This window comes from Mycobacterium sp. D16R24 (genome assembly GCF_002013385.1).
Lineage (GTDB): Bacteria > Actinomycetota > Actinomycetes > Mycobacteriales > Mycobacteriaceae > Mycobacterium.
The window spans coordinates 1-57671 of the sequence record NZ_MAEV01000007.1 but is presented as its reverse complement, the minus strand read 5'-3'; the positions used below and the strand labels follow the sequence as shown (position 1 = coordinate 57671).

General features: G+C 63.0%; 24 protein-coding genes. 16 read left to right on the top strand and 8 right to left on the bottom strand.

Annotation, left to right across the window (positions count from 1 at the left end):
- The first annotated feature begins 233 nt into the window (after positions 1 to 233).
- The 4 genes from B4383_RS05500 to B4383_RS05485 all read left to right on the top strand — a co-directional run bounded on the left by B4383_RS05500 (position 234) and on the right by B4383_RS05485 (position 6860).
- On the top strand, positions 234 to 644 hold the full coding sequence (locus tag B4383_RS05500; protein ID WP_078289958.1) for an MmpS family transport accessory protein: 411 nt from the start codon (positions 234 to 236) through the stop codon (positions 642 to 644).
- The gene (locus tag B4383_RS05495; RefSeq protein WP_078289959.1) at positions 641 to 3544 is read left to right on the top strand and encodes an RND family transporter; all 2904 of its coding nucleotides are present in this window, start codon (positions 641 to 643) and stop codon (positions 3542 to 3544) included. Before B4383_RS05500 ends, B4383_RS05495 begins: the two co-directional genes overlap by 4 nt.
- Positions 3545 to 3584: 40 nt before the next feature.
- Complete coding sequence (locus B4383_RS05490) at positions 3585 to 6446, top strand: RND family transporter (protein ID WP_078289960.1); 2862 nt, start codon at positions 3585 to 3587, stop codon at positions 6444 to 6446.
- A gap of 75 nt (positions 6447 to 6521) precedes the next feature.
- On the top strand, positions 6522 to 6860 hold the full coding sequence (locus B4383_RS05485) for a hemophore-related protein (protein ID WP_078289961.1): 339 nt from the start codon (positions 6522 to 6524) through the stop codon (positions 6858 to 6860).
- Between the two features lie 51 nt (positions 6861 to 6911).
- Here the strand turns inward: B4383_RS05485 and B4383_RS05480 are convergent, their stop codons facing one another.
- A complete protein-coding gene (locus B4383_RS05480) occupies positions 6912 to 8321 on the bottom strand; it encodes a hypothetical protein (protein WP_078289962.1) in 1410 nt (469 codons plus the stop codon).
- 332 nt (positions 8322 to 8653) lie between these two features.
- Here B4383_RS05480 and B4383_RS05475 point away from each other — a divergent pair, with 332 nt between their 5' ends.
- Together B4383_RS05475 and B4383_RS05470 are read left to right on the top strand one after the other, a co-directional pair.
- Positions 8654 to 9436: a methyltransferase domain-containing protein gene (locus B4383_RS05475; RefSeq protein ID WP_078290008.1), complete on the top strand. Its 783-nt coding sequence runs from the start codon at positions 8654 to 8656 to the stop codon at positions 9434 to 9436.
- A gap of 194 nt (positions 9437 to 9630) precedes the next feature.
- Complete coding sequence (locus tag B4383_RS05470) at positions 9631 to 10587, top strand: sulfotransferase family protein (protein ID WP_078289963.1); 957 nt, start codon at positions 9631 to 9633, stop codon at positions 10585 to 10587.
- 30 nt (positions 10588 to 10617) lie between these two features.
- Here the strand turns inward: B4383_RS05470 and B4383_RS05465 are convergent, their stop codons facing one another.
- Together B4383_RS05465 and B4383_RS05460 are read right to left on the bottom strand one after the other, a co-directional pair.
- A complete protein-coding gene (locus B4383_RS05465; protein WP_078290009.1) occupies positions 10618 to 11403 on the bottom strand; it encodes a GAP family protein in 786 nt (261 codons plus the stop codon).
- Positions 11404 to 11536: 133 nt separating this feature from the next.
- Positions 11537 to 12328: a GAP family protein gene (locus B4383_RS05460; protein ID WP_078289964.1), complete on the bottom strand. Its 792-nt coding sequence runs from the start codon at positions 12326 to 12328 to the stop codon at positions 11537 to 11539.
- Positions 12329 to 12457: 129 nt separating this feature from the next.
- On the opposite strand from B4383_RS05460, the gene B4383_RS05455 reads away from it, so the two are divergent.
- The 3 genes from B4383_RS05455 (at position 12458) to B4383_RS05445 (ending at position 16167) form a co-directional block, all read left to right on the top strand.
- Positions 12458 to 13438, top strand: coding sequence for a class I SAM-dependent methyltransferase (locus tag B4383_RS05455; protein WP_078289965.1), 981 nt, complete (start codon positions 12458 to 12460; stop codon positions 13436 to 13438).
- 160 nt (positions 13439 to 13598) lie between these two features.
- Positions 13599 to 14879 carry a glycosyltransferase gene (locus tag B4383_RS05450; RefSeq protein WP_078289966.1) on the top strand — a complete coding sequence of 427 codons (1281 nt, stop codon included), beginning with the start codon at positions 13599 to 13601 and terminating at the stop codon, positions 14877 to 14879.
- Between the two features lie 7 nt (positions 14880 to 14886).
- Positions 14887 to 16167 carry a glycosyltransferase gene (locus tag B4383_RS05445; RefSeq protein ID WP_078289967.1) on the top strand — a complete coding sequence of 427 codons (1281 nt, stop codon included), beginning with the start codon at positions 14887 to 14889 and terminating at the stop codon, positions 16165 to 16167.
- Here the strand turns inward: B4383_RS05445 and B4383_RS05440 are convergent.
- Positions 16139 to 17542, bottom strand: a complete 1404-nt coding sequence (locus B4383_RS05440; protein WP_078289968.1) for a cytochrome P450 — start codon at positions 17540 to 17542, stop codon at positions 16139 to 16141. The two genes, B4383_RS05445 and B4383_RS05440, sit on opposite strands and share 29 nt — an antisense overlap.
- A gap of 535 nt (positions 17543 to 18077) precedes the next feature.
- Between B4383_RS05440 and B4383_RS05435 the strand changes: the two genes are divergently transcribed.
- Genes B4383_RS05435 through B4383_RS05420 form a run of 4 tightly spaced genes read left to right on the top strand, consistent with a single transcriptional unit; the run spans position 18078 to position 51577 of the window.
- Positions 18078 to 18308, top strand: a complete 231-nt coding sequence (locus B4383_RS05435; RefSeq protein WP_078290010.1) for an MbtH family protein — start codon at positions 18078 to 18080, stop codon at positions 18306 to 18308.
- 17 nt (positions 18309 to 18325) lie between these two features.
- Positions 18326 to 42730 carry a non-ribosomal peptide synthetase gene (locus B4383_RS05430; protein ID WP_078289969.1) on the top strand — a complete coding sequence of 8135 codons (24405 nt, stop codon included), beginning with the start codon at positions 18326 to 18328 and terminating at the stop codon, positions 42728 to 42730.
- Positions 42727 to 50886, top strand: a complete 8160-nt coding sequence (locus B4383_RS05425) for a non-ribosomal peptide synthetase (RefSeq protein ID WP_139360553.1) — start codon at positions 42727 to 42729, stop codon at positions 50884 to 50886. Before B4383_RS05430 ends, B4383_RS05425 begins: the two co-directional genes overlap by 4 nt.
- A 16-nt stretch (positions 50887 to 50902) precedes the next feature.
- Complete coding sequence (locus B4383_RS05420; protein ID WP_078289971.1) at positions 50903 to 51577, top strand: isoprenylcysteine carboxylmethyltransferase family protein; 675 nt, start codon at positions 50903 to 50905, stop codon at positions 51575 to 51577.
- Between the two features lie 3 nt (positions 51578 to 51580).
- Here B4383_RS05420 and B4383_RS05415 read toward each other — a convergent pair whose 3' ends face one another.
- The 4 genes from B4383_RS05415 to B4383_RS05400 form a co-directional block, all read right to left on the bottom strand.
- A complete protein-coding gene (locus tag B4383_RS05415) occupies positions 51581 to 52024 on the bottom strand; it encodes a hypothetical protein (RefSeq protein WP_078289972.1) in 444 nt (147 codons plus the stop codon).
- 45 nt (positions 52025 to 52069) lie between these two features.
- Positions 52070 to 52687, bottom strand: coding sequence for a TetR/AcrR family transcriptional regulator (locus tag B4383_RS05410; RefSeq protein WP_078290011.1), 618 nt, complete (start codon positions 52685 to 52687; stop codon positions 52070 to 52072).
- Positions 52688 to 52913: 226 nt separating this feature from the next.
- Complete coding sequence (locus B4383_RS05405; RefSeq protein WP_078289973.1) at positions 52914 to 54146, bottom strand: glycosyltransferase; 1233 nt, start codon at positions 54144 to 54146, stop codon at positions 52914 to 52916.
- Positions 54146 to 54790, bottom strand: a complete 645-nt coding sequence (locus B4383_RS05400) for a TetR/AcrR family transcriptional regulator (protein WP_078289974.1) — start codon at positions 54788 to 54790, stop codon at positions 54146 to 54148. The genes B4383_RS05405 and B4383_RS05400 overlap by 1 nt, the downstream gene beginning before the upstream one ends.
- Positions 54791 to 55043: 253 nt before the next feature.
- On the opposite strand from B4383_RS05400, the gene B4383_RS05395 reads away from it, so the two are divergent.
- From B4383_RS05395 to B4383_RS05385, 3 genes are all read left to right on the top strand, one after another.
- The gene (locus B4383_RS05395; protein ID WP_078289975.1) at positions 55044 to 55325 is read left to right on the top strand and encodes a hypothetical protein; all 282 of its coding nucleotides are present in this window, start codon (positions 55044 to 55046) and stop codon (positions 55323 to 55325) included.
- A gap of 49 nt (positions 55326 to 55374) precedes the next feature.
- Positions 55375 to 55677, top strand: a complete 303-nt coding sequence (locus B4383_RS05390; RefSeq protein ID WP_078289976.1) for a hypothetical protein — start codon at positions 55375 to 55377, stop codon at positions 55675 to 55677.
- A gap of 213 nt (positions 55678 to 55890) precedes the next feature.
- Positions 55891 to 56907 (top strand): alcohol dehydrogenase, encoded by a 1017-nt coding sequence (locus tag B4383_RS05385; RefSeq protein ID WP_078289977.1) that lies wholly within the window; start codon positions 55891 to 55893, stop codon positions 56905 to 56907.
- Positions 56908 to 57671 lie beyond the last annotated feature (764 nt).

Genomic DNA, 57671 nt, shown 5'->3' with positions numbered 1-57671 from the left:
GTCTTTCGTGACGCGCCGACATGATTTACTCGTCGGAATCGGGTCGCGCGCGACGAGGCGTGCCGCACGTTGGCGGTGCTTCACACACGACCGAGCCTGGGTGCCGCCGCATTCGAAGTTCGGTTATCCGTTGTGTTCACATCCGATCTGAAGATACATGTTCGTGCAGCTGACATGCTGCCGAGCGCGGAAGACAGTCGGAGGGACTCGAGATTTTCACGATCTTGAAGCGTGTGTGGATTCCGTTGGTGCTTGTGGTGGTGGCAGTCGCGGGTGGATTCACCGTGTCGCGGTTGCACGGCGTCTTCGGTAACGAGCGTCGTCCCGCGTATGCCAATGCCGAACGGGAAGAGAAGCGGCCGCACGACCCCAAGTACTTGATCTACGAGGTGTTCGGCCCCCCGGGCACGGTGGCGACCATTAGCTACTTCGATGCGGATGCCGAGCCGCAGGTGATCAAGCAGGCCCCGCTGCCCTGGTCGGTGGAGTTTCCGATCACCGAGGCGACGGCCATGGGAAACCTCACCGCACAGGGTGACGCGGACAGCATTGGATGCCGCATCCTCGTGGGCGACAAGGTCAAGGACGAGAAGATCCGATACGGCGTCAGCGCGTTGACCTTCTGCATGTTGAAGGCCGCATGAGCACTCTCAGCGACCCTCCGACAGAGCCATTGCCGGTGGGTCACCGTCCACCATTACTGGCACGGTTGATCCGCCGTCTGTCGGTGCCGATCATCCTTGGTTGGTTGGCGATAGCCGTCGTCTTAAGCATGAGCGTTCCCTCACTTGAGCAGGTCGAGAAGGAACACGCGGTGGCGATGAATCCGGATGCGGCACCGTCGTTTCAGGCAACGCAACGAATGGGCCAGCTGTTCGACGAATCGAATTCCAGTGTGGTAGCGATGATCGTTGTGGAGGGTCAGCAACCCCTCGGTGACGACACGCACCGGTACTACGACGAGTTGATCCGCCAATTGAAATCCGATACGGCCCATGTCCAGCATGTGCAGGATTTCTGGGGCGATCAAATGACGCAGGCTGCTGCGCAAAGCCTCGACGGTAAGGCTACGTATGTACAGGTGGCTCTGACGGATCCCCGGGAGGGGGCTTCGGCGAATCAATCCGTTGAGGCGGTGCGGAGCATTGTGGACCGGACACCGGCGCCGCCGGGAGTCAAGGCCTATGTGACCGGACCGGCGGCGTTCGCCGCGGACTTGGGCCCGGCCGGCAACAGGACCGTCCTCCTGGTCACGGGGCTAAGCCTCGCGGTGATCTTCACCATGCTGCTCCTGGTCTACCGATCGATCGTTTCCGTCATTCTCATGCTGATTGTCGTCGGGATAGAGCTGACGGTGGCCCGCGGATTCGTGGCGTTTCTCGGAAATCTGGGGCTCATCGGTATCACCACATTCGTGGTCAATCTGCTGGTGGCACTTGCCATCGCGGCCGGAACGGACTACGGCATCTTCTTCACCGGGCGATATCAGGAGGCACGCCAGGCCGGTGAGGATCGAGAGACGGCGTTTTACACCACCTTCCGCAGCGTGGCCAAGGTGGTGCTGGGTTCGGGTTTGACGATTGCCGGCGCAGTTCTCTGTCTGCACTTCACCCGGCTCCCCGTCTACCAGACATTGGGAGTCGCCACGGCCGTGGGCATGGTGGTCGCCGTCGCGGTAGCGATCACACTCGTTCCGGCGGTCATCGCCGTGGGTAGCCGTTTCGGGTTGTTTGAGCCCAAGCGAAAGGTCACGGTCCGCCGCTGGCGGCAGATCGGTACGGCGATCGTGCGTTGGCCGGCACCGATTCTCGTCGCGACGTGTGCGGTGGCACTGATCGGGCTGTTGACGCTGCCGGTGTACCAGCCCAGCTACAACGACCAGAAATACATCCCGCAGGATATTCCGGCGAATGTGGGCTATGCCGCCGCCTCGCGACACTTCCCTCAGTCCTTGATGATGGCCCCGGATGTTCTGCTGATCGAAGCCGATCACGACATGCGCAATCCGGTCGACTTCCTGGTGATCAACAAACTGGCGCGCGGGGTCCAAGCCGTGCCCGGCGTATCGCGGGTTCAGGCGGTAACTCGGCCCGGCGGTGAGCCTTTGAAACACACGACCATTCCGTTCATGCTCAGTATGAGCAGCGCGAGTCAGTCGCATTTGATGCCGTTTCAGAAGAACCGCATGGACGATCTGCTGGTTCAGGCCGACGACATGCTGAAGACGATCGGCATCATGAAGCGGATGCAGGCGCTGACCGAGCAGATGGTCGGCACGACCCACGGCATGGTCGGCACAACGCACGAACTCGAAATAATCATGAATGAGCTTCGGGATCATGTTATGGATTTCGATGACTTCATCAGACCGATCAGAAATTACCTCTACTGGGAAAAGCACTGCTACGACATCCCGATCTGTCAGGCCATCCGTTCCGTCTTCGACACGCTCGACGGAGTGGACGAGGTCTCCGACAAGCTGGGTGACCTGGTGGCGAATCTGGATCGGCTGGATGAGCTACTTCCGCAAATGGCACAACAGTTTCCAGTGATGATCGAGACGATGGAATCCACGCGGAAAATGATGCTGTCCATGCACAGCACCATGTCCGGGATCTTCGATCAGATGGAGCAGTCGACGAATAACTCAACCGCGATGGGCAAGGCTTTCGATGCTGCGCAGAACGACGACTCGTTCTATCTCCCCCCGGAGGTCTTCGAGAACGAAGACTTCAAGCGTGTCATGAACATCTTCCTGTCCTCGGACGGGAAGGCGGCGCGGATGCTCATATCGCAGCGGGGCGATCCGGCGACGCGCGAGGGTATGTCGTTGGTTGAGCCGATAGAGACAGCGGCCGCGGAGGCACTCAAGGGCACACCGCTACGGAATGCCAAGATCTATATGACCGGCACCGCGGCATCGGTCAAAGACGTTGTCGACGGCTCGAAGTACGATCTGTTGATCGCGGCCACCGCGGCGCTCTGTCTGATATTCGGCATCATGCTGGTCATGACGCGAAGCTTTGTCGCTGCGCTGGTTATCGTTGGGACAGTGGCACTTTCGCTGGGTGCGGCGTTCGGCCTCTCGGTGCTCATCTGGCAGAGCATTCTCGGCATCCCCTTGAACTGGGTGGTGCTGGCGATGTCGGTGATCATCTTGTTGGCGGTGGGTTCTGATTACAACCTGTTGTTGGTGTCGCGGATGAAAGAAGAGCTGGGCGCTGGGATCAATACGGGGATCATTCGGGCGATGGGCGGGACCGGCAAGGTGGTGACCTCTGCGGGTTTGGTGTTCGCGTTCACGATGTTGTCCATGGTGGTCAGCGATCTTGTCACCATCGGCCAGCTGGGTTCGACGATCGCGATCGGCCTGTTGTTCGACACATTGGTGGTGCGCGCGTTCATGACGCCGGCAATCGCCGCGCTGTTGGGGCGGTGGTTCTGGTGGCCGCAGCGGGTGCTGCAGCGCCCCGCCAGGGCACGACGCCACGCGCCCGGCTCGCGCCCGTTGGTGAGCTTCCTTCTGCAGAAGGAAGAGCGCTAACCGCGATGGATGCCTCTATCTACTGCCTGGCGACGACCGCATGAGTATTCACCGGATGGTCAACCGGCCACCGTTGGTGGCCCGGCTGATCCGTCGGCTGTCGGTGCCGATCATCCTTGGCTGGCTGGCGGTCATCGCCGTTGTGACCTTTGCCGTTCCGTCACTGGAACAAGTCGGGCGGGAAAGCTCAGTGTCCCTGGTTCCCCAAGCGGCGCCGTCGTTCCAGGCGATGCAGCGCATGGGGCAGGTCTTCGGAGAATCGAACTCCGACAGCGTGGCGATGATCGTGCTGGAAGGTCAGCAACCGCTCGGTGATGACGCACACGGCTATTACGACAACTTAGTTCGCCAGTTGAGGTCGGACACCGCACATGTACAGCATGTCCAGGACTATTGGGGTGACCCTCTTACCGCGACGGGTGTGCAGAGCGCCGACGGTAAGAGCGTCTACGTCCAGGTCAACCTCGCGGGCAACCAAGGCCAGGCCCTGGCGAACAAGTCCGTGGAGGCCGTCCGGGACATCGTGGAACGGTCGTCACCCCCGCCCGGCGTACAGGCCTATGTCACGGGCCCCGCGCCCTTGGTGACGGATATGAACCACGCCGGCAACACGTCCATCATCAAAATCACTGTGGTGACGCTCGTGGTGATCCTCACGATGCTGCTCTTTGTATACCGCTCGATGGTCACCGTAATCCTGCTGTTGGTCATGGTGGGCATACAGGTACAGGCGGCTCGAGGTATCGTCGCGTTGTTGGGAGACCATGGGGTTATTGGACTTTCAACCTTCTCAGTGAATCTTTTGGTGTCGCTCGGCATCGCGGTGGGAACGGACTACGGCATATTCTTCATGGGCCGCTATCAGGAGGCCAGGCAGTCCGGCGAAGACCGGGAGACGGCGTTCTACACCACCTACAGCAGTGTCGCGAAGGTGGTGGTGGCATCGGGATTGACGATTGCGGGCGCGATCTTCTGCCTCAGCTTCACCCGGCTGCCCTACTTCCAGACCATGGGCATTCCCGCTGCGGTGGGTATGGCCGTCGCGGTTGCGGTGGCTGTCACGCTCGTTCCGGCCGTCATTGGTCTAGGGAGTCGTTTCGGGCTGTTTGAGCCCAAACGGAAGATGATGGTCCGCCGCTGGCGGTGGGTTGGCACGGCGATCGTTCGATGGCCCGGACCAATCCTTGCCGGGGCGTGCGCGGTCGGACTTATTGGGCTGCTGGCACTTCCGGGGTATCAGACAAGCTACGACGACAGGCTGTATGTCCCCCGAGACATCCCCGCCAACATGGGGTACGCGGCCGCTGAGCGGCACTTCCCTGAGTCGCGAATGACGCCCGATGTCCTGATTCTCGAGGCGGACCACGATATGCGTAATCCGGCAGACTTCGTGGTGCTCCACAAACTTGCCAAGGGGCTCTATGCCGTTCCTGGTATTTCTATGGTGCAGAGCATTACTCGGCCAGAGGGAAGCCCTATCGAGCACACTTCCATACCGTTTCAGATCAGCCTGCAAAGCGCTGGCATGCTGCAGATCCTGCCGTTTGGAAAAGAACGCGTGGACGACATGCTGAAACAGGCCGATGACACCACGAAGATGATCAACCAAATGCAGCACACTTACGAGCTGATGAGCAGCATCTCCGACATCACCAATGAGACGGTCCTCATGAACAGGGAGCTGACGGCGACCGTCGATCGGCTACGGGATTACATCGCCAACTTCGATGACTTCTTTAAGCCCCTTCGCAACTATTTGTACTGGGAGAAGCACTGCGAGACGATTCCGATTTGCTTCGCGATCAGATCAGTATTTCAGGCGCTCGACGGCACTGACCAGCTCAGTCTTCGGACGCACCAGATCCTCGAACGCGTGGAGCAGATGAATGGGTATCAGCGGGAGTTGATCGCTCTCTTCCCACCGATGATCGCGACCATGAAGTCAATGCGCGCCATGATGCTGACGATGCACAGCACCATGTCCGGGATCTTTTCCCTGATCGATCAAACGGCGGCGAACGCGACCGCGATGGGAAAGATTTACGATGGTGCCCAGAACGACGACTCGTTCTACCTGCCTCCGGAGGTCTTCGAGAACGAGGACTTCAAACGGGCTATGTCCCTGTTCTTTTCGCCGAACGGGAAGGCTGTTCGGCTGATCCTGACGTACCGGGGCGATCCGGGTACACCGGAAGGTCTGTCGAGGGTGGACGCGGTGCGGACGGCGGCGGAAGAGGCGCTCAAAGTGACGCCGCTGGAAAACGCTCAGATCCATCTCGCCGGCACCGCCGCGACCTTCAAAGACCTACGCGACGGGTCCGCTTACGATCTGTTGATAGCCGGTGTGGCTGCGCTCTGTCTGATTTTCGGCATCATGCTGGTCATGACGCGAAGTTTTGTCGCTGCGCTGGTTATCGTTGGGACAGTGGCACTTTCGCTGGGTGCGGCGTTCGGCTTTTCGGTGCTCATCTGGCAGAACATTCTTGGTATCGAGTTGCACTGGCTCGTGCTGGCGATGTCGGTGATCATCTTGTTGGCGGTGGGTTCTGATTACAACCTGTTGTTGGTGTCGCGGATGAAAGAAGAGCTGGGCGCTGGGATCAATACGGGGATCATTCGGGCGATGGGCGGGACCGGCAAGGTGGTGACCTCTGCGGGTTTGGTGTTCGCGTTCACGATGTTGTCCATGGTGGTCAGCGATCTGCGCGTTATCGGGCAGGTTGGCTCCACGATCGGGATCGGCCTGTTGTTCGACACGTTGGTGGTGCGCGCGTTTATGACGCCGGCGATCGCCGCGCTGTTGGGGCGGTGGTTCTGGTGGCCGCAGCGGGTGCTCAAACGCCCGGCCGGAGTGCAACAAGACTCTGCGGGACCCCGACCGTTGGTCGTGCAAGATGCCTAACTTCGGGTGGGATTGGACCTGGCCCACAAGGGCCGGATTGAAGCAAAAAGTATTGGTATGAAAGGAATTACATAGATGTTTCGTCCATCACTGACCCAACTGTCTGTCGGGTTGGGGGCACTGGCATTGTCGTTGGCCAGCGCCGCCGGGATCGCCTCCGCGGACCCAGATCTGGACTCCGCCATCAACACCACGTGCAGTTATCCGCAAGTGGTAGCGGCACTCAATGCCCAGGACCCGCAATTCGGTAAGGCGTTCTCCCAGTCGCCGATACTGCAGCGCGGCCTCCGTGAATTCCTGGCGGCCGGTCCGGAGAAGCGGGCACAGACGGCCCAAGATGTGGCAAATGCTCCGGCCTTTCAGCCGTACCTCGGAGTAATGGAACAGGCTTACCGGACCTGTCACAACTTCTGAAACGGGCGGAGCGCCAGCTTCTTTAATGTGCCCGCGCGGGCACGCGATGCGTCAGTGAATCTCACCGGTCAGATCGAAATCGGCCAGCGTGAGTTCGGCCAGTTCGTGTAAGGCCTCCTTGGTGTTCTTCCCACCCGGTTGGTAGGCGCCGACGCTGATGAAGATCTTTCCGTTGAGGCGCCCCGAGAGGATGAACATTCGACCGCCGGTGCGCTCAAGCAGCTGGCGCCTTTCGCGTTGTCCGGTCGCGCGTGCGTTCTGGAAGTCGGCGAGTGTCCCGGCGGGATACCCGATCATCGAGCTGAGATCGCCTAGATAGGAGCAGAACACCGACTGGTCAGGGTCGGCGGGCAGCCTGGCGACCATCCGCTTCAGTGTTCGTTTGGGCAAGAATGACGGCAGCCACAGGAGCTGCTTTGATTCGTCTGGTTCCTCCTTCATCGCCGCTAGTGTCTGCTTGATGGTGGATCGAATGTCTCGCAGATCCGTAGTGAGCGAGGTGGTGTCGATGCTGACGCGCGCATAGGACAGTGCCATTGCGCGCGTGTCGTCCGCGGTGCGCTCGCTGATGGGTATCTGCAGAGTGACGGTGCCCTTGTCGGTACGTCCACGCCCGATGCGCTCGCCAAAGCGGGCAGCGAAGGCCGCCGCGAGAGTGTGACTCGCTCCGGCTAGAGCGTCCGCGCGGGCATCCCAGTCTTCCAAATCGACGTAGATCGTGATGGCCGGCACAAGGACGACGTCGTCGGGGACGACCTCGTGAACAGGCAACGGCGCCGGTGATTGCTCGGTCTCCCTCTTGTCGCGCGCCTGCTTTCTGGCCAGTTTTCCCGCCGCCAGAAGGGCCCGGGCGACCTTGGGTACATCCCGAGCCGTCTCGCGTGCATCCCGGCCCAGTGCGCGCAGCCGAGCGCGGGACGTCGGTGTTGGATAGCCAAGATCTCGTGTCCTGCCCAGGGCTGCTTCGACTATGACAAGAGCAAGCCCGAGGCCGTCGATCAGATTGTGCGAGAGCACCAGACTGATCGCGGTCGTGCCGTCGTCAAGAGGAAGGACGCCGATGTGCCAGCCGGGACCCGACTCAGGGTCGATGCGCACCTGTGAACGTTCGTCAACCCAGTCGCTGAACTCGGTGCGCGGCCGGGTGTGTTGAGCGACATCGATATCCGACGAACCCGGATCCGCCACCCAGCGATGCCGGGCGATCGGCAGTGCTGGACGTTCGATGCGCCGACCCAACAAACCCTGGCCAAGATTGTGATGGAAGCGCCGTAAAGCGTCGAGATCGATGGCGTGCCCATACAGCCACGTAACTTGGATGATCACGTTCATGTCGGCGGCGTGATGCTCTGCCAGCAATGCCTCATCCGCCAGTGCGAGGCGGTTATCCGGCCGTGCAGCATCTTTGGCGGCTTGGCGCCTGCTCAGGGACTCTCGCACCCGACGTATCGGCCCAGGCACCAGTCAGACTCCTTCGTTTCCTGCCGTGCGCTTGCGATTTTGCACCGTGGGCGGCAATGGATTTGGGGATAAGCGTGGTCCAGTTTGCAATCGCGTACTGCCAGGCGCCCAGTCGAGCTCTATCAACCGAATAGGTCGGGAGCTTAGCCGTTTGGCGGACAGGTTGTGGCGAAATCTGTTTCGCCGCGGCCATCGACGGATCTGACGGACGAGTGGACCCAGATCTCCGCACGGTCTGTGGCGGAGTAACTGGATCGACATTGCAGTTTTCATGCCCTGCACTGCATTTGATTTTACGACTGGCATGTCGAGCGGCGCCGCGGTGATCCATGATGTTCTACGTGGAGAACAGAGTCCTCAATATTTCGAGTATGCCTCGGGGCGGTCCGGATGCCTCGTGGCTGGACAGACGGTTGCAGACCAGCCGCCTGGAGTACCTGGACCGCGATGACGTCGATGATCTCAAGCACAAGGTCATGTCCGCGCTTGATCGAGCAGGGCGGCGACGGTGGATCGGTGTACACGAGAAATGCGCCCGAATTGCGCTCCTTGAGGTGGCGGGTGTGCGTTCGCCGAAGATCCTCGAACTTGGCGCAGGACTTGGGGGGTTGTCACGGAAGCTGCTGGAGATGCATCCCAGCGCCGAGGTGACGGTCACCGACATCGATCCCGCGTTCGTGGCAGCGGCGGCCGCCAGTGACCTGGGCAGTCACCCCCGCGTAACGGTAAGAGAGATGGATGCCACCGCAATCGATGTCATGGACGAGCAATACGATCTCGCGGTCTTTGCCTTGTCGCTGCATCATCTTCCACCTGATCTTGCCGCCCAGGTGTTCGCGTCGGGGACACGTGCGGCGCGGAAGTTCTTGATCGTCGACCTGCCCAGGCCGCCGGTGGCGCTTCACATCGCGTTATTGGCCGTGGTGCTGCCACTCGTCAAGATCTCGCCATTGCAGCACGACGGGTTTATCAGTTCCCTTCGTGCCTACAGCCCGTCGGCACTGCGCGCGCTGGCCCATCATGCAGATCCCGCCATCGCCATCGAGTTCCGGACCCGCGGGGTACTGGGGCCAACGGTGGTGGTCGCGAGTCGTCCGTCCGTACTACCGCCGTGACCACATTAGGGAAAGCCGCTTGATGCCGTCACATTTGCTGCGGACGCATGATTCAATGTGCGACAGTCTATTACGCCTCGTAACTCGTTCTGATCGCATGCCCCGGCAGGATCGGGCGGTCTACCGCTGGAGGATCTCATGATGCGACACGACACTCCTGCGCTGCGCGCTCTATCCATCGCAAGGTCGTACTCGTGACCGCGGACGGACGGTCCCGCCCGGTAGCTCTTTTTGTCATGGGTATGGCGAGGTCCGGTACATCGGCGATTACCCGGGCGCTCTCGCTATGCGGCGGTGCGCTACCTCCCGCGCTCGCGGGTGCGAACCAGGCCAATCCGCGGGGCTATTGGGAGCCACGCAAAGCCATCATCCTCAACGAGAGGATCTTGCATCGGAACGGCAGCTCCAGATTCGACACCACCTTACGTCTCCAAGAAGAGGGTGGGTTCGATGCTGGTGAGAAGACTGCGTGTATCGCCGAGATCCGCGCATATCTTGCCTCGTTGCCGCCTGCGCCGATGCTGATCATCAAGGACCCGAGGATAAATCTTCTGTCCGACATGTGGTTTGAGGCGACTCGGCTGGCCGGATACGACGTGGCGACAGTGGTCGCGGTGCGTCACCCGACGGAGGTCATCGCCTCAGTTGCGGCCCAGGCGGCCGCGTCGCCGGAGTTCTCGAGTGCGTTGTGGCTCAAGTTCAATCTGTTGGCTGAGGTGAACACTCGCGATGTGCCGCGCGTGTTCGTGGGGTACGCCAACCTCCTTGAGGATTGGCGCCGGGAAATGAAACGAATCTCGGTGGCGCTCGGGCTCGACCTGGACACCCGGGACGAGGCAGCGATCGACGAGTTTCTCGAAACCGACCTTCGACGCCAGAAATATTGTGGCCCAGTGACAGAGCCCTTTGGGACGGACTGGATGTCCGTGGTTTATCAAACGCTCCGTGCGGCTGCTGCGGATGAACCCTGGGACCAGTCGGCATTGGAACAGGTCTTGGAGTCGTATCGGGTAAGCGAACGCGGCTTCCGGGCAATGGTCGAGGATTACCAGAGATTCCACAAGCTGAGTCGGCGCACCCGCCCGTCGATGATGAAGCTGATCTACGAGGTCATGGCGACTGCTCATGGGAGACGCGGGACATGGGCATGACGTGAGTCTCCCGCATGTCACCTCACCGCTTTAGGCAATACCGTTGACTACCTGAATGATTCCAGCGATTGAGAATATGGTGATCAGCACCTGGCGGCGGTGGGCCAGTGCCCAATCATGCATTGGCCGCAGTACCGCAAGGGTTTTCGTGGGCGCGACCACATAGCTGACGAGGGTGATCTCAACCACCGTGAACATTCCAAAGACGAACAGGATGACGGCGATGACCTGGGTTCCGATCGGGGAACCCGAGGCCACGATGGGGGTGAGCACGAAGACCACCAACATGGGGGGCGGTAATCCGGCCAGGCCGAACACAAAGGCGACCCATAACGCCCCGTCTTCCCAGGCTTTTTGGAGTCGGCGGAGCAGCCGCCGGAACATGGAACCCCGCTCCGCGTCCTGGTCCTGGAGGGTGCCGAACGGGGATGTGATGGGGCTTGGCGTATGTGCATCACGTGTCCGGTCCGAGGGGTCGCCCGCCGCCACTCGCACACGCATTCGCTGACGGACCGAGCGTGCTGCCATGAGCGTTGCGATGGACAGCATGAGAACGCCCATGCTGAGATTGACCAGCCGGGTGGTAATGCTGTTACCCGGCCCGGCCATATCTTCCACGAAGGTGCGAACTGATGGTGCTACGTGTAGCACCATCAGCGGTATCAGCAGGCCCGCAAGACTCACGATCATGCTGCCAATCCAGTAGGCGGCCAGATTCTGCACCGGCTGAGGCCGCGAGATCATCAGGACGATGATGGCGAGTAATACCGGATTGACCGCGAACATGATCGCCATCGCGAGCAGTAGACCCCACACGGCCCGGAACACTACCCAGGCCGACGCGCTTTCTTCGGCGAATGGGAAACCAAAGCAACCAGCAACCCTGATACCGAATCTGACGAACCGTTGTGCCCGAATGGGTTTCGCGCATGCACCTGGCTCTGAGCTCTCAGATTCCGCTCAGGCCGTGGATCAAAAGTGATATCCCAGCCACTATGCACATGGCTATCAGAATCTTTCGCCGATGAGTCAGTGCCCAGTCATGCAACAGTTGCACGACCGCTTGGGTTTTCGTGGGCGCGACCAAGTAGCTGATGAGTGTCAGCTCGACGATCGCCAGGACGCCGATGATAAAGACGACTGCGACAGTGATCTGCGTCCCGAGCGCAGCGCCTGAGGTGACCAAGATGGCTATGAGGAACAGGCCCGCGTCAGGTTCGATTCCGCCGAGTAGCAGTCCGATCAGGAAGGCGACCCATAACGATCCGTTTTCCCATGCACTGGCGGTCTTGCGTAGCAGTCGTCGGAGCCGCGACCCGCCATCGGTTGACGTGTCTTCGGTGCGGCCCAGGAGGCGCGAGATGGGGTTCTGTGTCGGCGGATTCGGGTCTGGGGCCAGAGCATCTTCGCCCGCATACTGCAGCTGACGCTGACGCTGACGCAACCGTGGCCACAGTGCTATTAGCGCGGCAACCGACAGCGCTAGCGCACCCATGCCTAGTTGAACGTGCCGAATGGCGGGGCTGACCGCCACGCTCTGTGCGAATGATCTGAACATCGGCGTGACGTGCAGCAGTATCAGTGGCGCCACCACGGCGGGGATGCAACCGATGAGACAGCCCGCCCAGTAAACGAGGAGATTTTGCACGGGCTGCGGCCGAGAGATCACGAGCAGGGTAATGCCCAGTCGGATCGGATTCAGGGCGACCAGTACGACGAGCGCTAGCACCGATCCCCACACGTACGAAGACACTACGCGGTAGGTTCGTGCTCTGGGGTTCCTTTGAAAGTTGTTCTGTGGCGGGCTGTCACAGGCCCTTGGCACGCGGTGCGCGTTCGCCGGACTCACACTCTCGTGGAGGAGATTTGAATGACGGCGGTTACCAGTGCGTGCCGACTGTGCGACTCGACCGGCCCTCATCGAACGCTTGAGGTTCGCGAGATGATGTTCGGCACCCGCGAGGTGTTCGAATACTTCAGCTGCGCCGAGTGCGACACGTTGCAGATCGTCAATGCACTTGAGGGTGACGAGCTCATGCGGCATTACCCCGCGGCCTACTATTCGCACAACGGCTCGGCCCAGCCGAAGGCCTTTCAATGGCTGGTTGCGCAGCGAGACCTATTCACATTGCGAAGCGGGGGAAGGATTTTTGGATCAGCCATGGCCTCGCCTATCCCGGAGGGCATCTTCCGGGTGCTGCTCGGGGGAGATGCCGTCAAGATGCTCGCGGGGCTTGGAATTGAACGCGATGCGCGGATCTTGGATGTCGGATGTGGAAGCGGTGCATTGCTGGACCGGCTCGCGAGAGTCGGGTTTGTGAGCCTGCTCGGGGCCGACCCCTTCATCGCAGGGGATAGCGAGTCCCGCGAACGTATACCGCTGTTGAAGCGCTATTTGAGTGATGTACGAGGTGAATTCGATCTCATCATGTTCAATCACTCGCTCGAACATATGCCGGATCCGGTGGCTACGCTCGAGGTGGCGTCCAGAATGTTGGCCGATGGCGGCATGTGCCTGGCTCGGGTGCCGACAACGTCATCAGAAGCTTGGGCCATCTACGGAGCTGATTGGGTGCAGGCCGACGCGCCTCGGCACATGGTCATACCGTCACGACGGGGAATGGCTCTGGCCGCAGAGCGCGCGGGATTGCGGGTCGCGCAGACATTTGATGATTCAACTTTTGGCCAGTTCACCGGAAGTGAAGCCTACCGGGGTGATGTTCCGGTGACCGACCCCAGAATCCTTCGTATGTTTCGTCCCAAGCAGATCTGGGAGTGGGAGAAGCGGGCTAAACGGCTCAATCAGCAGAACCGTGGTGACCAGACCGGTTTTGTGCTGCGGGTCCAGTAGCGCCAAATCTGCACGTCTCGTCTAGGGGTGTTGTTGTATTCCCAAATCTCTTGAATTTAAAGTCAATAACGCGTGTACCGGGATATGCTGCCGGTCGGTTGAGCCGTGGCGAGGCTCCCGCTTTCATTCTGCGGGAACACTGGAAGTGAAGGGCTCTGCGATGAAATTCGTACTGTCATTCTATGGAACACGTGGTGATGTCGAGCCCGGCATCGCCGTCGGCCGTGAGTTGTTGCGTCGCGGGCACGACGTACGCATGGTCGTCCCACCCGACCTTGTCGACTTCACCGAGGCGGCCGGACTTTCCGCGGTCGCCTGTGGACCCGACGTGCGGGTATGGCAGGACGTGAATCGTGACTTCTGGGCGCGATTCTTGCGGAACTTCTGGAAGAACTTCTGGAGGCTTCGGGACCTTCGGGAGCTGCTGCGTGAAGATTGGCGGTTCCTGGTTCAGTGCTGGGAGGACGTCAGTACGACGCTGAGATCGCAAGCGGCGGATGCGGACCTGCTGTTCACCGGCGTCCTCGGTGAGGAGTCGGCCGGTAACGTCGCGGAGTTCTACTCCCTGCCGTTCGCCACGCTGCACGTGTTTCCGATTCGCGCCAACGGTCAGCTTGTTCCGGGAATGCCTGCCCGGCTGGGCCGGTCCATCATGAGGTTGTCGGAGTGGCTGGGTTGGCCGATGTTCAAAAGGCTAGAGGATCCGCAGCGTCGTGAGCTGGGCCTGCCTAAAGCCACCGGGCCCTCGCCCTGGCGGATCGCAGAGCGCGGGTCGTTGGAGATCCAGGCCTATGACGAGGTATGTATGCCCGGATTGGCGGCGGAATGGGCGGAATACGATGGTCGGCGGCCCTTCGTGGGCGCACTGACACTCGATCTACCAACAGATTCCGACGACGAGGTGGCCTCGTGGATTGCCGGGGGAGCACCGCCGATTTGTTTTGGCTTCGGCAGCATGCCCGTCGAGTCAGCTGCCGAGACGCTTGCCATGATCAGCGGGGCATGTGATCAGTTGGGGGAGCGAGCGTTAGTGTGCGCCGGGGGAAGTGATTTCAGCCATGTCCCTCTTTTCGAGAACGTCAAAGTGGTTGGCGTGATGAACTATTCTGCCGCCTTTCCGGCGTGCCGCGCGGTGGTGCACCACGGCGGTGCGGGCACCACCGCGGCGAGTCTGCGGGCGGGAGTCCCCACGCTGGTGCTGTCGACCGACCTCGATCAGACGTTGTGGGGAGCGCGCGTCAAGCGGCTGAAAGTGGGTACCGCGCGGCGTTTCTCGTCGACGACCGAGAAGACACTGGTCGCTGACCTGCGGACCATCTTCGACGCGCAGTACGTCACGCGTGCCCGTGAGGTTGCCACCCGAATGACCAAAGCCGCTGAAAGTCCGGTGACCGCCGCCGATCTGCTGGAAGAGTTCGTTCGGCTCAAGCGGGTCGGCTGAACCCCCGATGAAGTTCGTATTGGCGAGCTACGGCACGCGCGGTGACATCGAGCCCTGTGTCGCGGTCGGCCGTGAGCTCCTACGTCGGGGGCATGAGGTGCAGATGGCCGTTCCCCCCGACCTCATCGCGTTCGTCGAGGCGGCCGGACCTACCGCGGTCCCGTACGGACCGGATCTACAGGCAGTTCTTGACGCGCACCGCGATTTCTGGACGCACTTCTTTCGTAACTTCTGGAAGATACGGGATTTGATCAGGATGCGGCGCGACGTGGTGGAGCCGTTTCTCGAATGTTGGAAGGACATCGTCGCCACCCTGACATCGTTGGCTGAGGGGGCCGACTTGCTCTTCACCGGTGTGAATTTCGAGGACGCCGCGGGCAATGTCGCGGAGTACTACGACATTCCGCTGGCTACGCTGCACTTCTTTCCCTTGCGGGCCAACGGCCACTTCGTACCGTTTCTGCCGGCGCCGTTGGGCCGATCGACAATGAAGGTTGGCGAGTGGCTTGCCTGGCGGAATGCGAGGAAGGTTGAGGGTGTCCAGCGCGGTGAGCTGGCGCTGCCGAAGGCCGCTGCACCCTCACCGTGGCGAATCACCGATCGCGGGTCGCTGGAGATTCAGGCCTATGACGAGGTCTGCTTTCCCGGCCTGGCCGCCGAATGGGCAGAGCATGAGGGCCGTCGCCCGTTCGTAGGTGCGCTGACGCTCGACCTGCCGACGGAGTTTGATGATGAAGTGGCCTCGTGGATTGCTTCCGGTGCGCCGCCAATCTTCTTTGGCTTTGGCAGTCTGCCGGTCGAATCTGCCGTCCAGACACTCGCCATGATCGGTTCGGCGTGTGACCAATTGGGCGAGCGGGCATTGGTGTGTTCCGCCGGGTCCGACTTTAGCGATTTCCCTCCTGCCGAGAACGTCAAAGTGGTTGGTGCGATGAACTATTCCGTTGCCTTTCCGGCCTGCCGCGCGGTGGTGCACCACGGCGGCACGGGCACTACCGCCGCGGGTCTGCGGGCGGGCGTTCCCACCTTGATACTTTCGACAGACCTCGATCAGACGCTGTGGGGAGGCCGGGTCAAACGATTGAAAGTGGGGACTGCCCGGCGGCTCTCGGCCACGACGAAGAAGACATTGGTGGCTGATCTACGCACCATCCTCGAACCGGAATGTGTGGCCCGGGCCCGCGAGCTCGCCGCTCGAATGACCAGGCCCGCTGACAGTGTTGTGATCACGGCAGATCTCGTGGAGAGTCTCGCGGCAGCTAGAGCTGCGAGTCGCTGGACTGCGTAATGGCATGAGAACCGGCGGGACATGCCGGTGTCGCGGCGGGCTCGCGGTCCCTGATCGCTTGAACACGGATAGACCCGCCACGGTGTGGCACGAAAGTGACGTGCTTCGCCTGCTGCTTCTCATCGGGAGCCTCGGTGGTGCACAAGTCGACCCGGCGCAGGATCTCACGCAGGACGATCCGAATTTCGACCATCGCGAAGGTGGCCCCAAGGCAGCGGCGGTTGCCTCCACCGAATGGCAGCCAGGTGGTCGGGCTCAGCGTGGTGCCGAGCATCCGATCCGGGTCGAATCGGTCTGGATCCGGGTACACGTCGGCGCTCGCATGGACAAGTCCGATCGCCGGATCGACCATGATGCCGGCCGGTAGCCGATAGCCGCCGACCTCGACGGGTTCCTTGAGCACCCTGCCCGAACTGAAGATCACCGGACGGATGCGCAACGTCTCTTTCGCCACAGCGTCGAGGTATTCGTCGCCCGACGGATCACCCGCGGCGCTGGCATCGGCGGCCCGCACGGCCTTCGCCAGTGCGGTGGGGTGGCGTGTCAGTCGTTCCAGCACCCAGGACAGCGCCGTCGCAGTGGTCTCGTGTCCGGCCGCGATGGACGTCAGGAGGTGATCACGCAGTTCTTGGTCGGACATGGTGCGGCCGTTGTCGTCAGTGGCGCCTACCAGCATGGCCAACACATCGGTGCGCTCCGACAGGTTGGGATCGGCACGGCGTTCGGCGATCTCCGCGTAGAGCAAGGCATCGGTCTCTGTCATTCGCCTGCCGACCCCCCGCCAAGGGAAATAGCGCCGTAGGCCCGGATTGGTAATCGCCGGTGTTTCCCACGGCTTCATGTAGAGCAGACGGGGCACGACCTTGCGGAGTGCGGCCAGCCGCGTCGGGTCAGTGGCGCCGATGACTGTTCGCAGGATCACCTCGAGTGTGATGTCGGTGGTCTTCGGAGCAACGGAGAAGTCTTCACCTACCGGCCATTTGGTTATGTTTGCGGCAGCGATCTCGGCCATCTGGGCGGCCTGGCGTGCGACGGCGTCGCGATGAAACGCCGGCATGAGCAGGCGACGCTGGTCATGGTGGGCGTCCTCGTCGAGTACAAACAAGGAGCTATCGCCGAGGAGGCCGCGAAAGAACCAGTGCGCCTCGCCGGAATGAAAGACCCGCGGGTCACCGGCGTACACGGTCTTGATATCGGCGGGATTTGCGAGATATACCACCTTGCCCGACAAGGGAATACGCAGCGTGAACACGTTGCCATAGCGGCGCTGGCATCCAGCCAGGAAGCGCAGGCCATAGGCGGCCATTAATACGGACTGCACCACCAGGGGGAGCGGAGGCCCGGGCGGCAGTGCGGTTTTCGCAGTTTTGCTCACTTTGCGTGATCCTAAGTACTAGACGGTATGACAGCTCACATGCCGGCAGCCTCGGCAGCGACTGGAGCGAGTTTGCCTGTCGCGGAAACTGACTCAGCCCGGGGCGGAACGGTGCCCATCAACGGTACGAGTGTCGAGTCGGGTGTGCAGGCACTTTCGGAGGTTGGGCATGTCGCCCATGCTTATCAGGTCGGTCACCGGCGGCGTTTCTGCGGGATTAATCTGGTCACGTGCGGTACCTCGTCGAGCATCGCTCGATACGTGCCACGGGCCATACAGCAAATCATGAGACAGCAGGCTCCGTCTGTGTCGTGGTGATGGCTGCGGGCTGATCATGGCCGGTTTGGTAACGAATAGCAGCCAATTCGCGTCTCCTGGGCCGATCGTGTCGGGCAATGACGACCGGCCATCCAGGTTTCCAACTGGCCAGTAGCAAGTATTGGCGATTTCTCTGAAAACACGCACCGCTGGCGCTTTCTCGGTTAGTTTTAGAACAGGTTCCACTTATCGTGCGTGGATGGTGTCGGGAGAAGTGTTGAGTATCAATCCATTTGATGATGACAAGGGCAGCTTTTTCGTTCTGGTCAACGACGAAGAGCAGCACAGTCTGTGGCCGGCCTTTGTCGATGTTCCAGCCGGATGGCGAGTGGTCTTCGGTGCGGCGGATCGCGCTTCCTGCCTGGACAACATAGAGCAGAACTGGCCTGACATTAGGCCAAAAAGCCTGCGCGAGAGGGTGGCACAGGGTCGGACTGTTGATCATTAAGCAGTGGGTGGGGACCAATGGAATGTGATCATGGGGCGCTTCCGCTTACGCGGGGGCAGCTGGATATCTGGCTGGCCGAGGAAACTGGTCATGCCGATAACAAATGGCAGCTGGGCATGCTTGGCCGAATCGAGGGTGCCATCGAGCATGACCTTCTCGAGCGGGCCGTGCGTCATGTGGTGCACGAGGCCGAGCCGCTCAGAGCCGTTTTTTCTGAACGCGATGGTCAGGTATTTCAGACGGTAGTTGACTATCCAGACATCGAGCTTGCTCGCCATGATTTAACGGGCTCTTCGGATCCCATGGCCGATGCCTATCGGATAGCGTCATCGATCCGGCGAAAGCCGATGCCCCTGAGTGGCCCGCTGTTCAAGTTTGCGCTGATGCGGGCGCGAGCTGACGACTTCTATTTCTTCGTGTGCTGCCACCACATCGCGACAGATGGAATCGGCATGGGTCTGCTGTGTCATCGGATCGCGGCCGTCTATTCGGCGATCGCCACCGATACGCCGATACCTCCGCCGATATTTGGATCGCTACGGAGTCTCATCGACTGCGAATCGGAGTACGAGGCCTCCGATGACTACGCTGATGATGAGGCGTATTGGGCGAACTGTGGCCCGCTGGAGAGCGATGCACAGCATGGCCTGGCGCCTGCTGCCGCACGTCAAACTGTCGAGTATGAGCCTTCTGCGCCAGTCCAGCTGGATCCGTCCGTCGTCGCCAAGACCCGCGAGTTGTCGCGTGCGTTGGGGGTGCGTCGCGCTGCCGTGATCACGGCGGCATGTGCGCTGTTGGTGCATGGTGAGGTTGGTGGTTCGCAGGTCGTACTCGACTTCCCGGTAAGCCGGCGGGTACGCCCAGAAGCGCTGTTCGTACCAGGAATGAGTTCCGGTGTTGTCCCGCTGAGGTTGACGACGTCGCCGGCGACCACGGTGGCGGCCTTCTGTGAACACGTCGATACGCGGATCCAGGAAGCGTTGCAGCATCAGCGGTTTCCGTTACGCGCCATCGAGAGCAAGACGGGATTCCAGCGCGGCGGGCAGACGTCGAATCGTGCGGCCATCAACTTCATCCCCACGACCCGTTTGGCGGACTTTGCCGGAGCCGCTGGATCAGGGACCGTGACCCACACGGGGCTCGTGGATCAGTTTGGGCTGGTCTTCATCAAGAATGATGAAGAGTTGTTCCTGAGCACGTCGGGCGTGGGCGCCTTGTTCGCCGACTGCGATGCGCGAGCTCTCGCAGACCGCTTCGAGCGGGTGCTGTCGGCGATGACCGCAGCTCCAGAGCGGCCGCTTTCGGCGATCGATGTTCGTGATGAGGCCGACTGTCCTCCATTGGATGTCTGGAGCAATCGGGGGGCGTTGATTCGGCCGGTGCGTGAGACGGTGTCGATTCCGGCGGTGTTCGCAGAGCAAGTGGCTCGTGATCCGGGCGCCGTGGCGGTTAGTTCAGACGACAGTGCGATGACCTATCGCGGGCTGGATGCGGCAGCGAATCGCCTGGCGCATTTGTTGGTTGCTCATGGCGTGGGGCCCGGGCAGCGGGTGGCGTTGTTATTCTCGCGGTCTGTCGAGGCGATCGTGGCGATCATGGGGGTACTGAAAACCGGTGCGGCGTACGTGCCAATCGATCCATCGGTGCCTGCCGCACGATTGGAATTTGTGCTGGCCGATGCCGGACCCGCTGTTGCCGTGACCACGGCCGATCTGGTGGATCGGTTGAATGGGCGCGGAGTGACGGTGATCGATATCAACGACCGTGCGGTGTATGGCCAGCCGAGCACTGTCCTGCCGGTGATGCCGGGTCCCGACGATATCGCCTATCTGATCTACACCTCGGGCACCACTGGGGTGCCGAAAGGCGTTGCCATTCCGCACCACAACGTGACGAGGTTGTTGGAGGCAATCGACGCCGATCTGGAGCTGACCCCGGGGCAGGTCTGGACGCAGTGCCATTCCCTGGCCTTCGACTTCTCGGTATGGGAGGTATTCGGTTCCTTGCTCCATGGTGGGCGGCTGGTGGTGGTTCCCGATGCCGTAACGCGCTCGCCCGAGGATCTCCACGCGCTGCTCGTCCGGGAGCGCGTCGGCGTGTTGAGTCAAACGCCGTCGGCGTTTTATGCCCTGCAGTCGGTGGACGCCGTGCTGCCGGAACACCAGCAGCTGGGGCTCGAGGTCGTGGTGTTCGGCGGGGAAGCCCTGACGCCATCGCGCCTCGGGAACTGGTTGGCCGATCATCCGGGGGGACCTCGGTTGATCAACATGTACGGGATCACCGAGACGACGGTGCACGCTTCGTTCCGCGAGATCACTGCTGCAGATGTGCACGCTGAGGCCAGCCCGATCGGGGTTCCGCTGGCCGATCTCGCGTTCTTCGTGCTCGATGATTGGTTGCGTCCGGTACCCGAGGGTGCAGTCGGAGAGTTGTACGTGGCCGGTGCGGGTTTGGGCTACGGCTATGTCGGCCGGAATGCATTGACGGCGACTCGGTTCGTGGCGTGTCCATTTGGTGGCCGGGGCGCACGGATGTATCGCACTGGGGACCTGGTGTGCTGGAGTCTCGGCGGACAGCTGCAGTATCTAGGGCGCGCCGATGAGCAGGTGAAGATTCGTGGATATCGCATCGAACTGGGCGAAATTCAGTCGGTGTTAACGACATTCGGCGGCGTCGAGCAAGCGGTCGTGATTGCCCGGGAGGATCGTCCGGGAGACAAGCGTCTGGTCGCCTATATCACCGGCACTGCCGAGTCCGCGGTCTTGCGTACCGCCATGGCGGAGCGGTTGCCGTCATACATGGTGCCCGCAGCGATTGTGGTCTTAGAGACCATGCCGTTGACGGTCAACGGCAAGCTGGATAGAAGGGCTCTGCCCGCACCGGAGTACCGACACGTCGATCAGTTCAGGGCGGCAACCACTCCGACCGAGGAGATCCTGACCGGCATCTACGCCCAGATCCTTGGCCTGGACCACGTCGGTATCGACGACTCGTTCTTCGAGCTTGGCGGGGACAGCATCCTGGCAATGCAGGTGTCCTCGCGCGCGCGTGCAGCAGGCCTCGTGTGTCGACCGCGCGACATCTTTGTTCAGCAGAGTGTGGCCCGACTGGCCCGGGCGGTCGCTGTGACGAGCGGTGCCGAGGAGCCGATCGATGAGGGCCTCGGGTCGGTGGTCGCGACACCGATCATGCAGTGGTTGAAGAGCCTGGAAGGCGCAGACGGGTCGATCCGTGAGTTCAACCAGACGGTGCTGGTGCAGGCGCCCACCGACACCACCGAGGACGACGCCGTCGTCATGGTGCAGGCCTTGCTTGATCGCCATGCGATGCTGCGGCTGCGTGCGGATGGCGACAGTACCGGCGGATGGTCGTTGACGGTGCCCGCGGCGGGTGCGGTGGACTCGCGTGCGTGCCTGCGCTCGGTGGATGAGTTATCCGATGAGGCGCTGGCGGCGGCGCGGTCACGGTTGGATCCGGCCGCCGGGGTGATGCTGAGCGCGCTCTGGGTGGCATCCGTGAGGCAGCTGGTGTTGATCGTTCACCACGTGGCTGTCGACGGTGTGTCGTGGCGAATCATGGTGGAAGATCTCAACATCGCGTGGGCGCAGCACCGCCTTGGCCAGCCGGTGCTGCTGCCGCCGACGGGCACATCATTCGCGCGGTGGGCCGAACTACTGGTCCAGTCTGCGCGGCACCCGAAGCTCGTGGAGCAGGTACCGGCGTGGCGGCGGACGGCCTCGGCCCCGGCGGTGTTGTCGGCAGTGCGTGCCGAGACGGATACCTACGAGAACGCAGGGCAGCTGTCGGTATCGCTGGACGCCGAGACCACCCGGGTACTACTCGGCGAGGTACCGACGGCGTTTCACGCCGGGGTACACGAGATCCTATTGATCGCATTCGGATTGGCGGTGGCGGAGTTCACCGGCAGCGTTGGGACGCCCATCGGTATCGACGTGGAGGGGCACGGACGCCACGAGGAATTGGCGGATCTGGGCGAAGCGGCCGATCGCTGTACGGATCTATCGCGCACTGTCGGCTGGTTCACTGCCAAGTACCCGGTGTCGTTGACGCTGGGTGGGTTGCGCTGGGCCCAGGTAGCGGACGGTGATGTGGCGCTGGGGGCGGTAATCAAAGACGCCAAGGAACAGCTTCGCACCCAACCGGTAGGCGTGACTTACGGTCTGCTGCGTTACCTCAACCCCGATGTTGACCTGGAATCGCCCGACCCCGCAGTCGCGTTCAACTATCTGGGCCGCCTCGGCGGGGCGTCCGCTGATGGGTGGCGAATCTGTTCCGAGGGTCTGTCGTTGACCCGTGTCGCCGGGTTGGTGCCCACGGCACTGGGACACAGCGTGGAACTCAACGCGGCCACCGTCGACACCGACACCGGGCCGCATCTGAACGCCGACTGGACGTGGGCGCTCTCGGTACTGGATCACGCGCAGGTCGGCAGGCTCAGTCAACTGTGGTTCGACGCTCTTGCCGGTATCTGCGCGCATGTACGAAGAGGCGGAGGTGGATTAACTCCATCGGATGTGGCCCCTGCCGAGCTGAATCAGCGGCAGATCGACCAGTTGAGTCGGCAGCACCGCATCGCCGATGTGCTGCCGCTGACTCCCTTACAGCAGGGTCTGCTCTTTCATACCGGCACCGCACAGGGGTCCGACGATGTCTATGCGATGCAACTGAGTATCGCGATGAGTGGGTCACTCGAGGCGGACCGCCTCCGCGATGCCGTTCATACAGTGGTGGGACGGCACCCACATCTGGCGGCACGCTTTTGCGAACAGTTTGAGCATCCGGTGCAGATCATTCCCGCCGATCCCGAAGTGCCCTGGCAGTACGTCGAACTGGATGCCGACCGTGGCGCTGACGAGCAGATCAGCGAATTCTGTGCCGCCGAACGCAGGGCGGTGTGCGACCTCGAGAGTCAGTCCGCTGTCCGGGCCGCGCTCATTCGCATCGCTGAAGACCGACATCGTTTCGTCCTGACCACTCACCACATTGTGCTCGACGGGTGGTCGATGCCGATCCTCATGCAGGAGATCTTCGCCAGCCTCGGCGGACAGCGGCTGCCCGCCGCCGCGCCGTATCGCAGCTTTGTGACCTGGTTGACGGAGCGGGATCGTGCGGGCGCCCACGCAGCGTGGCGCGAGGCACTGGCCGGTCTCGACAGCCCGACACTGGTCGGCCCGGCCGGTCGAGAAGAATTGGGATACCGAGGCGTTGAATCTTTCCGGCTACCGGAGGCGACCACGCTGGCGCTCGGCGAGCTGGCGCGTTCGCATCACACCACCGCCAACACGGTGCTTCAGGGCGCGTGGGCGTTGCTCCTGAGCTCACTGACCGGTCGGCATGATGTCGCGTTCGGTACGACGGTCTCGGGACGCCCGGCCGAGGTCCTCGGCGCGGAATCGATGGTCGGGCTGCTGATCAACACGGTGCCGGTGCGGGCGAACCTCACGCCGGCGACCACCACCTCAGATCTGTTGCACCAATTGCAGAGTGCTCACAACGACACCCTTGAACACCAGCACCTGGCGCTGAGCGACATCCACCGGATCACCGGCCAGGACAAGCTGTTCGACACACTTTTGGTGTTCGAGAACTACCCGATCGATACCTCCGCACCGCTGAGTATCGGCGGCCTGTCGATCACCGAATTCGATTTCCGTGAATCCAACCACTACCCGCTTGCCGTGCAAGCTCTCCCGGGCCCTGAATTGGTTCTTCGTGTTGAGTACGACACCGATATCTTCGACCTTGTCGCCGTGGAGGTTTTGTTTGAGCGGCTGAAGAAAATTCTGGCGGCGATGATCGCTGACCCTGGTCGCGCGTTGTCGTCGATCAAGCTGCTGGATGACGCTGCGCACGCCCGCCTGGACCAGTGGAGTAACCGAGCAGGTATTGCTAAACCCACAGTCACGGAATCGATTCCGGAATTGTTTGCACAGCAGGCGGGGCGCACGCCGGATGCTGTGGCAGTGACCTTCGAGGGCCGGTCGATGACGTACCGGGAACTCGATGAGGCCGCCGACCGGTGTGCGCACGTATTGGCCCAACAGGGCGCACGCCCGGGCGAGGTTGTGGCGCTGCTGTTCTCCCGCTCGGCGGAGGCCATCGTGGCGATCTTGGCCGTGCTGAAAACCGGCGCGGCTTACATCCCGGTTGACCCGGCGCTGCCGACTTCCCGTATCGAGTTCATGGTGGCCGATGCCATGCCGATCCTCGGGGTCACCACCGCAGAACAGTGGTCACGGCTAGACGGTCTTGACCTCACGGTCGTCGACATCAGTCAGACAACGGATACCGCCGCCGACGGCCAGCGCGGCACCGAGCTGGTGTCCCCGGACCCCGATGACGTCGCGTACATCATCTACACCTCGGGAACCACCGGTGTACCGAAAGGCGTTGCCATTGCGCACCGCAACGTTCCCGGGCTCTTCGGCTCATTGGACACAAATGTTCCGTCGGGGCTCGGACAGGTGTGGGCGCAGTGGCATTCCTATAGCTTCGATGTCTCGGTGTGGGAGATCTTCGGTGCATTGCTACACGGGGCACGCCTGCTGGTGGTACCCGAGGCTGTCGCCGCATCGCCCGGCGATTTCCATGAGTTGCTTGTCGCCGAGCACGTCAGTGTGCTGAGTCAGACCCCTTCTGCCGCCGGCATGATCTCGCCGCGGGGCCTGGACTCGGTAACGTTGGTGGTGGCGGGCGAGGCTTGTCCGCCTGAACTCGTGGACCGTTGGGCGCCCGGGCGGGTGATGATCAACGCCTACGGCCCCACCGAGGCCACGGTGTACGCGTCGATCAGCGCACCGCTTACCGCGGGCTCCGCGGTACCGATCGGTATGCCGGTGTCGGGCGTGGCGTTGTTCGCGCTGGACGCGTGGCTGCGCCCGGTCCTGCCCGGGGTGGTCGGCGAGTTGTATGTGGCCGGCCGCGGTGTGGGTCTTGGCTATTGGCGCCGGTCGGGCTTGACGTCGTCGCGATTCGTGGCCTGCCCGTTCGGCGAGCCCGGTGCGCGCATGTATCGCACCGGGGACTTGGTGCGGTGGGGTGCCGACGGGCAGCTGCAGTACCTGGGACGTGCCGATGAGCAGGTCAAGATTCGTGGGTACCGCATCGAACTTGGTGAAATCCAGGCGGCGCTCGCCGCGCTCGACGGGGTAGCCCAGGCCGTGGTGATCGCCCGTGAGGACGCACCGGGTGATCAGCGCCTGGTCGGTTACATCACCGGCAGCGCCGACCCGAGCCAGATCCGCGGTCTGCTGGCAGAGCGGCTGCCGAGGTACATGGTGCCGGCCGCGATAGTCGCGATCGATGCCGTGCCGCTGACGGTCAACGGCAAACTCAACAGACGCGCGCTGCCCGCGCCGGACTACGTTGATGGCGAACACTACCGAGCACCGGCCAACCCGGTCGAGGAAATCCTGGCCGATATCTACGCCCGAGTTCTCGGACACGAGCGCGTCGGTGTCGACGACTCGTTCTTCGATCTTGGCGGAGATTCACTGTCCGCGATGCGTCTGATCGCCGCCATCAATGTATCGCTCAATGCGGGTATCGCGGTGCGTGTCTTGTTCGACGCGCCCACGGTGGCCCAGCTGGCGGACCGTGTCGGTGGGGAAGAGGCTCGACTGGCGCCGTTGGTGGCAGTCGAGCGGCCCGCCGTGCTACCGCTTTCGTTCGCTCAATCGCGCTTGTGGTTCCTGGACCAGTTGCAGGGTCCCTCACCGGTTTACAACATGACAGCCGCGTTCCGGTTGGACGGGGAGCTGGATGCCGATGCGTTGGGTGCGGCGCTGGCGGATGTGGTGGATCGTCATGAGAGCCTGCGCACCCTATTCGCGGCCCCCGGCGGTATCCCCCGCCAAGTGGTGGTGGATCCGGGGAACGCCGACTTCGGCTGGGAGATCATCGACGCCGCCGACTGGAACGAGCTGCAGATCCAGCGTGCCATGGGTGCCGTCTCGCGGCATGCTTTCGATCTGGACGCCGAAATACCCATGAAAGCACGGCTTTTCCGCGTCTCCGAGGATAAGCATGTGCTGGCGGTGGTGGTGCACCACATCGCTGCCGACGGTTGGTCGATCGCTCCACTGGTGGCCGATCTGGGGCTCGCCTATACCGACCGGTGTGGCGGGCATGCTCCGGGTTGGACTGACCTGTCAGTGCAGTACGCCGACTACACCCTTTGGCAGCGAGCGCAATTCGGTGACCTTGAGGACAGCGACAGCCGCATCGCAGGGCAGCTGGCGTACTGGGAAGGCGCGTTGGCCGGGATGCCCGAACGCATCGCGCTGCCCATCGATCGGCCGTACCCGCTGATGGCCGACCACCATGGGGCGACAATCGCGGTGGACTGGCCCGTCGAGTTGCAGCAACAGGTTGCGCGGGTGGCTCGCGAACACAACGCGACCAGCTTCATGGTGGTGCAGGCGGCGCTGCTGGTGCTGCTCTCTAAGCTCAGTTCCAGTTCTGATGTGGCGGTGGGCTTCCCGATCGCCGGGCGTCGCGATCCAGCTCTCGATGAGCTGGTCGGCTTCTTCGTCAATACGTTGGTGCTGCGGGTCGACCTGGCGGGGGACCCCACCGTTTCCGAGCTTCTGGCCCAGGTGCGTGCTCGCAGCCTGGCCGCCTATGACCACCAGGACGTGCCTTTCGAGGTACTTGTCGAGCGAATGAACCCGACCCGCTCCCTCTCCCATCACCCACTGATTCAGGTGGCGTTGGCGTGGCAGAGCATCGCCGGACATGACATCAATGATTCAGCGGCCAATGTGGTGTTGGGCGATGTACGCGTCACCCAGATGCCGATGGAAACACACACGGCGCGAATGGATGTGAACTTCTCGCTGGCTGAACGCACGACGCAGTCCGGTGAGGCGGCCGGCATCGGCGGGACGGTGGAATTCCGCACCGATGTGTTTGACGCCGAATCAATCCATACGCTGGCCGCTCGCCTGCAGCGCGTTCTGACGGCCATGACAGCGGACCCGACGGTGCGGCTGTCGTCGGTTGAGGTACTCGATGACGCTGAGTGCGCCCGATTGACGGCGCTCGGCAACCACGCGACGTTGTCGCGTCCGGCGCCGAGGGCGGTGTCGATTCCCGGGCTCTTCGCCGAGCACGTGACGCGCGCCCCTGAGGCGGTCGCGGTGACCCACGGCCAGAATTCGTTGACTTACCGCGAACTTGACGATGCCGCGAACCGATTGGCGCACGTACTGATCGCGCGGGGAGCGGGCCCGGGACAGTGTGTCGGGCTGTTGTTCAACCGGTCGGCTGAGGCCATCGTGTCGATCCTCGCGGTACTCAAGACCGGGGCGGCGTATCTGCCAATCGATCCGTCGGTGCCGGATGCGCGGTTGGAGTTCGTGCTGGCCGACGCCGCGCCGGTCGCCGTGGTCACCACCGCCGATCGGGCCGATCGGCTAGGTCGGGATGGCTTGGCGATCATTGACGTGGATAGCTTCGATGTCGACTCTGTGGAGGTTCATCTCCGCGAGGCACTTCCGGCACCAGGCGCGGACGATATCGCCTATCTGATCTACACCTCGGGCACCACTGGCGTGCCCAAGGGTGTCGCCCTCAGCCATCACAATGTGACGCAGTTGCTCGAGTCGCTCGATGCCGGGCTGCCGCACCCTGGAGTGTGGTCGCAGACCCACTCGCTGGCCTTCGATGTCTCGGTCTGGGAGATCTTCGGTGCCCTGCTGCGGGGCGGGCGAGTGGTAGTGGTTCCCGAGGAGGTGACGAACTCACCCGAAGATTTCCATGCGTTGCTCGTTCGGGAACACGTCCGTGTGATCACTCAAACGCCTTCTGCCGTCCGAGTGTTACCGCGGGACGGCCTGGAGTCGGCGGCATTGGTGGTAGTTGGTGAAGCCTGCCCACCGGAGGTAGTCGATCAGTGGGCACCCGGGCGGCTAATGATCAACGCCTACGGTCCCACCGAGACCACCATGTGCGTGGCGATCAGTGCGCCACTACAAGCAGGGCTGGGTGTGCCCATCGGCTCGCCGGTGCCCGGGGCCGCGCTCTTTGTGCTCGACGAGCGGTTGCGCCCCGTCCCGGCCGGGGTGATCGGCGAGCTGTATGTGGCCGGTGCGGGGTTGGGATACGGCTACGTGGGCCGGACCGGTTTGACGGCCGCGCGGTTTGTGGCGTGTCCCTTTGTCGGCGCGGGAGCGCCCGTACAGCGGATGTATCGCACCGGCGACCTCGTGTGCTGGGGTGCTGACGGACAGCTGCAGTATCGGGGCCGCGCCGATGAGCAGGTCAAGATCCGCGGCCATCGCATCGAACTTGGTGAGGTGCGGGCTGTTTTGGCGAGCCTCCAGGGCGTCGATCAGGCAGTGGTGATCGCGCGCGAGGATCGTCCGGGGGACAAGCGGTTGGTCGGCTATATCATCGGGACCGCCGAGTCTGGTGAGTTGCGCGCCGCGTTGGTGGATCGGTTGCCGGCATACATGGTGCCCGCGGCGATTGTGGTCTTGGATGCCATTCCGTTGACGGTCAACGGAAAACTCGACATCCGGGCGCTTCCCGCTCCCGACTACCGTGACCGCGACCGGTATCGCGCCCCGGCGGACGCCGTCGAAGAGGTTCTCGCTGACATTTACGCCCAGGTCCTCGGACTGAATCGAGTGGGCGTCGACGACTCGTTCTTTGACCTTGGCGGTGACAGCATTCTGTCGATGCAGGTGGTGGCACGGGCCCGAGTTGCCGGCCTGGTGTGCCGTCCGCGCGATGTGTTTGTCGAGCAGAGTGTTGCCCGGCTGGCCCGGGTAGTCGATGTGGCCGCAGATTCGCGCGGCCCGATCGATGAAGGGGTGGGGCTGGCACTGGCTACGCCAATCATCCAGTGGCTGAGGGATGTTGACGGACCGACTGGTGAATTCAATCAGACCGGGCTGCTGCAGGCCCCCACAGATGCCACCGAGGATGACGTCATAGCGGTATTGCAGGCCTTGCTGGATCGCCACGCCATGCTGCGACTGCGCGCCGAGGACGACGGCGTCGCCGGGTGGTCGTTGACGCTGCCCGAGCCGGGCGCGGTTGGCGCGCGAGACTGCCTGCACGTGGTGGAGGCGTTGTCCGACGAGGTGTTGGTAGCGGCACGATCGCGGTTGAACCCGCCCGCCGGGGTGATGCTGAACGCGCTGTGGGTGACTGACACCGCCCAGCTGGTTCTGGTGGTACATCACATGGCGGTCGATGGGGTCTCCTGGCGAATTCTTCTGGAAGACATCAATATTGCGTGGGCACAACGTCGTGCCGGGCAACCCATTGCGCTACCGGCCTCCGGGACGTCGTTTCGGCGTTGGGCCGAATTGTTGGACGCGTATGCGCGGCATCCTGAGGTGGAGCGGCAGGCGCAGGCGTGGCGTCAGGTGGCGGCGACCACACCGGTCCTACCGGCGGCGCACCCCGGGATGGACACCCTCGAGAGTGCGGGACAGCTGTCGGTATCGCTCGACGTCGAGACCACCCGGATGCTACTCGGCGAGGTTCCTACCGCGTTTCATGCAGGGCCACAAGATATTCTGTTGATCGCATTCGGTCTCGCGGTAGCTGAATTCTCAGGTACTGGAGCCGCGCCAGTCGGCATCGACGTCGAGGGGCACGGACGGCACGAGGATCTAGCCGCCGAGGTCGATCTGTCGCGCACGGTCGGGTGGTTCACCGCCAAGTACCCAGTGGCGTTGACACTCGGCGGACTGCCCTGGGCCCGTGTGGTGGCCGGAGATGTTGCGTTGGGCGCGGTGATCAAGGGAGCCAAGGAGGAGCTTCGATCGCTGCCGGATCCGCTGACCTACGGGCTGCTGCGTTACCTGAATACCGATGTCGATCTGGACGCGGTCGACCCGACGGTCGCCTTCAACTATTTGGGTCGACTGGGGGGCGCCGGCACGGAGCCATCCGATGATCTGTGGCGGATCTCCACGGAGAGCATGTCGTCGACCGATGCTGCCGCAGCGATACCCATGCCGTTGACGCACACGGTGGCACTGAACGCGGGCACCCTCGACACTGATATCGGCCCACAGCTACAAGCCAATTGGACCTGGGCGTCGTCGATGTTCGACGCTGCCCAGATCAGCCGTCTGAGCCGGCTGTGGTTCGAGGCTCTGGTCGGTATCTGTGCGCACGTGCGACAGGGTGGGGGCGGACTGACCCCGTCGGACATCGCGCCTGCCCTGCTCAGTCAGCGGCAGATCGACGAGTTGGAGCAGCAGTATCGGATCGCAGATATACTGCCGCTAAGCGCATTACAGCAGGGTCTGGTCTTTCACAGCAGCGCTGGAAATGGGCCTGAGGATCTATATGTGGTGCAGCTCGACATCACGGTCGACGGGCCACTTGATCAGCATCGTCTGCACGATGCGGTGCAAACGGTGGCGCGCCGCCACCCGCACCTGGCAGCGCGGTTCTGCGAGCAGTTCGACCAACCGGTGCAGGTCATCCCCGCCGATCCCACCGCGGGGTGGAGATATGTCGATCTGAGTATCGACACCGATATCGAATTCCTCAGTGCCGAAACGGAAGGGCGGGTCCAGCGGGAGTGTGCCGCCGAACGTGCCGCGGTCTGCGATCTGTCTGACCCGCCGGCGTTCCGGGTTGCCTTGATTCGCACAGGGCACGAGCGGCACCGATTTGTGCTCACCAACCACCACATCGTCCTCGATGGTTGGTCGCTGCCGATCCTGCTGCACGAGATTTTCTCCAGCTATCGCGGACAGCGGTTACCCGCGGCCACTCCGTACCGGAGTTTCATCGGCTGGCTGGCAGACCGGGATCACGCGGGCGCCCAGGCGGCCTGGGGTGAGGTGCTCGCGGGTTTTGACACGCCGACACTCGTCGATTCGGGGCAGAAATCGGCTCGCGGGTATCGGGGCGTGCGGGCGCATCGGGTGTCCGAACAAACCACCCGAGCACTTGGTGAGCTGGCGCGATCGCAGCACACCACCGTCAACATCGTGTTGCAGGGCGCCTGGGCGCTGCTGCTCACCTCATTGACCGGTCACCACGATGTCGCCTTCGGCACCGTGGTCTCCGGGCGGCCGGCCGAGGTGGTGGGCGCGGAATCGATGGTGGGCCTGTTGATCAATACCGTGCCGGTGCGTGCGGATATCACCCCGCAGACAACCACCGTCGATCTGCTCGATCAATTGAAGCGCTCCCATGCCAAGACCCTGGAGCATCAACATTTCTCGCTCAGCGAGATTCACCGCATCGCCGACCACGATCGACTGTTCGACACCCTGTTCGTGTTTGAGAACTACCCGGTGGATAGCGGCGCGTTGTCAGACGTTGACGGCATCACTATCACCGACATCACGAGCCACGAATCGACCGATTACCCGCTGACGATGCAAGCCATACCCGGTGAAGAACTGCGGCTGCGTATCGAATACGACACGGCAGTTTTCGACGCTGCCGATATCGAAGCCCTCGCGCACCGTATCGAGGCGGTGTTGGAGGCGATGACCTCCGATCCGGGCCGGTCCCTGGCGGCGGTGGAGATGCTCGACGGAACAGAGCGTGCCCGGCTGCAGCGGTGGGGTAATCGGGCCGTGCTGAAACGTCTCCCAGCCCCGGCGTCGGTGCCGGAGCTGTTTGCCGTGCAGATGGCGCGTGTGCCGGAAGCGGTGGCACTGGTCTGCGGGCATCGGTCATTGACGTATCGAGAGCTCGATGAGTCGTCAAACAGGTTGGCGCACATGCTCATTGGTCGCGGAGTGGGGCCGGGCGAGCGAGTCGCGTTGATGTTCCCTCGGTCGGCTGAGGCAGTCGTGGCGATCTTGGCGGTGCTCAAGACCGGCGCGGCTTACCTACCGATCGATCCAGCGCTGCCGTCGGCCCGCGTCGAGTTCATGGTGTCTGACGCGGCGCCGATCGCGGCCGTCACCACCACGATGTTCGTGGACCGCTTCACCGGGTACGACCTGATGATCTTCGATGTCGAGGATTCAGCTGTTGCCGCCCAGCCGAGTGCCGCGGTGCCGCCGCCGGCTCCGGACGAGATGGCCCACATCATTTACACCTCGGGCACTACCGGGTTACCCAAGGGCGTCGCAGTCAGTCAGCGCAACGTGACGCAGCTGTTCGACTCGTTACAGATCGGCGTGCCGCTGGAACCGGGACAGGTGTGGACGCAATTCCACTCGTACGCGTTCGACTTCTCGGTGTGGGAGATCTGGGGTGCGCTGCTGCACGGTGGACGGCTGGTCCTGGTGCCCGAGCTGGTGGCCCGTTCGCCGCGTGACTTCCACGAGCTGCTGGTGCGTGAACAGGTGACGGTGCTGACGCAAACCCCGTCGGCGGTGTCGATGCTGACGGTCGACGGTCTGGAGGCGGTGTCGCTGGTCATCGGCGCGGAGCCCTGTCCGCCGGCATTGGTGGATCGCTGGGCGCCGGGTCGGGTGATGGTCAACGTTTACGGCCCCACCGAGACGACGATGTGGTTGTGTGCCAGCGCTCCCTTGGAGGCCGAGGCGGGTCCCCCGCCGATCGGCTCGCCGACTGCCTGGGCATCGTTCTTTGTGCTGGACGAGTGGCTGCGCCCGGTGCCTACAGGCGTGGTCGGTGAGTTGTACCTGGCCGGTGCGGGAGTCGGCATGGGGTACTGGCGTCGCTCGGGCCAGACGGCATCGCGGTTCATGGCCTGTCCGTTCGGTGAGCCCGGAACGCGCATGTACCGCACCGGCGATCTGGTGCGTTGGCGCGCTGACGGCCAGCTGGACTACCTAGGCCGCGCCGACGAGCAAGTCAAGATTCGTGGGTACCGCATCGAGCTCGGCGAGATCCAATCGGCGCTGACCGCGCTGGAGGGAGTTGATCACGCGGCGGTGATCGCCCGCGAGGACCGTCCGGGAGACAAGCGCCTGGTCGGCTACATCACCGGAAGCGCCGATCCGATCACCGCCCGTGCGGCGTTGGCGGATCGGTTGCCCGGCTACATGGTTCCCGCCGCGGTGATGGCGCTTGCGACATTGCCCATGACTGTCAACGGCAAGCTCGACATCCGGGCGTTGCCGGCGCCGGACTACCGGGATGCAGACCATTACCGGGCACCGGCAGACACGGTCGAAGAGATCCTGGCCGGAATCTTCGCGCGCGTGCTGGATGTGGAACGTGTCGGCGTCGACGATTCATTCTTCGATCTCGGTGGAGATTCCGTCTCGACGATGCGTCTGGTCGCAGCGATCAACGCCAGCCTCAATACCGAACTTTCCGCGCGCACGGTCTTCGAGGCGCCCACCGTTGCCCAGTTGGCTCCGCGTATCGGTGAGGGCACGGGGCGCCTGGTACCGCTGGTGGCGGGCGACCGACCCGCACTGGTTCCCCTGTCTTTCGCCCAGAACCGGTTGTGGTTCGTCGATCAATTGCAGGGTCCCTCACCGGTTTACAACATGCCGGTGGGCCTGCGGCTACATGGGAGCCTTGATACCCGTGCGCTGGGTGCGGCACTGGGCGACCTGATCGGCCGTCACGAAAGTCTGCGCACGCGCTTCGAGGCACCCGGTGGAACGCCTCGGCAGGTGGTGGTATCGGAGGACGAGGCCGACTTCGGTTGGGATGTCATCGATGCCACGACATGGCCGTCGAGCCGCCTGGATGAGGCTGTCGCTGCGGCAGTCTGCTACAGCTTTGACCTGGCAGCTGAAATCCCCTTGCGGGCAACGCTTTTCCGTGTCTCCAGGGATGAACACGTGTTGGTAGCGGTGGTGCACCACATCGCTGCCGATGGGTGGTCCCTCACGCCGTTGGTTCGTGATCTGAGTGTGGCGTATGGCAGCCGGTGCGCTGGCCACGCTCCCGACTGGGAGCCCTTGGCTGCGCAGTATGTCGACTACACGCTGTGGCAGCGTGCACAGTTGGGCGACCTTGACGACGGCGCCAGTCCCATCGCCGCGCAGTTGGCTTACTGGGAAGACGCACTCGCTGGTCTCCCCGAGCGGGTGGCGCTGCCCACTGATCGGCCCTACCCGCCTATCGCCGATCAGCGTGGTTCCACCGTGGATGTTCAGTGGCCGGCCGAATTGCAGCAGCAGATACGTATGGTCGCGAGCGAACACGGCGCGACCAGCTTCATGGTGATGCAGGCCGCTCTGGCGGTACTGCTTTCCAGGCTCAGTGGGACTTCCGATGTGGCCGTTGGCTTCCCGATCGCGGGGCGTCGGGACCCGGCACTGGACGAGTTGGTGGGCTTCTTCGTCAACAATTTGGTGCTGCGCGTGGACTTGGCCGGTGATCCCACTGTGGCGGACTTGTTGGCCCAGGTGCGGCAGCGCAGCCTGGCCGCGTACGAGCATCAGGACGTTCCCTTCGAAGTCTTGGTGGAGCGGCTCAATCCCACCCGAAACCTGACTCATCACCCGCTCGTACAGGTGGCATTGGCCTGGCAGAATCTGCCATGGCAGGACACAGGTCCCGCTGATGCGTTGCGGCTCGGCGACCTGCGGGTGACGCCGCTGCCGGTGGATACGCAGACGGCCCGGATGGATCTGACGTTCTCGCTAGGGGAACGCTGGACCCAGGGCGGAGAGCCCGCCGGGATCGGCGGCGCGGTGGAATTCCGTACCGACGTGTTCGACACGCACAGCATCGAAACGCTGCTCGGACGGTGGCGGCGGGTGGTGGCCGCTATGACGGCCGATCCCTCCCAGAGACTTTCGAGCATCGACGTGCTCGATGAGGCCGAGCACGCCCGCGTCGACGGCTGGGGCCACCGTGCGGTGTTAACCGACCCGGCTCCGGACCCCGTGTCGATTCCGTCATTGTTCGCCGAACAGGTCGCGCGTGCGGCCGAGGCGGTCGCGATCAGTTTCGACGGACGTGAGATGACCTACGGCGAACTCGACGATGCCACAAATCGTTTGGCGCACAGACTCATCGCCCAGGGTGTCCGCCGAGGTGCATGCGTGGCACTGCTGGCTGAACGCTCCCCGGAAGCGATCACGGCAATGTTGGCGGTGCTCAAGACCGGGGCCGCATATCTGCCGATCGACGTGGCACTGCCCGACGCGCGAATCGAATTCATGCTTGCCGATGCCGCGCCGGCCACCGCGATCACCACGGCGGGTCTCGCCGATCGTCTGGCCGGGTACGACCTGCCAATCATCGATGTCGGCGACATCGCGGATGCCGCCGCTCCCGCGGTGGATTCCGCACTGCCACTGCCACTGCCGGATCCGGATGATCTCGCGTACATCATCTATACATCGGGTACTACCGGTGTCCCCAAGGGCGTTGCGATCACTCACCACAACGTGACGCAGCTGATGGGGACACGGGACACCTTCCTGGCAGGGCAGGTGTGGACGCAGTGGCACTCCTATGCCTTCGACGCGTCGGTGGAAGAGATCTGGGGCGCGCTGCTGCATGGGGGACGGCTGGTCGTGGTGCCGGAGTCGGTAGCGCGCTCACCGGAGGACCTCACCGCCTTGCTGGTGGCCGAACAGGTCAGCGCGTTGAGCCAGACGCCCTCGGCCGTCGCGATGCTTGAGCCCGAGGCCTTGGGATCGGTGTCCTTGTTGGTGGCCGGTGAGACCTGCTCGGCTGAGGTGGTGGACCGCTGGGCCCCCGGACGGCTGATGGTCAACGCGTACGGCCCGACCGAGACCACGATCTGCGCCTCACGGAGTGAGCCGCTGAATGCCGAGTCGGCGGGACCGAACATTCCGATCGGTGTACCGGTTTCGGGTGCGGCGATGTTCGTGCTGGACGGGTCGATGCGTCTCGTGCCCCCCGGTGTGGTCGGCGAGTTGTACATCGCTGGCCGCGGTGTGGGTGTGGGATACGTGGGCCGAACCGGTTTGACGGCCTCGCGATTTGTCGCCTGTCCTTTCGTCGGCGCGGGAGCGTCGCCACAACGGATGTATCGCACGGGTGATCTGGTGCGCTGGGGCACGGACGGGCAGCTGCGGTACGTGGGACGCGCCGATGAGCAGGTCAAGATCCGTGGGTATCGCGTCGAGCTCGGAGAAGTCCAGGCGGTGTTGGCGGGACTGGACGGGGTCGGGCAGGCGGCGGTGATCGCCCGCGAGGACCGCCCTGGTGACAAGCGCCTGGTGGGCTACGTGACCGGGACAACGAATCCGGCCAAGTTGCGCGCCCAACTTGCCGAGCAGCTGCCGGCCTACATGGTTCCGGCCGCTGTAGTGGTGCTGGCGACGTTGCCGATGACCGTCAACGGCAAGCTCAACACCCGCGCCCTACCGGCACCCGAGTATCAGGACATCGATCGCTACCGCGCCCCGAGCACCCTCACCGAGGAGATCTTGGCCGGAAGCTACGCGCGGGTACTGGGTGTGGAACGCGTGGGCATCGACGACTCGTTCTTCGACCTGGGCGGGGATTCGCTGTCAGCGATGCGTCTGATCGCGGCGGTCAATGCCGACCTGGATGCCGCGATATCAGTGCGCACCGTGTTCGAAGCGCCGACGGTGGCCCAGTTGGCACCTCGCATCGGCGGGGAGTCGAACACGATCGGCGCATTGGTGGCTCGCGAGCGGCCTGCAGAGATTCCGCTCTCGTTTGCCCAATCGCGGTTGTGGTTCCTGGATCAATTACAAGGGCCTTCGCCGGTCTACAACATGGCGACAGCTCTTCGAATCAGCGGGGACCTGGACGTCGGCGCGCTGGGTGCAGCGCTGGCTGATGTGGTGGCCCGCCACGAGAGCCTGAGAACCCTGTTCCAGGCGACAGGGGGAGTGCCGCGGCAGCTGGTTGTGCCCTCCGACCGTGCTCACTTTGGCTGGGACATCGTCGATGCCACCGGTTGGACGGCGGGACAGCTAAAGGAGGCCATTGGCGAGGCGGCGCGGCACACCTTCGATCTGGCTACTGAAATACCCTTGAGAGCGCGGCTCTTCCGCATCACAGGCGACGAACACGTGTTGGCGGCCGTGGTACACCACATTGCGGCCGACGCCTGGTCGATCACTCCACTGGTGGCCGACCTCGGGGTGGCGTACGCCAGCCGGGCCGCGGGCCAGGCTCCCGGTTGGACGCCCTTGGCGGTGCAGTACGTCGATTACACGCTATGGCAACGCGCCGAATTCGGCGATCTCGACGATGGTGAGAGTCGCATCGCTACCCAGGTGAACTACTGGCAGGATGCGCTGTCGGGGATGCCCGAACGGGTGGAGCTACCCACCGACCGGCCATACCCGCCGGCCGCAGATCAGCGCGGCGCCACCGTTGCACTGGACTGGCCCGCTGCCCTGCAACAGCAGATTGCAAGAGTGGCAAGGGAACACAATGCCACCAGCTTCATGGTGCTGCAGGCCGCGCTCGGGGTACTGCTGGGCAAGCTCAGCGGAAGTACCGATGTCGCCGTGGGATTCCCGATCGCGGGGCGCCGAGACCCAGCCCTCGATGAGCTGATCGGGTTCTTTGTCAACACCCTGGTATTGCGGGTGGACCTGGCCGGTGATCCGACAATCGCGGAGCTGCTTGCCCAGGTGCGAGGACGGAGTCTGGCCGCGTACGAAAACCAGGACGTGCCTTTCGAAGTGCTTGTCGAGCGGCTCAACCCCACCCGATCCCTGACCCACCATCCCCTGGTCCAGGTGGCGCTGGGCTGGCAGAACGTCCCCGGACAGGACAACAACACGTCCGGGCCCGGATTGGCACTGGGTGACCTGGAGGTCAACCAGATGGCGGCCGACACCCAGACCGCTCGGATGGATCTGAGCTTCTCGATAGCCGAACGTCGAACGCACACCGGTGATCCCGCCGGTATCGGCGGGACGGTGGAGTTCCGCACCGACGTCTTCGACCGGGCCAGCATCGAAACGCTGATCGACCGCTTCGAGCGGGTGGTGATGGCGATGACCGCCGACGTGGGCCGGCGCCTCTCATCGATCGACGTGGTCGATGCGCGGGAGCACGCCCGTCTTGACGCCATGGGTAATCGAGCGATGTTGTGCCGGAAGCGAAGCGCTCCGGTATCGGTCCTGGAGTTGTTCGGGGAGCAGGTGGCGCGCACGCCCGAGGCGGTGGCGATTACCCACGGCGAGCGTTCGATGACCTATCGGCAACTCGATGGGGCCGCGAATCTCTTGGCGCACATGCTCATCGCGCAGGGTGCGGGTCCGGGAGGCTGCGTTGCGCTGCTGATGGAACGCTCCGCCGAGGCGATCGTCGCCATGCTGGCGGTACTGAAGTCCGGGGCGGCGTATCTCGCGATCGACCCGGCGGTGCCTGCCGCGCGGATGGATTTCATGCTGGCCGATGCGGCGCCCGTGGTCGCGATGACCACCGGCGGTCTGGCCGAGCGGTTGGACGGTCGAGGGTTGGTGGTCATCGATGTCGGCGATATGTCCGATATCGATGACTGCATGGTGAATGACGAACTCGGTACGGCACTTCCTGACCCGGCTCCCGAGGACATCGCCTACCTCATCTACACATCGGGAACCACCGGTGTACCCAAGGGAGTGGCCGTCACGCACCACAATGTGACCCACTTGGCGCGGTCGACTCCGGAGCACCTGCCCACGGATCAGGTATGGACACAGTGTCATTCGTACGCGTTCGACTTCTCGGTCTGGGAGATCTGGGCCGCGCTGCTCGGCGGCGCACGCCTGGTGGTGGTGCCCGAATCGATGGTGAGCTCACCCGATGAGTTCCATGCACTGCTGGTCGGCGAGCGCGTCAACGTGCTCACCCAGACCCCCTCTGCGGCTGGGGCATTGTCGCCGCAGGGGCTGGAGTCGGTGGCGCTGCTTCTCGGTGGCGAGGCCTGTCCCGGCGAGGTAGTGGATCGCTGGGCACCGGCACGGACGGTGATCAACGCCTACGGTCCCACCGAAATCACGGTCTACGCATCGATGAGCACACCGTTGACGGCTGGATCCGGGGCCGCGCCCATCGGTGCGCCCGTGCCGACATCGGCGCTGTTCGTACTCGATGAGTGGTTGCGGCCAGTGCCGGTCGGTGTGACCGGCGAGCTCTACGTGGCCGGCGATGGTGTGGCCTGCGGATACCTGGGCCGGTCGGGGTTGACGTCATCGCGCTTTGTGGCGTGCCCGTTCGGTGAGGCCGGTGCGCGGATGTATCGCACCGGCGATCTGGTGAGCTGGCGAGCCGATGGCCAGCTGCAGTACCTCGGGCGTGCCGATGACCAGGTGAAGATCCGTGGGTACCGCATCGAACTCGGAGAAGTGCAGGCGGCGTTGGCTGCGCTGGATGCCGTATCGCAGGCAGTGGTGATCGCCCGCGAGGACCAACCGGGGATCAAGCGTCTGGTCGGTTACGTCACCGAATCGGTAACCGGGGCGGTGGACTCGGCCGGGCTGCGAAATGCATTGGCAGACAGAGTTCCTGGATATATGGTCCCGAGCGCGATTGTTGTTCTGGATGCCTTGCCGTTGACGGTGAACGGCAAGCTCGATACCCGCGCGCTGCCGGTTCCGGAGTATCAGGACGTCGATCGATACCGCGCTCCGGCCGATGCGATCGAGGAGACACTGGCTGGCATCTACGCCCAGGTTCTCGGGCTCGATCGTGTCGGAGTCGACGATTCCTTCTTCGACCTGGGCGGCGACAGCATCCTGTCAATGCAAGTGGTTGCCCGGGCCCGGGCATGCGGTGTGACGTGTCGGCCCCGAGACATCTTTGTTGAGCAGACCGTGTCCAGACTGGCCCAAGTGGTCGGTATGGCCAGCGATGACACAGGTCCGCTTGACGAGGGTGTCGGGCCAGTTGCGGCGACCCCGATCATGCGCTGGCTGCGGGAGGTCGAAAAATCCGGGGGCCCGATCGGCCAGTTCAACCAGACGGTGGTTATCCAGGCCCCGCCGGGAGCTACCGAGTCCGAGGTGGAGGTTGTCTTGGGTGCGCTGCTCGACCGGCACGGCATGCTGCGACTGCGCGCCGAGGTGGACGATGCCCAGGACTGGTCACTTCTGGTTCCTGAAAAGGGTTCAGTGCTGCCGCATCTCAACTCGGCGGACACGCTTTCCGATGAGGCGTTGATGATGGCGCGGTCGCGGTTGAATCCGGGCGCGGGAGAGATGGTCAGCGCGTTGTGGGTGACGTCTACGAGCCAGCTGGTACTGATGATTCATCATCTGGCCGTTGACGCGGTGTCCTGGCGGATCCTGCTCGAAGACCTCAATATCGCGTGGGTGCAGCATCGCCAGGGTCAACCCGTGGCATTGCCGACGACCGGAACCTCATTCGCCCGGTGGGCATCACTGCTCGGCGAATACGCGCACACCGCGGACGCGGTGGAACAGGCCGACAGCTGGCGCCGGGTGTTGGCAACCCCATCGGCATTGCCCGCGGTTCGGCCCGAGCTGGACACGTATGCCACCGCAGGCAATCTCACGGCATCGCTGGATGTTGAGACGACCCGCGCGCTGTTGGGCGAGGTCCCGGCGGCGTTCCACGCTGGGGTTCAAGACATTTTGTTGATCGCTTATGCGTTGGCGTTAACCCAATTCCTTGGCGTCACCTTGCCGATAGGTATCGACGTCGAGGGGCACGGCCGCGTGGAGGATCTCGGGGACATCGCTGCCAACATCGATCTATCCCGCACCGTCGGTTGGTTTACCTCCAAGTACCCGGTGGCATTGCGAGTCGCGAGCCATGTTGGGCGATCCGGGGGCGGGTTGCGCTGGGACCAGGTGGTGGCAGGTGATGCCGCACTTGGACGCGTGATCAAAGACGCCAAGGAACAATTGCGGGCGCTGCCCGAGGGCATGACCTACGGACTGACGCGCTACCTCAACTCGGATATCGATCTGTCCGGACCGGATCCGGCCATTGGATTCAACTACCTCGGCCGACTGGGGGCGGCCGGGGCCGCAGAGTCGGAGGTCCTCACCGAACTGTGGCAGGTCAGTCACGACGCAGCGGAGGTATCCGCCGCGGCCGCCGCGATATCCATGCCCCTCGGACATACCCTGGAACTCAACGCGAGTACCGCCGAGACAGACTCCGGTCCAAGTCTTTACGCCAGTTGGACGTGGGCCCCCTCGGCACTTGACGATGTGCAAGTGGGTCGACTCAGCCAGCTGTGGTTCGACGCTCTGACCGGGATCTGCATGCATGTGCGCGGGGGTGGCGGTGGTCTAACACCGTCCGACATCGCCCCCGCCCGCCTCACCCAGCAGGAGATCGACGAACTCGATCGAGACGACCCGATCGCCGATGTGCTGCCCCTGACACCCCTGCAGCGCGGACTTCTGTTCCAGGCCAATGCCACTCGCGGTAATGATGATGACGTCTACGCCATGCAGCTCGATGTCACGGTAACTGGTCCGCTGGATGCGCAGCGGCTGCGTGAGGCGGTACGCGCAGTGATCAACCGCCATCCGAACCTGGCGGCCCGGTTCGACAAGAGATTCGACGAACCGGTGCAGATCATTCCGGCCAACCCCAGCGTGCCTTGGCAGTACCTCGACCTATCCACGAAGAAAACCGATATGGACGACAGGCTGCGGGAGCTGTGTGCCGTCGAGCGGGCATTGGTGTGTGACCTGGTCAGCCAGCCGGCCTTCCGCGCGGCACTGATCCGCGTATCCGATGATGTTCACCGGTTTGTCATGACCTATCACCACATCGTGCTCGACGGTTGGTCACTGCCAATCCTGCTGCAGGAGATATTCGCCGGCTATTACGGACAGCGCCTTCCCGCGGTCGCGTCGTACCGCAGGTTTGTGACATGGCTGTCCGATCGAGATGTCGACAGTGCGCGCGAGGCCTGGCGCGACGTTCTCGCAGGATTCGACACCCCGGCCTTGGTCGCCCCCAAGGCCAGGACAACGTCAGGGCGACGAGCCACGGAGACCTACCGATTGCCCGCTGAGACAACAAGGGCTGTCAACGAATTGGCGCGTGCTGAACACACCACGGTCAACACCGTGCTGCAAGCGGCCTGGGCGCAGGTGCTGATGTGGCTGACGGGCCGACACGATGTCGCCTTCGGTGTCGCGGTCTCAGGCCGGTCCGCGGAGGTGGCGGGTGCGGATTCAATGGTCGGCCTGCTGATCAACACCGTGCCGGTGCGAGCGACGATCACGCCGGACACCACCATCGCCGAGCTGCTGGACAATCTGCAGCGCCGCCATAGCGATACCCTCGACCACCAGCATCTGGCCCTCAGTGAGATCCACCATGCCGTCGGTCATGACCAACTGTTCGACACCCTGTTCGTCTACCAGAACTATCCGGTGGAGTCCGTGGCGTCATCGATGGCAGACGGGTTGGCCATCACCGAAGTCAGTGGCCGCGAGTACAACCACTACCCGCTGACCCTGCAAGCCATGCCCGGCAATGAACTGGTCCTGCGTGTCGAATTCGATACCGCCGCGTTCGGTGTGAACCGGGTGCAGAAGATCGTCGAGCGATTCCAGCGAGTGCTGGAGGCCATGACGGGGGAGGTGCAGCAACAGTGAAAGCCGATGCCAGCAGGCGTTTGTTGTCCATGGATCTGGGCGATACGGATGAGCGCACGGAGCTGGATGTGTGGGGTAACCGGGCCGCGCTGGACCGTCCCGTGACCTCGATGTCGATTCCGGCATTGTTCGCCGAGCAGGTTGCGCGTCATCCGGGCGCGGTGGCGGCCAGCTTCGGTGGCAGCCACGTGTCATACCGCGGACTCGATGAGGCCTCGGATCGGTTGGCGTACTGGCTTCTTTCGCACGGGGTGGGTGCAGGGCAGCGGGTGGCGTTGCTGTTCTCACGATCGGTTGAGGCAGTCGTAGCGATCCTGGGGGTGTTGAAAACCGGTGCGTCGTATGTGCCGATTGACCCATCGGTGCCGGATGCGCGGCTGGAGTTCGTGCTGGCCGATGCTGAGCCGTTGGTCGCGGTCACCACCTCCGATCTGGCGAGCCGACTGAACGGACGCGGGCTGGTGGTCATTGACGTTGGCGATGTCCCCGCCGACACCGAGACTGCTGCGGTTGATGGACGGCCAACATTGGTGACGCCCGGCGGCGATGATATCGCGTACGTGATCTATACCTCTGGAACCACCGGCGTCCCGAAAGGTGTTGCTATTGCGCACCATAATGTGACGCGGCTGATTGAGGCAATTGACGACGAGCTGGAGTTGTCGCCGGGACAGGTTTGGTCCCAGTGTCATTCGTTGGCCTTCGATTTCTCGGTGTGGGAGATTTTCGGTGCGCTGCTGCATGGCGGACGGCTGGTGGTGGTGTCGGATTCGGTGGTGCGCTCACCCGAACAGTTCCATGCGCTGCTTGTTGATGAACACGTCAACGTGCTGAGTCAGACGCCGTCGGCGTTCTATGCGTTGCAGGCTCTGGACGCGACTCGGCCGAACGGTCGGCAGCTCGATCTTGCGGCGGTGATCTTCGGAGGGGAGGCGTTGGAGCCGCAGCGTCTGAGGGGGTGGTTCGAGGGCCATCCAGGGTCACCGCGATTGATCAACATGTATGGGATTACCGAGACGACGGTCCACGCCTCGTTCCGTCAGATCGTTGCCGGCGACGTCGACGGCGCAGACAGCCCGATCGGAGTACCTCTTGGCCACTTGGCATTTGCGGTCCTGGATGACTGGATGCAGCCGGTAGCGGTTGATGTGGTCGGCGAGCTGTATGTGGCCGGTGCGGCTTTGGGTTATGGCTATCTGGGACGTGCGCCGTTGACCACCACCAGATTTGTGGCCTGTCCGTTCGGAGAGCCCGGTACCAGGATGTATCGCACCGGAGACCTGGTGTGCTGGGGCTCCGACGGACAACTGCGATATTTGGGCCGGGCCGACGAGCAGGTCAAGATTCGTGGGCATCGCATCGAGCTCGGTGAAATTCAGTCAGTGTTACTGGGTTTCGAAGGTGTCGACCAGGCTGTAGTTATCGCTCGCGAAGACCGTCCCGGAGATAGGCGGTTGGTCGCCTACATCACCGGCACGGCCGACCCGGTGGTGTTGCGTGATGGGTTGTCCGACAGGCTGCCCTCCTACATGGTCCCTGTCGCGGTGGTCACCTTGCGAGGCTTTCCGTTGACTGTCAATGGAAAACTCGACAAGAGCGCCTTGCCGGCGCCGGAGTATCGATCCATCGATCAATACCGCGCCCCGGCAAATCCGACCGAGGAGATCCTGGCTGGCATCTATGCGCAAGTTCTGGGCCTGGACCGCGTCGGTATCGACGACTCATTCTTCGACCTAGGTGGGGACTCGCTGTTGGCGATGCGTCTGGTCGCCGCGCTCAACCGGTCCATGGATGCCGGTCTAGAAGAGCGCGCGGTGTTCGACGCTCCGACGGTGGCGCAGCTGATGCTCCGAATCGGAGGTGACGAGCGTCGACTGGAGCCCTTGGTAGCCGGCGAGCGGCCGGAGGTGATGCCCCTGTCTTTTGCGCAGAGCCGACTCTGGTTCATCGACCAATTGCATGGTCCTTCACCGGTTTACAATCTGGCGGTGGGGCTGCGCCTGCAGGGGCCCCTTGATGAGGATGCCCTTGGCTCGGCGTTCGTGGACGTGCTGAATCGCCATGAGAGCCTGCGCACGCTGTTCCCGGCGGTCGACGGGAAACCGCAGCAACTGGTCGTCGCGGCCGAGGAGATCGAATTCGGCTGGGACGTTGTGGATGCGTCCGGATGGCCGGCAGGCCGACTGGAAGAATCGATTGCGGATTCGGCGCGGCACAGTTTCAACCTCTCGACTGAGATCCCGGTGAGAGCAAGGCTTTTCCGCACTGCCGAGGATGATCACGTATTGGTGGCGGTGGTGCACCATATCGCCGCAGACGGTTGGTCGGTTACCCCACTGGTCGCCGACCTGGGTGTGGCCTACGCCAGTCGGCATGCGGGGCAGGCCCCCGATTGGAAGCCATTGGCCGTCCAATACGCCGATTACACACTGTGGCAGCGCGCGCAGCTGGGCGTGCTGGATGACAGCGAGAGCCGCATCTCCCGGCAATTGACCTACTGGGAAGAAGCGCTGGCCGAGATGCCCGAGCGTTTGGCGCTGCCGACCGACCGGCCGTATCCATTGGTGGCTGATCAACGTGGCTCCAGGGTGGACGTGACCTGGCCTGCGGATCTGCAGCAGCAGGTCAATCGATTGGCCCGGGAACACAACGCGACGAGTTTCATGGTCATGCAGGCGGCCCTCGCTGTGCTGTTCTCCAAGCTCAGCGCGAGTTCTGATGTGGCGGTGGGATTCCCGATCGCCGGACGTCGCGACCCGGCGCTCGATGAACTGGTCGGGTTTTTCGTCAATACGTTGGTGCTGCGGGTCGACCTAGCAGGGGACCCTAGTGTCACCGAGGTGTTGGCTCAGGTGCGGGCACGCAGTTTGGGCGCTTTCGAGAATCAGGACGTGCCATTCGAGGTGCTCGTCGAGCGATTGAATCCGGCCAGGTCGCTGACCCATCACCCCTTGGTGCAGGTGATGCTGGCTTGGCAGAACGTGCCCGGACAGATAGGCGACTCTCGCGGCGGAGTGGCGTTGGCAGACCTGCGGCTCACCCAGTTACCGCTGGGTACTCACTCGGCCCGCATGGATCTGTCGTTTTCATTGTCCGAGTCTTGGACCGAATCAGGCGATGCCGCCGGGATTTTGGGGACGGTGGAGTTTCGCACCGATGTGTTCGACACGGGCAGTGTCGAGACTCTGATCGATCGGTTGCAACGGGTGCTCGAGGCGATGACTGCCGACGACACCCGGCCGTTGTCGGCGATCGACGTGTTGGATGTCGAGGAGCTCGCTCAGTTGGATGGCTGGGGCAATCGGGCAGAGTTGGGCAGGCCCGAGACCCCGGTGTCGATCCCCGCGTTGTTCGCGCAGCAGGTCGCTCGGGTGCCGGGGGCGGTGGCGGTCTGTTTCGACGGCAGTCATCTGTCCTACCAGGAACTGGATGAGGCATCGAACAGATTGGCGCACTTGCTTATCCAGTATGGCGTGGGCCCTGGAGAGCGAGTGGCCCTGCTGTTCTCGCGGTCGATTGAGGCGATCGTGTCGATCCTCGCGGTCCTCAAGACCGGTGCGGCCTATGTGCCGATCGATCCGGCGGTGCCGGATACACGGCTGGAGTTCGTGGTCGCGGACGCCGAGCCGGTAGTCGCGGTGACCACCGCCGATCTGGTGAATCGGTTGGATGGGTACGGGGTCGTTGTCATGGACATTGATGACCCGGCGCTTGATGCTCAGCCGGCCGGCGTGCCGTCGGTGGGACCGACGGCCGCAGATGTCGCCTACGTGATCTATACCTCGGGGACAACCGGTGTGCCCAAAGGTGTTGCCATTCCGCATCGGAATGTGACTCGTCTACTGCGAGCGCTTGATGCCGACCTCGAGTTGTCGGCGGGCCAGGTGTGGGCGCAGAGCCATTCGCTAGCTTTCGACTTCTCGGTGTGGGAGATCTTTGGCGCCCTGCTGCATGGTGGGCGGCTGGTGGTTGTGTCCGAATCGGTGGTGCGGTCACCCGAAGAGTTCCATGCTCTGTTGGTCGATGAGCAGGTCAGCGTGTTGAGCCAGACGCCGTCGGCGTTCTACGCGCTGCAGACGGTGGATGCGATGGCCGCCGAGTCCGCGGGCCAGCTCGGTGTCGAGGTGGTGGTGTTCGGAGGGGAGGCGTTGGAACCGCAGCGTTTGAAGCCGTGGCGGGACCGGCATCCGGTGTTACCACGATTGATCAATATGTACGGGATCACCGAAACGACGGTGCATGCCTCGTTCCGTGAAATCACGGCCGCCGATCTTGAGAGCACGGTCAGCCCGATCGGTGTGCCGCTGGCCCATCTCGGGTTTTCCGTGCTGGATGGATGGTTGCGGCCGGTACCGGTCGGTGTGGTTGGCGAGTTGTACGTGGCGGGTGCTGGTTTGGGCCATGGTTATGTGGGCAGGACCGGCTTGACCGCCTCGCGGTTTGTGGCTTGCCCGTTTGGGACGCCGGGGTCGCGGATGTACCGCACCGGGGACTTGATGTGCTGGGGGCAGGACGGCCAGCTGCAGTATGCGGGGCGCGCCGATGAGCAGGTGAAGGTCCGCGGACATCGCATTGAGCTCGGTGAAATCCATTCGGCGTTAATGGATCTGGATGGGGTTGAGCAGGCGGTTGTGATTGCCCGGGAAGATCGTCCGGGTGATAAGCGTCTGGTCGGCTACATCACTGGTACCGCCGACTCGGGCAAGATCCGCGCCCAGCTGGCCGAGTGTCTCCCGAACTACATGGTGCCTGCCGCCGTGGTCGCCTTGGCGGCCTTGCCATTGACGGTCAACGGCAAGATCGATAAGAAGGCCCTGCCCGCACCGGAATACACCGATGTCGATCACTATCGGGCCCCCGCCACCCTTGTCGAGGAGATTCTGGCTGGCATCTACGCGCAGGTTCTGGGTCTGGACCGGGTTGGCGTCGACGATTCATTCTTCGACCTCGGTGGGGACAGCATTTCCGCCATCCAGGTGGTGTGGCGGGCTCATGGCGCCGGCCTGGTCGGTCGGCCGCGCGATATCTTCGTGCAGCAGACCGTGGCCCGGCTGGCACGGGTGGTCAGGATGGCGGACACCACCGGCGGTGTGGTCGACGAGGGCCTCGGGTCAGTGGTGGCAACCCCGATAATGCAGTGGTTGAAGGGGATTGACGGCCCGATTGACGAGTTCAACCAGACCGTGGTGCTGCAATCACCCACAGGTGTCACCGAGGCGGCCGTTGTCATCATGCTGCAGGCCTTGCTGGATCGACACGGCATGTTGCGGCTGCGTGCCCAGGGTGACGATGCCGGGGGCTGGTCGTTGACGGTGCCCGAGCCGGGCACGGTCGACGCGCATGAGTGTCTGCAATCGGTGGACACATTGACCGATGAGGCGGTGGTGGCGGCGCGGTCGCGGTTGAACCCGGCGGCCGGGGTGATGCTGCGCGCGCTATGGGTAACTGCCAGCAGCCAGCTGGTGTTGATCGTTCACCATCTGGCCGTCGACGGGGTGTCGTGGCGGATTCTTTTGGAGGACTTGACCATCGCCTCTACGCAGCTGCGTGGTGGGCAAGAGGTGCTGCTGCCGCCGGCGGGAACATCGTTCCAGCGGTGGGCCGACCGGCTGGCCAAACACGCGCGCCAGCCCGCCGTAGTGCGTGAGGCGGATGCGTGGCGGCGGGTGGGGGCGATCCCCTCGGCCCTGGCTGCTCCGCAACCGGCTGAGGATACGTTTGCCACGGCCGGATACCTCACCGAGTTTCTCGATGCCGAGACAACGCACATGCTCCTTGGTGAGGTGCCGGCGGCATTTCACACCGGGGTACACGAGATCTTGTTGATCGCCTTTGCCTTGGCGTGGGCACAGCATTTGGGAACCGGCGGTGCTCCGATCGCCATTGATGTCGAGGGCCATGGACGCCAGGAGGAATTGGCGGACCCGGAGGGAGCCGCGGATCGCAGTATCGACCTGTCGCGCACGGTGGGGTGGTTCACCACCAAGTACCCGGTGTCGTTGGCGGTCGGTGGGTTGCGCTGGACGCAGGTGGTGGCCGGAGACACGGCGCTGGGAACGGTCATCAAAGATGCCAAGGAGCAGCTTCGTGGTCTACCCGACGGCCTGACCTACGGTCTGCTGCGCTACCTCAACCCCGATGTGGATCTGCCCGCATCCGACCCGGCAATCGGGTTCAACTATCTCGGGCGGTTGGGGGCTCCGGCGGCCTACGCCTCCGGAGATGTATGGCGCTTCAGTCAAGAAGGCTTGTCCCTGACTGGCGCCGCCGGGGCGATGCCCATCGCGCTGCCGCACACCGTGGAGCTCAATGCCGTCACCATCGACACGGACACCGGCCCGCATCTGAACGCCACCTGGACCTGGGCGCCGACCGCACTGGATCGCATGGCGGTCGCCCGGATCAACCGGCTGTGGTTTGACGCGCTGGCCGGAATCTGCGCGTATGTACGAAGGGGCGGAGGCGGATTGACGCCGTCCGATATCGTCCCCGCCCGGCTCAGCCAGCAGCAGATCGATGGGCTGCAGAATCAATTCCCGATCGCCGACGTGCTACCGCTGACCCCCTTGCAGCAGGGTCTGCTCTATCACGCGGGTATCGCGAACAGCTCGGGCGACGATGTGTATGCGGTGCAGTTCGATATCGCGATGAGCGGCTCGCTCGACGCGGAGCGGCTCGGCGATGCGGTGCAGGCGGTGGTCGGAAGGCATCCGCACCTGGCGGCTCGCTTCTCCGAACAGTTCGAGCATCCGGTGCAAATAATTCCTGCCGATCCCACAGCTCCCTGGCGATACATCGAGTTGGACACCGACAGAGCCGATCTGGATGTCAATGAGCAGATCGAACAGATATGCGCCGCCGAACGCGCCGCGGTCTGCGATCTCGCCGAGCAGCCGGCGTTCCGGGCTGTGCTCATCCGTATCGCGGACGACCGGCATCGGTTTGTGCTCACCAATCACCACATCGTGCTCGATGGCTGGTCCATGCCGATTCTCATGCAGGAGATTTTCGCCGGCTATCACGGGCTGCGACTGCCCCCGGCCGCGTCGTACCGCAGCTTCGTGACCTGGCTGTCCGAACGTGATCACGACGCTGCGCATGCGGCTTGGCGTCGGGCGTTGGACGGTTTTCACACGCCCGTTCTCGTTGGCCCGCAGCAGAAGTTGCAGTTTGGACGGCGAAGTGTCGATTCGTTTAGGGTGCCTTCCAAGACCACGCGTGCGCTCACCAAGCTGGCGCGCTCGCACCAGACCACCGTCAACATCGTGCTGCAGGGCGCGTGGGCGTTGCTGCTGAGTTCGGTAACCGGCCAGCACGATATCGCCTTCGGTTCGACAGTCTCGGGACGGCCGGCCGAGGTGCTCGGTGCGGAATCGATGGTGGGACTGTTGATCAACACGGTGCCGGTGCGGGCGACCGTCGCCGCGGATACCACTACCTCAGATCTGTTGCATCAGTTGCAGAGTGCGCATAACGACACTCTCGATCACCAGCATCTGGCGCTTAGTGACATTCACCGCATTACCGGTCAGGAGAGACTGTTCGACACCGTTTTCGTCTACGAGAACTATCCGACCGATACGGGGACGAAGTCGGAGATCGACGGTTTAGCCATCACAGGTTTCAGCAGTCGCGACTACTACCATTATCCGATCGCCGTGCAGGCCGGCCCCGGCCGTGAATTGGACCTTCGGGTTCAGTACGACATGGATGTGTTCGACGCGGACAGCATTGAAGAGCTGATCGAGCGGTTCATACAGGTGCTGGTGTGGATGACCTCGCACCCGGGGCGCACGTTGTCGTCCCTGAACCTATCGGACAAGACCGGGCGCACGCGGTGGAGCGGGTGGATCAACCGGACCGCACCGCCGGCTGGGGTTTCGGTTGGCGACGTCAGCGAGACCAACGGCGCCTATTGCCCCCCGGCTAGCTTGAACGAGCAGATCCTGGCCAGCATCTTCGCTCATGTGCTGGGTGTGGACCGGGTCGGGGTTGAAGAGTCGTTCTTTGACCTGGGTGGCAATTCGCTTGGGGCGATGCGTGTGGTCGCCGCGATCAACACGGCCCTGGACGTGAACCTGACGATGCTCGCGTTGTTCGATGCGCCATCGGTCAGAAGCCTGGCCCAGCAGTTGGCGAACTGTCCCACTCGATGAGTGAACAGGAGGATCAGTGAAGGCCATTGCGCGGGTGTTGGGGCTAGGGATCGTCGAACTTGCCGTGTTCGGCGCGGTACTGTTCTTGCTCGCGGGAACCCTCGACTACTGGCAGGTGTGGGTCTTTCTGGTGGTGTTCGCCCTGTCGACATGGGTACCCACCGTGTATCTGCAGCAGGTCAATCCGGCTGCGCACCAACGGCGTAAGCACGCGGGGCCGGTGGCAGAGACCCGAACGGTGCAAAAGGTCCTTATCGGCGGCTGGTACATATCGCTGGCAGCGATGGTGGTGATGAGCGCGCTGGATCATCGCTTTGGCTGGTCGTCGGTGCCATTGGCGATATGCCTCATGGGTGATGTTCTGGTGGCCGTGGGGTTGGGTGTCACGAGCCTTGTGGTCATTCAGAACAGCTTCGCGGCCTCCACCGTGCAGGTGGAGACGGGACAGACGGTCGTGTCCACTGGTCTCTACGGGCTGGTGCGCCACCCCATGTACACCGGCAATGTGATCACCATTGTGGGTTTTCCGCTGGCGCTCGGCTCGTACTGGGGGCTGGTCTCGGTCGTCGCCGGCTTGGTCGCACTCATCGTGCGCATCCGTGACGAAGAGAGGTTGCTCGTCGATCAGTTGGATGGATACCGCGAGTACGCGCAGAAGGCGCGCTATCGCCTACTGCCGTATGTGTGGTAACTCTTACGAAAACCATTGGGCACGTACGAATCCTGCAAGTAAGACCGCGAACCCGCCCATTTCGCCGATAATCAGTAGGACCATCGCCACGTGCATGCCGGGGTTGGGATCCTCGAATTGATTGTTGGTGTCGCGTAAGGCCCCGTGCACCATGTAGCTCACGATGGCTGCCAGAAAGAAGAACACCAGCACCATGGCGGCAGTGAGGTTTACCCAGCCGGGCCACGCACTCAACTCGACGAACGCCGCAGTGAGCAGGGTGGCGAACGCATAAAGCAGTGCGGCCCTATGTGCGGTATCGACGTACGGATGGGCGAGATGATTTGGGCTCGTGACCATTTGGCGGTACTTCCACACGCCCAATCCAAGGGCGAGTAGGAAGATGAGTCCGGCCGCGAGAAGCGTTACCGCGGTGTCAGTGCTGAGCACGTATCCGGCGCTGGTCATCACTCGACCCTACTGCTGTGGTGATGTCACCAACGCTGTGACCGGCTACTTGTCGTGCAGGTGCTCAAGGCCGGTGACAAGGAGCCCGAGTCCGAACTCGAAATCATCCTCGATCGAAACGGCCAGGGAATTCCCGATCGCGAGTGTCATCGGAAAGTTGGCCAGGTCGAGGCCCTGTACAAGCCGCATGAGGAGCGCGGGATCGGTGCTGCGGCTCCTGTGTTCGACCCCCAGCTGAGTCGCGAAACCCAGGACGTATCGACCCACAGTCGTATATATACGGGCCGCATCCACCGGTGAGAATCCTGCGTTCACAAACAGTGCGAGCGTGCGCTCGCGCAGCATGAAAACCTTCGGCCCGACGGGCAGTTGATCGGTGAGCAGCGCGGCGACATTCGGATGGCGTCGCATTGCATCGAACAAAGCACGTGAGGTGACGGTGCACGCGCGCTGCCAGGGGAGTTCCGCGAGTTTCCCGTCGTCGAACTCGACCTCGCCGAATACTCGATCGACGACGTAGGCGACGAGCTCAGTGCGGTTCTCGACATGCCGATAGATTGTCGCGGTCCCGGAATCGAGCCGGCGTGCCAGCGCGCGCATGGTCAGTGCCTCGCCGCCCTCCTCGTCCACGATTCGTAGCGCCGCGTCGACGATCGAATCCATGGGTACGGGTGGGCGGCCGCGTGTTCGTCGCTCGTCCGTCACACCGGCCAGTATGTCGATCTTGACACCGGCGGGCAATTACGGCAACACTGTTTCCGTAATTCTGTCAGAAGGCATGACCAGGAAACCGCGACCGAGTCCTCACCGCGTTGATGACGTGGACTGACTCGCGAGGGGTGTCGCGGACTTCCTCGGTCACCCCTGGCAAGGCCTCACGCCAGCGCCCTCAGCCCAGCATTCGATCGACGGTCACGACAACGCCGGCGGCGCCGTCGTCGGTAGCGATGAGGTCTGCGACCCGGCGGCTACGGCCCGTGAGCTGTCGGTCGGTGACGGCAGCGCGGAGGGCGTCGGCAAGCCGTTCTACCGTCAGGGTTCGTTGCGGGATGGTGCCGGCGCTGAGCCCGAGATCGCGGAGCCGTCGAGCCCAGAATGGTTGATCGCCCAGGCCGGGCACGGCGACAGTAGGCACCCCGGCACGCAGGCCGGCAGCGACCGTCCCAGCGCCGCAATGGTGCACGACCGCCGCCATTCGGGGAAAGAGCCAGCTGTGTGGCAGCTCGCCCACCGTCAGGACGCTATCGTCAGCGGCATTGATTCCTGCCCAACCGGTTTGTACGATTCCGCGCATACCCACCAGGCGGAGCGTCTCCCGCACGAGCTCAGACACGCGCACTGCCTGAGCGGCCGAGGTCATCGTGCTCCCGAAGCCGATGAACACCGGAGGATCACCCGCTGCGAGAAAATCGACCAACGTGGGGGAGGGCTGCCACCGTGGATCGGGCTGCGGCCACCAGTATCCGGTGACCTCCAGCCCCGGTCGCCAGTCCGATGGTCGCGGCACGATGTGCGGCGAGAAGCCGTGCAGAACAGTCCATTCCGACCCAGATCTGCTCCGGCGAAGCTGACCGGCCGATGCCTTCGGCAGGCCGAGGTCTCGCCGGAACCCGGACACCACCCCGCCATAGAGGCGATCGACAAGCCATGCCCCGGCGTGGGAGGCCAGACGATTGGCTGCCGACCCTGCGGACCAGGCTCCGAGGGCGGCCGGGGGAAACTCAGCGGTGGCAGACCAGGGCTGCAGCCTGATCCCCATGGAGGGAATGCCTTTCGCCTCGGCGAGCGGATGCCCAGCCAGTTCGGAGTACGGCGATAACAGCAGGAGGTCCGCGGGCACGTCGTGAATGGCGCTGAGCAGTGCGATGCCGAGCGATCGCATACCTCGCGGAGCGAGGAACTCGGCGAGCTCCTTCGTGACGTTGACATCGGCATTCTCCGATGGCGTCGCCGGTTCCGGAATGCCACGAAAATCTAAGCCAGCGTTGGATATCAAAGAGTTAAAGCGTTCATACGCGGCGAGTGTCACATGGTGCCCGGCCTGACGTAAGCGAGTACCGATGCCGGTCAACGGTGCGACATCACCGTGGCTGCCGATAGCGGCGATAACGATACGAGCCACTACGCCCTCCGTACCACTCGGCGGAACATCTTCACGAGATCCTCCGCGTACCCCATCGCGTCGAACTCGGGGTCCTGCAAGATCTTCTCGACTACGACATCGACGGCTCCTCGTAGTGCGATTGCAGTGGAATCGACGGGAAATGAGGAGAATTCACCGGTTTTCTGGCCCGCGCGGAGAATGGCCGACGGGTCGAGCTGGGTCAATTGTTGGGTCAGCTCGGGTGTGAGGCCCAGGTCCCCGAGACGTCTTCCGTCGCGGGGCTTGTAACTCGTGCCGAGCTGCGCTAGCGCGGCCAACTGAATCCGGTGAGTATTGAAATAGCTGATGCTGGAACGGATGTAGGTCGCGAGCTTGTCGGTCTGAGTCCGCGCACGATCAACCTCGGGGACCACGGCCGCAATGCCCGACCGGTACATCGACGCGATCACCGCTTCGATGAGCCCGTTCTTGGAGCCGAAGTGGTAGAGCACCACGCTCATCGCGATATCAGCGCGCTCGGCGATCTTTCGGATTGAGGTTTTTGGGTAACCGACCTCCGCGATGACCTCGATGGCGCACGTGACGATCTGATCGCGGCGAGCGACCTCGGTGAAGGTGCGCTCATGGCCGGAATTAGATCGCATGATCGAACTATAGATCACTTGATCTAGGGCTATACACCCATTTGTGCAGGTTAACGACGCGTTAACGGCTCTATACCATCTCTCTCAGACCCTAACCCCCATGGGGTACTCTGAGATTTAGCTGAGAATCAGCCGGGGATCTCATAAATTGGGAACCAGGTGAACCTTGAAGCCGTTGAACAGGGTGAATGCATCAACGTTGATGTCTTTGGCAAGTGATGTTCGCTTCCTAGGCCATTAGCAAGATGACCGAGCGGAAAGGAAACACCACATGAAAATGTCACTCGCTGCAATCGTCGGAGGCGCCGGCACAGCCGTAGCCGTCGCTGTCATGGGCGCCCCTGTCGCCCTGGCAGGGCCTACGCCTCCTCCGGTCTGCTACGCCAGCGAGACCAGTGTCAACGCCACTGAGCTACGTCCCTGCGTTGCTCCGGGCGATGTCGTCTACGAGCAGGGCGCGCACCAGCCGACCTATGAGGGCGCCAACCCGCTGGTCCCGCTGGGCACCAACCCGCACGTCCCCTATGGCACCAACAAGAACAACGCTTCGTAACTAGATGTAACTCAGCTTCATCTTCGACGACGCAGAAGGAGCAACAATCATGAAGAAGATCACGACCGCGGCGGCGCTACTCGCTGCCGCAGGGCTGTCCCTGGCCACAGCCGCCGCAGCCTTGGCCGGTCCCGCCGCGGACCCGGACTCCGTCATCTCTGACCTCAAGTCCAACGGGTACCGGGTGATCATCACCAAGGTAGGGTCGGACCATCCGTCGCAGTGCACGGTTCAGGGAGTGTCGCAGCAGTCAGGCGTTCAGAATGTGCAGCCGGGGCGCAACATGCGCAACCAGCCGACGACGGTTCCCACTGCAGGACAAAAGGTCGCGTACGTCACGCTGGCCTGCTAGCTACCCCATGGGGCGGTGGCGACACCGGGCAGTGAGTGGTCTGTCAACGATCCTCACACCGTGTCGCCACTACTCCGATGAAGATGGCGACCGCGGGTCTATCTGACTCGCATCCCGCGAGGTGTGGTGAGTAGTAGACCGCTAGCTCGCCGCGTCCTTCCCGCCCCCGTATGCACATATCGCAGCCCGGCGATATGTGCCACTGTGGGAGGCGTGTCCACATACCGTGCATTCGAAGTAGCCGGCCAGCGGGACTTTCGGCTGGTGGAGCGAGAACTTACGGAACCCCATCCGGGTGAGGTACGAGTTCGGGTCGAGGCGTGCGGGGTGTGCCACACCGACGCCTTCGCCGCCGAGGGCCTGCGGGCTGATCCGTCGAAACCCATCGTGCCCGGGCATGAAATTGTGGGCGTGATCGATGCTGTCGGTGCGGGAGTACGTGCCTGGAAACTCGGTGAGCGGGTCGGTATCGGGTACCTCAACGGCCACTGCGGTGAATGCGAGCAATGTCGTCGCGGAGATTTTGTGAACTGCACCAATCAGAATCAAACAGGGACCACCGTCGACGGCGGCTACAGCGAGGTGGCGTATGCCCGGGCTAGTGGCCTCGTCCGAGTACCGGATGGTGTTGATCCGCACGACGCGGCCCCGCTGCTGTGTGCGGGCCTTACCGTCTACCGCGCATTGCTGACCGCGAACGCCCGGCCGGGCTCTTTGGTCGCGATCCAGGGCGTCGGCGGGCTCGGGCACCTCGGTATCCAGTACGCCAAGGTGCTGGGCTACCGGGTTGTTGCCATCGCCCGGGGCACGGGAAAGGCAGATCTTGCGACGCAACTCGGTGCCGATGAGTACATCGACAGCACCGCGGGCAGTCCCGCGAAGGCATTGCGCGCGTTGGGCGGAGCCACCGCAATCATCGCGACGGCATCCAGCGGATCGTCTATGTCACCGTTGATCGCGGGGTTGGCACCCAATGGCAAGCTGGTAGTCGTGGGGGCCGACTCGGAGCCCATCGAGGCTGGCATCCCTGACCTCATCTTCGGGACCCGCTCGATTGTCGGATCACTGACGGGTAGCTCGATAGAGAACGAAGACAATCTGAATCTCGCTCAGCACCATGGTATCCGCTCGATGAACGAGATCATGCCCCTATCGGAGGCCCCACGGGCGTACGAACACATGCTCTCCGGCGCGGCGAGGTTCCGCGTGGTCCTTGACATGAAGGCCTGACCGTGATCGCGGGTCTCTTCGATGTTCGTGAGTTGTCGCGGCCGTCGCCGCACGTACGCTGACCGCCGGTGCTATCTGTGTGAATCTTTCTGTGCCACAACCAAGTGCGGCATCAAGGGAAGCGATCCAGCGATATGCGAAAGGTCTTGCCGGTGAGGTGCAGGGGCACGGGGTGGAGCTGGGAGTGCCGCGGTTCAGCGATGACGAGTGGTCCATCGCGCTGCACTGCAGAATCCGGCGTTCTCTGAAACCTATTGTGAATAAATAATTCTCGGGGCGGTGGCACGAGGGTCACGCAACGGGTTCGTCGATGAGCATGAAGCGCACGCCCCATTGGGTATCCCGAAGTGGACTATCTGACGAGCCCAGTTCGGGCAGCAGCGATGCGCGCGGGGGATCCGCGGGCCACAAATGTCTGGGCGGGAATCGGATTCAGAAACGCGAGGGGTGGTTCGGTGGCCGACATCATGGGTGGGCTGTCGGATTTTCAGCGCTAGCCGCCTAGCCCCCGGAAAAGTGGGCATAGCGTCCAGTTTCGGCCCTATTGAAGGGGTGTGCGGCGCCGAATGAAGTAGCGCGCAAGCTATCCCACAGAGTGGGACGCGCGTCGCGAAAAAGGTGGGATGGGTAACAGAAATTTTCCTGCGTTAATGCAAGAGATGCGCGGATGTATGGGAAAAGTGACCAATGTGCGCAGCGCGCAGCAAATTACGAACCGACGTCGCGTACATTCAACAAACCGACCATGTCCTGCATGTTTATTG

What these genes read in the sequence shown, in the direction of transcription:
- B4383_RS05450 (WP_078289966.1), top strand. Translation starts at nt 13,599, where the DNA reads ATGAAATTCGTACTGTCATTCTATGGAACACGTGGTGATGTCGAGCCC.
- B4383_RS05445 (WP_078289967.1), top strand. Translation starts at nt 14,887, where the DNA reads ATGAAGTTCGTATTGGCGAGCTACGGCACGCGCGGTGACATCGAGCCC.
- B4383_RS05395 (WP_078289975.1), top strand. Translation starts at nt 55,044, where the DNA reads ATGAAAATGTCACTCGCTGCAATCGTCGGAGGCGCCGGCACAGCCGTA.
- B4383_RS05495 (WP_078289959.1), top strand. Translation starts at nt 641, where the DNA reads ATGAGCACTCTCAGCGACCCTCCGACAGAGCCATTGCCGGTGGGTCAC.
- B4383_RS05410 (WP_078290011.1), bottom strand. Translation starts at nt 52,687, where the DNA reads ATGGATTCGATCGTCGACGCGGCGCTACGAATCGTGGACGAGGAGGGC.
- B4383_RS05415 (WP_078289972.1), bottom strand. Translation starts at nt 52,024, where the DNA reads ATGACCAGCGCCGGATACGTGCTCAGCACTGACACCGCGGTAACGCTT.
- B4383_RS05475 (WP_078290008.1), top strand. Translation starts at nt 8,654, where the DNA reads ATGTTCTACGTGGAGAACAGAGTCCTCAATATTTCGAGTATGCCTCGG.
- B4383_RS05455 (WP_078289965.1), top strand. Translation starts at nt 12,458, where the DNA reads ATGACGGCGGTTACCAGTGCGTGCCGACTGTGCGACTCGACCGGCCCT.
- B4383_RS05485 (WP_078289961.1), top strand. Translation starts at nt 6,522, where the DNA reads ATGTTTCGTCCATCACTGACCCAACTGTCTGTCGGGTTGGGGGCACTG.
- B4383_RS05490 (WP_078289960.1), top strand. Translation starts at nt 3,585, where the DNA reads ATGAGTATTCACCGGATGGTCAACCGGCCACCGTTGGTGGCCCGGCTG.
- B4383_RS05430 (WP_078289969.1), top strand. Translation starts at nt 18,326, where the DNA reads ATGGAATGTGATCATGGGGCGCTTCCGCTTACGCGGGGGCAGCTGGAT.
- B4383_RS05390 (WP_078289976.1), top strand. Translation starts at nt 55,375, where the DNA reads ATGAAGAAGATCACGACCGCGGCGGCGCTACTCGCTGCCGCAGGGCTG.